This window comes from Cyanobium sp. CH-040, from assembly GCF_024346135.1.
GTDB lineage: Bacteria > Cyanobacteriota > Cyanobacteriia > PCC-6307 > Cyanobiaceae > NIES-981.
Genome location: NZ_JAGQCJ010000016.1, coordinates 1 through 52,991 on the forward strand (window position 1 = coordinate 1; position 52,991 = coordinate 52,991).

At 69.5% G+C, this 52,991-nt stretch carries 64 protein-coding genes, 1 tRNA gene, 1 other RNA gene and 2 pseudogenes (1 of these 68 running past the window's edge); 39 read left to right on the forward strand and 29 right to left on the reverse strand.

Going from position 1 to position 52,991, the window contains the following annotated elements; genetic code table 11:
* Positions 1-255: 255 nt before the first annotated feature.
* The 4 genes and pseudogenes from KBY90_RS12640 to KBY90_RS15030 all read left to right on the forward strand — a co-directional run.
* Positions 256-750 (forward strand): annotated as a pseudogene (locus KBY90_RS12640) (DUF3427 domain-containing protein); the annotation flags it as partial.
* 37 nt (positions 751-787) lie between these two features.
* The gene (locus tag KBY90_RS12645) at positions 788-1,006 is read left to right on the forward strand and encodes a type II toxin-antitoxin system HicB family antitoxin (protein ID WP_254969010.1); all 219 of its coding nucleotides are present in this window, start codon (positions 788-790) and stop codon (positions 1,004-1,006) included.
* A gap of 10 nt (positions 1,007-1,016) precedes the next feature.
* Positions 1,017-1,244: a type II toxin-antitoxin system HicA family toxin gene (locus KBY90_RS12650; protein ID WP_254969011.1), complete on the forward strand. Its 228-nt coding sequence runs from the start codon at positions 1,017-1,019 to the stop codon at positions 1,242-1,244.
* 24 nt (positions 1,245-1,268) lie between these two features.
* A pseudogene (locus KBY90_RS15030) lies at positions 1,269-1,481 on the forward strand (hypothetical protein); the annotation flags it as partial.
* 43 nt (positions 1,482-1,524) lie between these two features.
* On the opposite strand, the gene KBY90_RS12660 reads toward KBY90_RS15030, so the two are convergent.
* The 3 genes from KBY90_RS12660 to KBY90_RS12670 all read right to left on the reverse strand — a co-directional run bounded on the left by KBY90_RS12660 (position 1,525) and on the right by KBY90_RS12670 (position 3,003).
* A complete protein-coding gene (locus KBY90_RS12660; RefSeq protein ID WP_254969013.1) occupies positions 1,525-2,106 on the reverse strand; it encodes a Uma2 family endonuclease in 582 nt (193 codons plus the stop codon).
* Between the two features lie 61 nt (positions 2,107-2,167).
* Entirely contained in the window at positions 2,168-2,548 is a 381-nt protein-coding gene (locus tag KBY90_RS12665) for a hypothetical protein (protein ID WP_254969014.1), read from the reverse strand.
* Complete coding sequence (locus KBY90_RS12670; RefSeq protein ID WP_254969015.1) at positions 2,545-3,003, reverse strand: hypothetical protein; 459 nt, start codon at positions 3,001-3,003, stop codon at positions 2,545-2,547. Before KBY90_RS12670 ends, KBY90_RS12665 begins: the two co-directional genes overlap by 4 nt.
* A gap of 385 nt (positions 3,004-3,388) precedes the next feature.
* On the opposite strand from KBY90_RS12670, the gene KBY90_RS12675 reads away from it, so the two are divergent.
* The 5 genes from KBY90_RS12675 to KBY90_RS12695 all read left to right on the forward strand — a co-directional run bounded on the left by KBY90_RS12675 (position 3,389) and on the right by KBY90_RS12695 (position 5,266).
* Entirely contained in the window at positions 3,389-3,586 is a 198-nt protein-coding gene (locus tag KBY90_RS12675) for a type II toxin-antitoxin system HicB family antitoxin (protein ID WP_254969016.1), read from the forward strand.
* A 35-nt stretch (positions 3,587-3,621) separates the two neighbouring features.
* The gene (locus KBY90_RS12680; protein ID WP_254969017.1) at positions 3,622-3,798 is read left to right on the forward strand and encodes a type II toxin-antitoxin system HicA family toxin; all 177 of its coding nucleotides are present in this window, start codon (positions 3,622-3,624) and stop codon (positions 3,796-3,798) included.
* 111 nt (positions 3,799-3,909) lie between these two features.
* Positions 3,910-4,089 carry a nucleotidyltransferase family protein gene (locus KBY90_RS12685; protein WP_254969018.1) on the forward strand — a complete coding sequence of 60 codons (180 nt, stop codon included), beginning with the start codon at positions 3,910-3,912 and terminating at the stop codon, positions 4,087-4,089.
* Positions 4,090-4,119: 30 nt separating this feature from the next.
* Complete coding sequence (locus KBY90_RS12690) at positions 4,120-4,317, forward strand: HepT-like ribonuclease domain-containing protein (protein ID WP_254969019.1); 198 nt, start codon at positions 4,120-4,122, stop codon at positions 4,315-4,317.
* 55 nt (positions 4,318-4,372) lie between these two features.
* The gene (locus KBY90_RS12695; protein ID WP_254969020.1) at positions 4,373-5,266 is read left to right on the forward strand and encodes a hypothetical protein; all 894 of its coding nucleotides are present in this window, start codon (positions 4,373-4,375) and stop codon (positions 5,264-5,266) included.
* Here KBY90_RS12695 and KBY90_RS12700 read toward each other — a convergent pair.
* A complete protein-coding gene (locus KBY90_RS12700) occupies positions 5,226-6,848 on the reverse strand; it encodes a YdiU family protein (protein WP_254969079.1) in 1,623 nt (540 codons plus the stop codon). The genes KBY90_RS12695 and KBY90_RS12700 overlap by 41 nt on opposite strands.
* Before the next feature lie 239 nt (positions 6,849-7,087).
* Here KBY90_RS12700 and KBY90_RS12705 point away from each other — a divergent pair, with 239 nt between their 5' ends.
* The 9 genes from KBY90_RS12705 (at position 7,088) to cynS (ending at position 14,238) form a co-directional block, all read left to right on the forward strand.
* Positions 7,088-7,723 carry a hypothetical protein gene (locus tag KBY90_RS12705; RefSeq protein WP_254969021.1) on the forward strand — a complete coding sequence of 212 codons (636 nt, stop codon included), beginning with the start codon at positions 7,088-7,090 and terminating at the stop codon, positions 7,721-7,723.
* Between the two features lie 154 nt (positions 7,724-7,877).
* Positions 7,878-8,972, forward strand: a complete 1,095-nt coding sequence (locus tag KBY90_RS12710; protein WP_254969022.1) for a linear amide C-N hydrolase — start codon at positions 7,878-7,880, stop codon at positions 8,970-8,972.
* Between the two features lie 53 nt (positions 8,973-9,025).
* Positions 9,026-9,241 carry a chlorophyll a/b-binding protein gene (locus tag KBY90_RS12715; protein WP_254969023.1) on the forward strand — a complete coding sequence of 72 codons (216 nt, stop codon included), beginning with the start codon at positions 9,026-9,028 and terminating at the stop codon, positions 9,239-9,241.
* Between the two features lie 7 nt (positions 9,242-9,248).
* Entirely contained in the window at positions 9,249-9,881 is a 633-nt protein-coding gene (locus KBY90_RS12720) for an alpha/beta family hydrolase (RefSeq protein WP_254969024.1), read from the forward strand.
* A gap of 48 nt (positions 9,882-9,929) precedes the next feature.
* Positions 9,930-10,139, forward strand: a complete 210-nt coding sequence (locus KBY90_RS12725) for a hypothetical protein (RefSeq protein WP_254969025.1) — start codon at positions 9,930-9,932, stop codon at positions 10,137-10,139.
* 296 nt (positions 10,140-10,435) lie between these two features.
* The gene (locus KBY90_RS12730; protein WP_254969026.1) at positions 10,436-11,914 is read left to right on the forward strand and encodes an ABC transporter substrate-binding protein; all 1,479 of its coding nucleotides are present in this window, start codon (positions 10,436-10,438) and stop codon (positions 11,912-11,914) included.
* A 145-nt stretch (positions 11,915-12,059) separates the two neighbouring features.
* A complete protein-coding gene (locus KBY90_RS12735; protein WP_315858743.1) occupies positions 12,060-12,785 on the forward strand; it encodes an ABC transporter permease in 726 nt (241 codons plus the stop codon).
* Positions 12,786-12,842: 57 nt separating this feature from the next.
* Positions 12,843-13,712 (forward strand): ABC transporter ATP-binding protein, encoded by an 870-nt coding sequence (locus KBY90_RS12740; RefSeq protein ID WP_254969028.1) that lies wholly within the window; start codon positions 12,843-12,845, stop codon positions 13,710-13,712.
* Between the two features lie 82 nt (positions 13,713-13,794).
* Positions 13,795-14,238: a cyanase gene (cynS, locus tag KBY90_RS12745; RefSeq protein WP_254969029.1), complete on the forward strand. Its 444-nt coding sequence runs from the start codon at positions 13,795-13,797 to the stop codon at positions 14,236-14,238.
* Positions 14,239-14,272: 34 nt separating this feature from the next.
* Here the strand turns inward: cynS and recQ are convergent, their stop codons facing one another.
* The gene (gene recQ / locus KBY90_RS12750) at positions 14,273-16,156 is read right to left on the reverse strand and encodes a DNA helicase RecQ (RefSeq protein ID WP_254969030.1); all 1,884 of its coding nucleotides are present in this window, start codon (positions 16,154-16,156) and stop codon (positions 14,273-14,275) included.
* Between the two features lie 53 nt (positions 16,157-16,209).
* On the opposite strand from recQ, the gene KBY90_RS12755 reads away from it, so the two are divergent.
* From KBY90_RS12755 to KBY90_RS12770, 4 genes are all read left to right on the forward strand, one after another.
* Entirely contained in the window at positions 16,210-17,094 is an 885-nt protein-coding gene (locus KBY90_RS12755; RefSeq protein ID WP_254969031.1) for a carbohydrate ABC transporter permease, read from the forward strand.
* 47 nt (positions 17,095-17,141) lie between these two features.
* A complete protein-coding gene (locus KBY90_RS12760) occupies positions 17,142-18,458 on the forward strand; it encodes a 5-(carboxyamino)imidazole ribonucleotide synthase (protein ID WP_254969032.1) in 1,317 nt (438 codons plus the stop codon).
* A 6-nt stretch (positions 18,459-18,464) separates the two neighbouring features.
* Positions 18,465-18,647, forward strand: a non-coding RNA gene (gene ssrS, locus KBY90_RS12765) — 6S RNA.
* A gap of 29 nt (positions 18,648-18,676) precedes the next feature.
* Positions 18,677-19,159, forward strand: coding sequence for a hypothetical protein (locus KBY90_RS12770; RefSeq protein ID WP_254969033.1), 483 nt, complete (start codon positions 18,677-18,679; stop codon positions 19,157-19,159).
* On the opposite strand, the gene KBY90_RS12775 is transcribed toward KBY90_RS12770, so the two are convergent.
* Complete coding sequence (locus tag KBY90_RS12775) at positions 19,095-19,379, reverse strand: DUF2103 domain-containing protein (protein WP_254969034.1); 285 nt, start codon at positions 19,377-19,379, stop codon at positions 19,095-19,097. The genes KBY90_RS12770 and KBY90_RS12775 overlap by 65 nt on opposite strands.
* Complete coding sequence (gene clpS, locus KBY90_RS12780; protein WP_254969035.1) at positions 19,379-19,738, reverse strand: ATP-dependent Clp protease adapter ClpS; 360 nt, start codon at positions 19,736-19,738, stop codon at positions 19,379-19,381. Before clpS ends, KBY90_RS12775 begins: the two co-directional genes overlap by 1 nt.
* Positions 19,739-19,803: 65 nt before the next feature.
* Here clpS and petN point away from each other — a divergent pair, with 65 nt between their 5' ends.
* The 4 genes from petN to KBY90_RS12800 all read left to right on the forward strand — a co-directional run bounded on the left by petN (position 19,804) and on the right by KBY90_RS12800 (position 22,964).
* Positions 19,804-19,905: a cytochrome b6-f complex subunit PetN gene (gene petN / locus KBY90_RS12785; RefSeq protein WP_254969036.1), complete on the forward strand. Its 102-nt coding sequence runs from the start codon at positions 19,804-19,806 to the stop codon at positions 19,903-19,905.
* 22 nt (positions 19,906-19,927) lie between these two features.
* Positions 19,928-20,197 carry a hypothetical protein gene (locus KBY90_RS12790; protein ID WP_254969085.1) on the forward strand — a complete coding sequence of 90 codons (270 nt, stop codon included), beginning with the start codon at positions 19,928-19,930 and terminating at the stop codon, positions 20,195-20,197.
* Positions 20,194-21,447 (forward strand): CofH family radical SAM protein, encoded by a 1,254-nt coding sequence (locus tag KBY90_RS12795; protein WP_254969037.1) that lies wholly within the window; start codon positions 20,194-20,196, stop codon positions 21,445-21,447. The genes KBY90_RS12790 and KBY90_RS12795 overlap by 4 nt, the downstream gene beginning before the upstream one ends.
* A 68-nt stretch (positions 21,448-21,515) precedes the next feature.
* Entirely contained in the window at positions 21,516-22,964 is a 1,449-nt protein-coding gene (locus KBY90_RS12800; RefSeq protein ID WP_254969038.1) for a hypothetical protein, read from the forward strand.
* On the opposite strand, the gene psb29 is transcribed toward KBY90_RS12800, so the two are convergent.
* On the reverse strand, positions 22,882-23,628 hold the full coding sequence (gene psb29, locus KBY90_RS12805; RefSeq protein WP_254969039.1) for a photosystem II biogenesis protein Psp29: 747 nt from the start codon (positions 23,626-23,628) through the stop codon (positions 22,882-22,884). The genes KBY90_RS12800 and psb29 overlap by 83 nt on opposite strands.
* 74 nt (positions 23,629-23,702) lie before the next feature.
* Here psb29 and clpP point away from each other — a divergent pair, with 74 nt between their 5' ends.
* Complete coding sequence (clpP, locus tag KBY90_RS12810) at positions 23,703-24,299, forward strand: ATP-dependent Clp endopeptidase proteolytic subunit ClpP (protein WP_254969040.1); 597 nt, start codon at positions 23,703-23,705, stop codon at positions 24,297-24,299.
* 114 nt (positions 24,300-24,413) lie between these two features.
* Here the strand turns inward: clpP and ftsH are convergent, their stop codons facing one another.
* From ftsH to pyk, 4 genes are all read right to left on the reverse strand, one after another.
* A complete protein-coding gene (ftsH, locus tag KBY90_RS12815) occupies positions 24,414-26,378 on the reverse strand; it encodes an ATP-dependent zinc metalloprotease FtsH (RefSeq protein WP_254969041.1) in 1,965 nt (654 codons plus the stop codon).
* Between the two features lie 38 nt (positions 26,379-26,416).
* Positions 26,417-26,722 carry a DUF1830 domain-containing protein gene (locus KBY90_RS12820; protein WP_254969042.1) on the reverse strand — a complete coding sequence of 102 codons (306 nt, stop codon included), beginning with the start codon at positions 26,720-26,722 and terminating at the stop codon, positions 26,417-26,419.
* A gap of 116 nt (positions 26,723-26,838) precedes the next feature.
* Positions 26,839-28,068 carry an ABC transporter permease gene (locus KBY90_RS12825; RefSeq protein ID WP_254969043.1) on the reverse strand — a complete coding sequence of 410 codons (1,230 nt, stop codon included), beginning with the start codon at positions 28,066-28,068 and terminating at the stop codon, positions 26,839-26,841.
* 17 nt (positions 28,069-28,085) lie between these two features.
* A complete protein-coding gene (gene pyk, locus KBY90_RS12830) occupies positions 28,086-29,870 on the reverse strand; it encodes a pyruvate kinase (RefSeq protein WP_254969044.1) in 1,785 nt (594 codons plus the stop codon).
* A 57-nt stretch (positions 29,871-29,927) separates the two neighbouring features.
* Here pyk and KBY90_RS12835 point away from each other — a divergent pair, with 57 nt between their 5' ends.
* Together KBY90_RS12835 and KBY90_RS12840 are read left to right on the forward strand one after the other, a co-directional pair.
* Positions 29,928-30,257 carry a nucleoside triphosphate pyrophosphohydrolase family protein gene (locus KBY90_RS12835; protein WP_254969080.1) on the forward strand — a complete coding sequence of 110 codons (330 nt, stop codon included), beginning with the start codon at positions 29,928-29,930 and terminating at the stop codon, positions 30,255-30,257.
* Positions 30,254-30,760, forward strand: coding sequence for a hypothetical protein (locus KBY90_RS12840; RefSeq protein WP_396122590.1), 507 nt, complete (start codon positions 30,254-30,256; stop codon positions 30,758-30,760). The genes KBY90_RS12835 and KBY90_RS12840 overlap by 4 nt, the downstream gene beginning before the upstream one ends.
* On the opposite strand, the gene KBY90_RS12845 is transcribed toward KBY90_RS12840, so the two are convergent.
* The 3 genes from KBY90_RS12845 to ilvA form a co-directional block, all read right to left on the reverse strand.
* On the reverse strand, positions 30,754-31,041 hold the full coding sequence (locus KBY90_RS12845) for a YggT family protein (protein ID WP_254969045.1): 288 nt from the start codon (positions 31,039-31,041) through the stop codon (positions 30,754-30,756). The genes KBY90_RS12840 and KBY90_RS12845 overlap by 7 nt on opposite strands.
* 44 nt (positions 31,042-31,085) lie before the next feature.
* Positions 31,086-31,655 carry an SMC-Scp complex subunit ScpB gene (scpB, locus tag KBY90_RS12850; RefSeq protein WP_254969046.1) on the reverse strand — a complete coding sequence of 190 codons (570 nt, stop codon included), beginning with the start codon at positions 31,653-31,655 and terminating at the stop codon, positions 31,086-31,088.
* A gap of 69 nt (positions 31,656-31,724) precedes the next feature.
* A complete protein-coding gene (gene ilvA, locus KBY90_RS12855; RefSeq protein ID WP_254969047.1) occupies positions 31,725-33,344 on the reverse strand; it encodes a threonine ammonia-lyase, biosynthetic in 1,620 nt (539 codons plus the stop codon).
* A 72-nt stretch (positions 33,345-33,416) separates the two neighbouring features.
* Between ilvA and dxs the strand changes: the two genes are divergently transcribed.
* Positions 33,417-35,339, forward strand: a complete 1,923-nt coding sequence (dxs, locus tag KBY90_RS12860; RefSeq protein WP_254969048.1) for a 1-deoxy-D-xylulose-5-phosphate synthase — start codon at positions 33,417-33,419, stop codon at positions 35,337-35,339.
* Between the two features lie 157 nt (positions 35,340-35,496).
* On the opposite strand, the gene psaK is transcribed toward dxs, so the two are convergent.
* From psaK to KBY90_RS12875, 3 genes are all read right to left on the reverse strand, one after another.
* Complete coding sequence (gene psaK / locus KBY90_RS12865) at positions 35,497-35,766, reverse strand: photosystem I reaction center subunit PsaK (RefSeq protein WP_254969049.1); 270 nt, start codon at positions 35,764-35,766, stop codon at positions 35,497-35,499.
* A 67-nt stretch (positions 35,767-35,833) separates the two neighbouring features.
* Positions 35,834-36,190, reverse strand: coding sequence for a DUF3593 domain-containing protein (locus KBY90_RS12870; protein WP_254969050.1), 357 nt, complete (start codon positions 36,188-36,190; stop codon positions 35,834-35,836).
* On the reverse strand, positions 36,183-36,512 hold the full coding sequence (locus KBY90_RS12875) for a DUF2499 domain-containing protein (protein ID WP_254969051.1): 330 nt from the start codon (positions 36,510-36,512) through the stop codon (positions 36,183-36,185). Before KBY90_RS12875 ends, KBY90_RS12870 begins: the two co-directional genes overlap by 8 nt.
* Before the next feature lie 44 nt (positions 36,513-36,556).
* Between KBY90_RS12875 and KBY90_RS12880 the strand changes: the two genes are divergently transcribed.
* The 3 genes from KBY90_RS12880 to KBY90_RS12890 are packed head-to-tail and all read left to right on the forward strand — an operon-like array spanning position 36,557 to position 39,212.
* Complete coding sequence (locus KBY90_RS12880) at positions 36,557-37,552, forward strand: ATP-binding cassette domain-containing protein (RefSeq protein WP_254969052.1); 996 nt, start codon at positions 36,557-36,559, stop codon at positions 37,550-37,552.
* Positions 37,549-38,403, forward strand: a complete 855-nt coding sequence (locus KBY90_RS12885; protein WP_254969053.1) for an ABC-2 family transporter protein — start codon at positions 37,549-37,551, stop codon at positions 38,401-38,403. The genes KBY90_RS12880 and KBY90_RS12885 overlap by 4 nt, the downstream gene beginning before the upstream one ends.
* Positions 38,404-38,423: 20 nt before the next feature.
* Positions 38,424-39,212, forward strand: coding sequence for an ABC transporter permease (locus KBY90_RS12890; RefSeq protein WP_254969082.1), 789 nt, complete (start codon positions 38,424-38,426; stop codon positions 39,210-39,212).
* On the opposite strand, the gene KBY90_RS12895 is transcribed toward KBY90_RS12890, so the two are convergent.
* On the reverse strand, positions 39,191-39,784 hold the full coding sequence (locus KBY90_RS12895; protein ID WP_254969054.1) for a hypothetical protein: 594 nt from the start codon (positions 39,782-39,784) through the stop codon (positions 39,191-39,193). The two genes, KBY90_RS12890 and KBY90_RS12895, sit on opposite strands and share 22 nt — an antisense overlap.
* A gap of 62 nt (positions 39,785-39,846) precedes the next feature.
* Here KBY90_RS12895 and KBY90_RS12900 point away from each other — a divergent pair, with 62 nt between their 5' ends.
* From KBY90_RS12900 to KBY90_RS12915, 4 genes are read left to right on the forward strand one after another with little or no spacing between them, the layout of a single operon-like run.
* Entirely contained in the window at positions 39,847-40,146 is a 300-nt protein-coding gene (locus KBY90_RS12900; protein WP_254969055.1) for a hypothetical protein, read from the forward strand.
* Positions 40,147-40,200: 54 nt separating this feature from the next.
* On the forward strand, positions 40,201-40,674 hold the full coding sequence (locus KBY90_RS12905; RefSeq protein WP_254969056.1) for a DUF1499 domain-containing protein: 474 nt from the start codon (positions 40,201-40,203) through the stop codon (positions 40,672-40,674).
* Positions 40,675-40,679: 5 nt separating this feature from the next.
* Positions 40,680-41,786 (forward strand): polysaccharide pyruvyl transferase CsaB, encoded by a 1,107-nt coding sequence (gene csaB, locus KBY90_RS12910; RefSeq protein ID WP_254969057.1) that lies wholly within the window; start codon positions 40,680-40,682, stop codon positions 41,784-41,786.
* A gap of 5 nt (positions 41,787-41,791) precedes the next feature.
* Entirely contained in the window at positions 41,792-42,817 is a 1,026-nt protein-coding gene (locus KBY90_RS12915) for a zinc-binding alcohol dehydrogenase family protein (protein ID WP_254969058.1), read from the forward strand.
* Here the strand turns inward: KBY90_RS12915 and KBY90_RS12920 are convergent.
* From KBY90_RS12920 to KBY90_RS12950, 7 genes are all read right to left on the reverse strand, one after another.
* The gene (locus tag KBY90_RS12920) at positions 42,812-43,405 is read right to left on the reverse strand and encodes a peroxiredoxin (protein WP_254969059.1); all 594 of its coding nucleotides are present in this window, start codon (positions 43,403-43,405) and stop codon (positions 42,812-42,814) included. The two genes, KBY90_RS12915 and KBY90_RS12920, sit on opposite strands and share 6 nt — an antisense overlap.
* Before the next feature lie 31 nt (positions 43,406-43,436).
* A complete protein-coding gene (rpmB, locus tag KBY90_RS12925) occupies positions 43,437-43,673 on the reverse strand; it encodes a 50S ribosomal protein L28 (protein ID WP_254969060.1) in 237 nt (78 codons plus the stop codon).
* Positions 43,674-43,777: 104 nt separating this feature from the next.
* Positions 43,778-45,748, reverse strand: a complete 1,971-nt coding sequence (htpG, locus tag KBY90_RS12930; RefSeq protein ID WP_254969061.1) for a molecular chaperone HtpG — start codon at positions 45,746-45,748, stop codon at positions 43,778-43,780.
* A 106-nt stretch (positions 45,749-45,854) separates the two neighbouring features.
* Complete coding sequence (locus KBY90_RS12935) at positions 45,855-46,079, reverse strand: ferredoxin family protein (RefSeq protein WP_254969062.1); 225 nt, start codon at positions 46,077-46,079, stop codon at positions 45,855-45,857.
* A 25-nt stretch (positions 46,080-46,104) separates the two neighbouring features.
* Positions 46,105-47,283, reverse strand: a complete 1,179-nt coding sequence (locus KBY90_RS12940; protein WP_254969063.1) for an ATP phosphoribosyltransferase regulatory subunit — start codon at positions 47,281-47,283, stop codon at positions 46,105-46,107.
* A gap of 33 nt (positions 47,284-47,316) precedes the next feature.
* Positions 47,317-48,180: an inositol monophosphatase family protein gene (locus tag KBY90_RS12945; protein WP_254969084.1), complete on the reverse strand. Its 864-nt coding sequence runs from the start codon at positions 48,178-48,180 to the stop codon at positions 47,317-47,319.
* Between the two features lie 151 nt (positions 48,181-48,331).
* Positions 48,332-48,697 carry a 2Fe-2S iron-sulfur cluster-binding protein gene (locus KBY90_RS12950; protein WP_254969064.1) on the reverse strand — a complete coding sequence of 122 codons (366 nt, stop codon included), beginning with the start codon at positions 48,695-48,697 and terminating at the stop codon, positions 48,332-48,334.
* 64 nt (positions 48,698-48,761) lie between these two features.
* On the opposite strand from KBY90_RS12950, the gene KBY90_RS12955 reads away from it, so the two are divergent.
* A tRNA-Ser gene (locus tag KBY90_RS12955) sits at positions 48,762-48,848 on the forward strand.
* 93 nt (positions 48,849-48,941) lie between these two features.
* Here the strand turns inward: KBY90_RS12955 and pstB are convergent.
* From pstB to pstC, 3 genes are read right to left on the reverse strand one after another with little or no spacing between them, the layout of a single operon-like run.
* Positions 48,942-49,754: a phosphate ABC transporter ATP-binding protein PstB gene (pstB, locus tag KBY90_RS12960; protein ID WP_254969065.1), complete on the reverse strand. Its 813-nt coding sequence runs from the start codon at positions 49,752-49,754 to the stop codon at positions 48,942-48,944.
* 59 nt (positions 49,755-49,813) lie between these two features.
* Complete coding sequence (gene pstA, locus KBY90_RS12965) at positions 49,814-50,725, reverse strand: phosphate ABC transporter permease PstA (protein ID WP_254969066.1); 912 nt, start codon at positions 50,723-50,725, stop codon at positions 49,814-49,816.
* Between the two features lie 9 nt (positions 50,726-50,734).
* Positions 50,735-51,703, reverse strand: a complete 969-nt coding sequence (gene pstC / locus KBY90_RS12970) for a phosphate ABC transporter permease subunit PstC (protein ID WP_254969067.1) — start codon at positions 51,701-51,703, stop codon at positions 50,735-50,737.
* A 207-nt stretch (positions 51,704-51,910) separates the two neighbouring features.
* Between pstC and dnaK the strand changes: the two genes are divergently transcribed.
* Positions 51,911-52,991 carry the 5' portion of a molecular chaperone DnaK gene (dnaK, locus tag KBY90_RS12975; protein ID WP_254969068.1) on the forward strand. It continues 1,250 nt past the right edge of the window, so the window shows 1,081 of its 2,331 coding nt (coding positions 1-1,081); the start codon lies at positions 51,911-51,913; its stop codon lies off the right edge, out of view.

Genomic DNA, 52,991 nt, shown 5'->3' on the forward strand with positions numbered 1-52,991 from the left:
ACCGCGAACGGCGCCATTCAACGATCGGTTACCTCAGCCCAATCGACTACGAGCAGCAGTTCGTCGCTGCCCGTACACTCACCCTTGTGAACCCCTGAGGCCTGTCCACGAAATCGGGGGAACCCCAGAACGCCAGTAGCGCCTCGCGGGTTACCAGAGGTATCGGCGTGGTGGTCATGGGCTTCATCATCGCGATGCTTCCAAGAACAGTCCACGGTGCCCTTGCGGTGCCGGCTTCACCCGCCTGCGGCGGTGAGCTGGGCCCTGCCGGTGCCCCTGCGCGTCCACGGCCGCTACAGCCGCGCTGAGATCGAAGCGGCGTTCGGCATCCTGACGGGCGACGCCCCCTGGATCCACCGCGAGGGCGTGCTCTGGCACGAACCCAGCCAGACCGACCTGCTGTTCGTGACCCTCAACAAGAGCGAAGCCCTCTTCTCCCCCACCACCCGCTACCGCGACCTGGCCCTGGGCCCCACGCTGTTCCACTGGGAGAGCCAGAGCACCACCACCGCCGCCTCCCCCACCGGGCAGCGCTACATCCACCACAAGGCGCGGGGTTCACGGGTGCTGCTGTTTGTGCGCGAGCACCGGCGTGAGGGGGGCCGCGCCGGTGGTGTCACCGAGCCGTTTCGCTGTCTGGGGTTTGCGCGGTACGTGAGCCACGAGGGGGAGCGGCCGATGGCGATTCGCTGGCGGCTGGAGCGGGCGATACCGGCGGGGTGGATGCAGGGGATGGGGTTGGCGGTTTGAGACCCGCCAGACTGGTGGCAAAACCATCCCGGCCACCATGACGACCGCCACCCCCCAGCGCCTTACGGCGATCCTCTACCGGGAAGACGAGGTCTACGTGGCGGAGTGCCCGGAGGTCGGCACCGCGAGCCAAGGCGACACTATCGAGGAAGCCCTGGCCAACCTGCGCGAAGCCACCGAGCTCTACCTGGAGGAATGTCCGCGACCTGCGCTGGAGCCCCGGCTGCTGACCACCTTCGAGGTCAACGTTGCCTAAGTTGCCTCGGTTGCCGGCATCTGCCGTCATCGCCGCCTTGCAGCGCCTCGGTTTCGAAATCGTGCGCCAGAAAGGCTCCCATGTGGTGCTGCGAAGACAGTCCCCCAATCCTGAAAGTGGCGACGCCAATGTGACCTGCGTGGTGCCTCTCCATCGCCGTGATCTGGCAGTGGGGACGCTGGGAAGCGTGCTTCGTCAGGCAGGGGTCGACGCGGAGACGTTCATCGAAGTCCTCTGACGATTTTCATCGCGGAACCTGATCCTGCGCGTCCACGGCCGCTACAGCCGCGCCGAGATCGAGGCCGCCTTTGGCATCCTGCGCGACGACGCCCCCTGGATCCACCTCGAAGGCGTCCTCTGGCACGACCCCAGCCAGAACGACCTGCTGTTCTTGACCCTCAACAAGAGCGAAGCCCTCTTCTCCCCCACCGGCCAGCGCACCATCCACCATGAGGCGCGGGGTTTGAGGGTGCTGCGCACCGCCGCCTGCGAGTCGAGACAGGCCCTTTGCCCATGGTTCACGCGGCCCACAGCTCCGCCAGATCCAGCCGCAGGGCCAGCAGCTCCGGCTCACCGTCCAGCACCGCCAACCCCTCCAGCCGCTGCGGTTCACCGCTGGGACGCCACACCTCCACGCAACGGGTTTCGGGCAGCAGCAGCCAGCCCAGGAGCGCCCCATTCGCCTGATAGGCCTCCATCTTGCGGCGCAGGTCCAGCAGCGGGTCGGATGGGCTGGCCAGCTCCACCACCAGATCGGGGCAGAGGGGCGGAAAACCCTGGCGCTCGGCCGGGGTCAGGGCCTGCCAGCGCTCCAGCCGCACCGCACTGCCATCCGGGCTCAACACGGAGCCATCGGGGAGCTGGAAACCCGTGGAGCTGTCGAACACGCACCAGCCCGGCTGGCTGCGGGCCCACAGACCCAGCTGCACAGCCAGCTGGTTGTTGCGCCGTCCGGTTTCGCCGCCAGCAGGAGTGATCTCGATCAACCTGCCGTCCGCCGCCAGCTCCAGCACAGCATCCGGATTCGCGGCACAGAGATCAGCGAACTGGGCCGGGGTGAGCCGCAACGCTTCGCTGAGTTGGCGAGGCAGGGTGAGCATGGCCCTGCGAAGGCACGGACACTGATCCTGATCCTAGGCAGGGTTCAGGTGGTCGCCTTCCTCAACCATCGCCAAGCAACTGCTTCACCAGAGCAACCAGCTCCTTCTTCGTGAAACTCTCCAGGGGAGGCAGGGGCGGTGTGACGCCATGGTGCTCCAGAAGCTTGGCCAGAGAAGCCTTCTGCAGCTTCGAGTAGCCCTTGATCCCGTGTTCCCTGCAAAGCCGCTTCAGGCTCGCCACAGACTGCTTCAGGAAACAGCCCTTCCCCAGCAGGGCTTTCGTGGCCTGAGATCCTGCTGACTCAGGATCCTGCAGGGACTGCAGGGCAGTTCCCGTCCGCAGAAGATGCGCGCCCACCCGCCGGTACACCCTGGCATCGGTGCCCGCAAGGTCCCGGTTGGTCTGCTCCAGAAGATCGGCAATCGACGGGCCCGCGCTCATGGCCGCTCGCCGAGTTGATTGGAGGGATTCCGCACCGCATCTGCTTCTGAAGCCAACGCCGCGGCCCTGGCCTTCACCGTGCGCCAGCGCCTGGCCTGCTCGATCAAGCGGCGGAACATCTCCACGAGCCAGAAGCCGCTCTGGCGCTCGCTCTCGTCAATGAGCCCCACCATCGCATCGCCCGTTTCCTCCAGTTCGCGGATCACCGTGCCGAGCTTGGCGTTCAGGGCATGAAGCCGCGCCTTGGCCCGCGCCTCGTCGGCCAGATCCGCCTCCAGCTCCACCAGTTCCCGCTGAAGCTCCGCGATCACCACACCCCGCCGGTCGCTCTGGGCCTTGAGGATCCCTCGTGAGCGGTTGGCCGAGACGAGGGCTGCGCGGCATTCCTGGTACGTCGTCTCAAGAGCCTCCGCATCGGGCGTCACCGGAAACTCTGTGGCCGAGCGAAGCGGCATCGGGATTCGTCCAGCTGGCGTCAGGTTGCCCAATCCTGCCGGGTCTTGCCGTGCCTCTTCACGCAGCACAAACCCTGGGCGTCACCCTTCCTCGATCTGGCCTTGAGCGATTGGCCGACAGGACCAAGCCCTGCCCTGGGGCCGTCGCTGTTCCACCGGGAGAGCCAGAGCACCACCACCGCCGCCTCCCCCACCGACCAGCGCACCATGCATCACGAGGGTCAGACGGGCGCGCGGGGGGTGTCATCCAGCCGTTCCGGTGACTTTGTTGCGCGCGGTAGGAGCGACCCATCCCGGCGGGGTGGCTGCCAGGCTGATGCCACGCATAGCAGCGGCGTTGGCGGTTGGAGGGCGGCCAGACTGGAGCTCACGATGGGCCGGCTTCATGACCTACCGCATCCGCCTGCTGGAAACCGAAGAGGGCTGGTCTGTGAGCTGCCTCGACCTGCCCGGTTGTCATTCGCAGGGCAACAGCCGCGAGGAAGCTCTCAGCAACATTCGTGAGGCCATCACTCTCTGGCTTGAGGTCGAGGCTGAGGAGGCCGGCGTGAAGAGCGTGGAAACGCTCGAGCTGGCTGTGTAATGCCCAGACTTCCGGGGATCAGCCAGACGGAGGCGGTGCGGGTGTTCCAGAAACTTGGCTATCGGGTGGTGAGGGAATCCGGGCATCTGATCATGAGCAATGGCGAGCGGCGCCTGGTCATTCCCCGTCATGATCCGATCAACGCCATCACCATGGGTGCCATTGCCCGGGATGCCGGTCTCACGCCTCAGCAGTTCCGGGAGTTGCTCTGAAACAGGAGGATGAACTGCTGGCGGTTGGAGAGGCCGATCCCGGCCGGGTGGATGCAGGGGATGGGGTTGGCGGTTTAGCGTCGGATGGCACCCCACAGCGCACGTCAGGCCTTGCCCGGCAGTGATGTTGATCTGCTCGTGGACCTTCCCGCCGGCGCCAGCCTCTTCGACCGGGCCGATCTGAAATCCGCTCTGGAGGATCTGCTGCTCACCCGGGTGGATCTGATCCGCCGTCGCAACCTCAAGCCGGAACTGAAAGCCAAGGTGGCAGCCGAAGCCATCCCCCTGTGACGGACGCGCGTGATCGCCAGGCTCTGATCGATGTCCTGTCAGTTTTCGATCGAGCTCTGGGCTACCCGATCGACAGCGAAGAGACCTTCCTGGCCAAAGATTACCTCCAGGATGCGCAATGTCCTGATTCATGCCTACGACCAGGTTGATCTTGAAGAGGTCTGGATGGCCTATCAGCGCTTTCCGGAGATCCGTCGCCATAGCGATGCGATCCTGAACCTGAGCTGAGGCAGCCAGCCACCGCGAGGGCGTCCTCTGGCACGAGTACCTTCACAAGCTGAATGTGGACGAGAACGGGATCGAGGTTCACCGGATGCTCGGGGAGGTATGCGCTGCCGACGGATCGCCGCTCCAGCCTGTGGGCGGTGTGGCGGGTGTGCTGCGATGCCCCACCTGTGGACACCGAACGGACGAACCCGGCGACGGACGACTTGGCGACGGGTTCGACGTCAACCACCGGCAGTGGGGCCTGCGCGGTGATCTGCATGCCTGGCAGGCCATGCGTGAGCTCGTCGGGGCGACGCCCACGCCGAACGATCGCGAGGCGATCCGTGCGGCCTACGTCGACGCCCTGCGTCGCGTGGCCGATGTCGACATCGATCAGACCGACCAGCGGGTCGTGCACCGGCCACACCTGGACCATGGCGGGATGTCCGGCGGATCGGTCGATGTCGAATGGTGGCGGTCCAGGGGCATTCCACTGCTCGTCGAGCGGGCGCTGCAGCGGCGCCCCACGCCCTCATCGCCATCCGCACCACGCCCCGGCGGCCGGGTGATCGACGCCGTCGTATGGACGATCCTGCTGGCGATTCCTGCAGCGTTGGTCGGTGGCGGAGGGTTCCTGCTGGTTCAGCGGGCGGTCGGTACGCGCGTTGAGGCCAGGGTGCTTGAGTGCGACACATCGGGAGCGATCATCCGTGGAGCCTCGACGTACCGCACCGAGTGCATCGCCCAGTGGGAGATCGGCGGTCGGCTCGTCACCGGTGGGTTCACCGGCGGCAACGGGGCGTCCGACGTCGGCCGCACCGTCGACGCAACGGTGCGCGGCGACACCGCCTACAGCCGCTCGTTCGTTCTCCCCGTCGTGCTGATCGCCATGGGACTGCCGTTCCTGGCGCTTCCCGTGCTCACGATCCTCAGGACGAACAGCTGTAGTGCGACAGGCCACCGGCGTTGAAGAATTCCCCGGGCTTGAGGCGGTCGTAGGTGGCCGCCAGCTCGGGGGGCAGCGGGTCGTAGGGATGGCTGAACACCTCCTGGAGTGCCCTTACCAGGCTGAAATCACCTGCCGCAGCCTTCTCATAAGCCGGAGCAACCAGCCACTCGCGCCAGGTGATCGCCGGGTTCACCCGTTTCATCGCGGCGGATGTCGCGCTGAGGTCGCCGCCTTCCGTGAGGCGATCGCGCCAGCGCTGCAGCCAGGCCATCCAGCGCGCGTCGAGCTGCTCCGAGCTGGGCTGGTAGAAGCTCTCCTTCAGGGGTGAGAGCTGCTCGGGAATATCGGACAGCCTGCGGAACAGGATCGTGGTGTCCACCTTGGAGAGCACCATCAGCTGCAGCAGCTCGTTCACCAGGTCGGCGTCGTAACTCGCCAGGCCGAGCTTGCTGGCCCACATCGCCTCGATCGCCTCGCCCATCACGCCTGCGAAGCCGTCGCGGATCGCATCCAGCCGCTCCAGGGCCTCGGCATCACCCTTGAGCAGTGGCCGCAGGGCACTCCAGAACATCGTGTAATTGGCCTCGGCCGCCGCCGGCTGGTTGAAGAAGCAGAAGTGCTCGCCGCCGCCGGTCCAGGGCTGGAAGCGGGGATCGAACAGTTCGCAGAAGCCGAAGGGGCCGTAGTCGAGCGTGTAGCCGCCGGCGGCGCAGTTGTCGCTGTTGAAGTTGCCCTGGCAGTAGCCCACGCGGATCCAGTGGGCCACCAGGGCGGTGAGCCGCCCGCGGAACAGTCGCGCCAGCTCCACCAGCTGATCGCTGAACTCCAGGCCCGGATCGATCTCCGAGCGGTAGTTGCGCTCGATCAGGTGCACCACGATCATCCGCAGCTCGTCCAGTGCACCCGGATGCGCCTGGCTGCGGGCGCGGCGGGCGAACAGCTCCAGCTGGCCCACCCGCAGAAACGACGGTGCCACGCGGGTGGTGATCGCCGCCGGGTTGTCCACCAGGATGTCGGGCTCGAACGAGCGCGAGTTCGGCGCATACCAGGGCCGGCGCACCGTTTCCGCTCGCGACATGTACAGCGTCAGCGACCGTGAGGTGGGCACCCCCAGGGCGTGCATGAACTCCTGCGCCAGGAACTCCCGCACGCTGGAGCGCAGCACGGCACGGCCGTCGGCGCCGCGGCAGTAGGGCGTGGGGCCACCGCCCTTCAGTTGCATCTCCCAGCGCCGGCCGTTGAACACGCCTTCGAACACCGAAATCGCCCGGCCATCGCCGTAGCCGTTGCCGGTGCCGAACGGGCACTGCTGGGTGTATTCGGTGCCGTAGATCGAGAGGGCGTAGCCGGTGGCCCAGCCCACCGGTCGCATCGGCTCCCGCGCCACGCTGATGTCGCCGGAGAACAGCCGCGTGAACCGTTCGTCGTGGGCGAGCGCATCGCTCAGCCCCAGCTCCCGGAACAGGGTGCTGCTGTGCGCCACGTACTCCGGCGCCGGCAGCGGCGTGGGCGTCACCGGCACGTAGTGACCGGAGAACACCTGGCGGGGCCGGTGATCCTGGCCATCGCCGCTGGCCTGAGGATCCGCCCGCAGGGAATCCATCAGTGAGTAGTCGGCCCGTTGGGCGAACTCCGCGAAGGTTGCGGTCAGGGCTGCGGTCGGCAGGGTGGTCGTCACGGGTCTCTCGGGTGTGGCGCAGCCTGGGCCAGGCCCTGACGCCGGGCGCACCATCCTGGCGAGTCCGTCGCCATCGCTGGCGGGCCGGTTGAGGATGGAGCCGTGCTCGTCATCAGCGGGCATGTCACGCCGCTTCGGGAGCCCGGGCAATGATTCCGCGCTGGATGGGAGGTCTGGCCCGCACGGCATGCCGGTTGCTGGCTGCCGCCCTGGCCCTCGGCGCGCTGCCGGTGCAGGCCGCCCCCAACGGCACCTGGCTGTCGCAGCCGCAGATCTGGTACTACGGCACCCGCCAGTCGCTGAACGGGGTGATGGCCCAGATCCGTGCCAGCAACTACCGGGTGGTGTTCCTCGACGTGCGCAAGGTGTCGGACGCGATGCAGCGGGAGGCGGCGGAGGCGGCCCGCCGCCACGGCCTCCTGCCCGTGGTGTGGGTGCAGTCCCCCCAGTACCGGGCCCTGCGCATCCCGGATCTGGTGCACGAAGCCCGCCACGGCGACGCCATCCAGGTGGACGATCACTTCTTCGCCAACTACACCCTGGCGGACTTCTACTGGTTGCGGCAGGTGTACACCAAGCCCATCTTCTGCAGCATCCAGCCCTTCCAGGCCGGCCTGGTTCCGAGCACCGGCTGCAATCAGCTCGACGTGCAGTGCTACACCGCCCAGCAGTTTCCTCAGTGCCTCAAGCTGGCCGACCGCCTCGGCGCCGTGGTGAGTCTCTCCACCCAGAACACCCTGGGCCACCGCAGCCAGCTGGGCGCACGACCCTTCAACACCTTCCTCTGGCAGGGGCCCTGACCCGCCGGCCGGGACGCCCGGTTCTGAACAGATCTTTAAGCCTCAGTCCGCCTGCCATGGTTGTGCACAAACTGCCGAATGGCAGGCCCTGGTACCCGCCTGCCCAGCCCATCTCCCGCACTCCTCTCCCGCACTCGTGTTCGGAACGCATCCGATGAAGCGCACCGTCAGAAATCTGGTCGCCAACGCCCTCGCCGTTGGCGCCCTGCTGGTGGCGCAAACCGCCGAGGCCTGCACCGGCATCCGCCTGATCGCCAGCAACGGCGATGTCGTCTTCGCGCGCACTCTGGAGTTCGCGCTCGACCTCGAATCCGAGGTGATCATGGTGCCGCGGGGCTACGCGCGCACCGGCACGGCGCCCGGCGGCAGGGCGGGCATGCGCTGGACTTCCCGCTATGCATCGCTCGGCGCCAACGGCGTGGGCCTGCCCTTCATCTTCGATGGACTGAACGAGAAGGGTCTGGCGGTGGGCACCTTCTATTTCCCCACCACCGCCGGCTATCAGGCCTTCAGCCCCGCCGATGCCCGCCGCACCCTCGCCCCCTGGGAACTCGGCTCCTGGCTGCTGGAGAGCTTTGCCAGCGTGGAGGAGGTGCGGCGCAACATCGCCAATGTGGTGGTGGCGGACGTGGTCTACCCGGCCTGGGGATTCACACCCCCAGTTCATTACATCGTCAATGACGCCAGCGGCAAGAGCATCGTGATCGAATACATCGGCGGCAAGCTGAACGTGCATGACAACCCCCTTGGGATCATGGCGAACTCGCCGTCGTTCGACTGGCACATGACGAACCTGCGCAACTACGTGAACTTCACGCTCACCAACCCCGCGCCGGTCACCATCGGCGGCGTGAAGCTGCAGCCCTTCGGCATGGGGGCCGGGATGCTGGGCCTGCCGGGTGATTTCACCCCCCCCTCGCGCTTCGTGCGGGCGGCGGCCTTCGCCACCTCCGTGGATCCCGGCAAAACGGGCGACGACGCCGTGCTCGCCGCCTTCCACGTGCTCAACAACTTCGACATCCCCAAGGGCGCAGCCCGCGAAGGCCACAAGGATGAGCGCGGCAACGTGGTGGCCGACTACACCACCTGGACCAGCGCCAACGACCTGGCCCGCCGGCGCTTTCTCTTCCGCACCTACGACAACAGCCAGATCCGTTCGGTGGAGCTGATGAAGCTGGATCTCAATGCCAAAGGCATCACCAGCTTCTCGATGCAGGGTAAGGAGCAGATCCGGGCGCTCAATCCCTGAGCGCCCGCCGGCCACCTGGGACCCATAGGCTCGTGGCGTCTGAACGCGCAGCCATGACCACGCCCCGCTACGTCTACGAACCCCACGAGCGGTTCGGCGAGGGGCTCACCACCCGCCGCCCCTGGAACACCCAGGCTCTCGCCGGCGTGGAGCGGCTCAACGGCCGGGTGGCCATGGTCGGCTTCGCCGCCGCCCTGATCGGCGAGTGTCTCACCGGCCACGGCCCCGCCGGCCAGGTGCTGGCCCTGCTGCGCTGGTATCTGGGCTGAGCGCGGGATGCAGCTGCTGGACGGACCGGCGGATGCGGCCGCCACCCTGCTGCTGGCCCATGGCGCCGGTGCTCCCATGGACAGCCCGTTCATGGCTGCGATCGCCACCGGCCTGGCCGCACGCGGCTGGCGGGTGGCGCGCTTCGAGTTCCCCTACATGCAGCGCCTGCGGGCCACTGGCCGCCGCCAGGCCCCCGACCGTCTGCCGCGCCTGCTGGAGGCCTTCCGCGCCGAGGCGGCCGACCTCGCGGCCGCCGGCCCGCTGGTGATCGGCGGCAAGTCGATGGGGGGCCGGGTGGCCAGCCTGCTGGTGGATGAGCTGGCCGCCGCCGCCGGCGTGCGCGGCTGCATCTGCCTGGGCTATCCCTTCCATCCACCGGGCAGGCCTGATCAGCTGCGCACCAGCCATCTGGAGCAGCTGTGCACCCCCACCCTGATCCTCCAGGGCGAGCGCGACAGCTTCGGGCGGCGCGGCGAGGTGGAGGCCTTCAGTCTCTCCCCGGCGGTGGAGCTGGCCTGGATCCCTGCGGGCGACCACAGCTTCAAGCCCACCCGCGCCTCCGGCCTCAGCGAGGCCGGCAACTGGGCCACGGCTGTGGAGCTGGCCCACCGCTTTCTCCAGCGGCTCACGGTGCACTGATCCTTCCTGCCGCCATCGCGCCTAGGGTCGGGCCACCGCAGCCGGCCCATGAACCAGACCCTTCGAGGCGTCACCTACGTGAGCGTGTGGGTGCTGCTCTGGGGCACCGCAGCCTCCCTGGCAGATGTCGTGCTGCTGGAGCGCGGCACCTACGCCGCCGGCACGGCCGGCCAGGCCATCACCTTCGCCTCCTACGGCATCGCCGCGGTGGTGCTGGCGGTACGGCTCTCGGGCCGGTTTCTCAGGCCAGGGAGCTGACACGCAGCCTGGCCCCACCCAGGCATCGTCCGGCTGTCTCTCCCCGGCGATCGCGACAGCGGTGATCGCTTCACTCCGGTAGCAATTACGACCGGATCTCCATCGCCTGCGCCTTACGTTGCCGCTCAGCTGACAACGATCCGGTGGCACATGCGTCTTCCCTGGTCTCAGATTGTTTGCCGGATTCTTCCCTCCTGAGTCCAGCTCTGGGATCCCAGTTCAGCCACCATCTTGCCGGGTGTTCCTGTTCCGATTGCCTGCAGCCGGTAAGCAGCCATGACGCGTTCCTGGCGGACATGCCCCAGGAACCGGAGGAGTTGATGGACGATCTGCGGCGCATGGGACTGGTCGATCCCGCCGCCTATCCGGTGGCGGACGCCGTCTGCGCCGCCGAGTTGCGGCAGGCCCTGTTTTTCCGCAACGCCTCCCGTGGCAACCCGCAGGTGGAGGCTCTCCTGCGTGATCTGGCCGAGGAAGCGGGTGGCCTTGATCAGGCCTTTGCAGCGGCGTTCGGGCCCCAGGCCGGCAGGTTCTTCAGCAAGGTGAGCCGCTCCACACCGCTTGGACGGCGCACGTTTCTCAAGGGTCTCGCCGCCGGCGCCGCCCTGGTCACCCTCACCAACTGCGGCGTCAAGCGCGAACAGGCCGGCGGCAGCGGCCCGGTGGAGGTTGGCGATCTCGAGAAGAAGACCCTGAAGGTCGGCTTCATCCCCATCACCTGCGCCACGCCGATCATCATGGCCAAACCCATGGGCTTCTACGAGCGCTATGGGATGGACGTGGAAGTTGTGAAAATGCCCAGCTGGGGAGCCGTGCGCGATTCAGCCATCGCCGGCGAGCTTGATGCCTATCACATGCTCGCCCCCATGCCGATTGCCATGACTCTCGGCCTGGGCACGGCGCCCTTCAGTGTGAAGCTGGCCAGCATTGAAAACATCAACGGCCAGGCCATCACGGTGGCCAAGCGTCATGCCGGCAAGGTGAAGGAAGCCAAGGACTTCAAGGGTTTCGTGATCGGCGTGCCGTTCCCGTTCTCAATGCACAACCTGCTGCTTCGTTATTACCTGGCCCATGGCGGGATCAACCCCGACACCGATGTGCAGATCAGGCCTGTTCCTCCTCCGGACAGCATCGCCCAGCTGGTGGCGGGTGATCTCGATGCCATGCTGATGCCCGATCCATTCAACCAGCGGGCCGTGTATGAGGACGCCGGTTTCATCCACCTGCTCACCAAGGATCTCTGGAATGGGCACCCCTGCTGTGCCTTTGCCACCGGCGAGCCCTGGATTCAGGAGCATCCCAACACCTTCCGGGCCCTCAACAAGGCCATCATCGATGCCACCAATTACGCCCACAAGCAGGACAACCGTGTGGAGATCGCCAAGGCCATCTCTGGTCGCGCGTTTCTGAATCAACCTCCTGAGGTCGTGGAGGCTGTTCTCACCGGGAAGTTCGAGAACGGCCTCGGTGAGACGTTCAACGTTCCCGATCGGATCGACTTCAATCCCTATCCATGGCAGAGCTTTGCCAACTGGATCCAGTCCCAGCTGGTGCGCTGGGATCTCGGCAAGGCGGCGAGCATGATCCAGGCGGGGGACTTCGACGCGAACAGCGCCTCCATCTTCCTCACCAGCGAGGCTCAGGAACTGGAGCGCTCGATGGGCCTGAACCCACCGGCGGAGCAGTTTCGAGTCGAAAAGCTTGCCTTTGACACCTTCGACCCGAAGCAGCCGATGCAGTACATCGACGAGCAGAAGAAGCGTGATGGCTTCTGATCATCTGCGTTCCTGTCACTGTCTGTCGCAGTGCCTGTGGTGAGCGCACGGGTCTCGTTCCTTCATCCCGATCTGTTTTCGCGTTATGCCTGAAAATCGGCTTTCAGGGCCGCTAGCTGTCGCCGTCTCATGCCTCAGCATTCTGTTGGCCCTTCTCATCTGGCAGATCCTGGCAACGCAAGGCGTGCTCGGCAAGAATTTCCCCGGGTCAGTCAAGACGCTGGAGGAACTGGTGTGGTGGCTCTCGGATCCGTTCTTCAACAATGGCCCCAACGATCTGGGGATCGGCACCAATCTTCTGATCAGCCTCAGACGTGTGTTGATCGGTTACGGCCTCGCCGTGGTGGTGGCTGTTCCACTGGGTCTGGTGATGGGGATTTCCCGCATCGCCGACGCATCCCTGAATCCCTTCGTGCAGTTGCTCAAGCCCGTCTCCCCACTCGCCTGGTTGCCGATCGGCTTGTTTATCTTTCGCGACTCGGAGCTGACAGGTGTCTTCGTGATCTTCATTTCCAGTATCTGGCCCACCTTGATCAACACGGCATTCGGCGTCTCCTCGATCAATCCTGATTTCCTGAGGGTGTCACGCTCACTCGGGGCGTCCCAGCTGCGCACGATCCACAAGGTTGTTCTGCCAGCGGTGATGCCGAACATCCTGGCTGGCATGCGGATATCCATGGGCACGGCGTGGCTTGTGATCGTAGCGGCGGAAATGCTGCTTGGAAGCGGCATCGGCTATTTCATCTGGAATGAGTGGAATAATCTTTCTCTGCCCAACATCTTTGTGGCGATCATCGTGATCGGCTTTGCCGGTCTGCTGCTTGACCAGGTTTTCGGCTGGCTCCAGAAGCGGTTTGATTATCAGCTCTGATCTGACCTTCCTGGTTCTGATTGATTCTTTGAGAGCCCCTTGTCGATGCCACCTGCCATGATCTCTTCGCCCGCCACTGCGGCAGCCGTCCGCACGTTTCCAGATGCCCAGGTTGTGGTGGAAGCTGTCAGCAAGGTCTTTCAATCGGAAAGGAGTCTGCTCTCCCGTCTCCGCTCCCGGCCAGGAGACCGGTACGTCGCTCTGGAGGGTGTCGATCTGGCGATCGAAAAGAATACATTCGTCTCCATCATCGGCCCTTCCGGTTGCGGCAAGTCCACCCTGCTGAATCTGATCGCCGGCCTGGACCGCCCCAGCTCAGGCCAGATCCTCGTCGATGGTGAGCGCATCAAGGGCCCCGGACCGGACCGAGGCATCATCTTCCAGAACTATGCCCTGATGCCGTGGCTCACGGCCCTCGCCAACGTTGAATACGCCGTCGAGACGGCCTGTCCGAAACTCAGCCATGGCCAGGCCAGGGAGCGGGCCCGGCAGTATCTCTCCATGGTTGGGCTCGAGCGGTCCATGCACCGCTACCCCAAGCAGATGTCCGGCGGCATGAAGCAACGGGTTGCCATCGCCAGGGCCCTCTCCATCAACCCCACCATCCTGCTGATGGATGAGCCCTTCGGTGCTCTCGACGCGCTCACCAGGGCCTACCTCCAGGAGGAGGTGCTGCGCATCTGGGAGAACAACCGCATCACGGTCGTGCTGATCACGCACAGCATCGAGGAGGCACTGCTGTTGTCGGACAAGATCGTGCTGATGTCCCGTGGGCCGGCCGCCCGGATCGCCGATGTCATCGATCTCCCCCCTCTGCGACCCCGCCAGCGCAGCGTGATCGATCAGCACCCCGATTTCCTGGCGATCAAGATCCGCCTCGAGGAGCATCTGCTCAACGAGACCCGAGCGGTGGAGGAGCGCACCTGAGGCCAGCCACAGCCACCCTGCCCCAGCGGCCTGAGCCGTCTCCGCCACTCCTGCGGTTCCCCTATTCCTCTCGTTCTCCGTCATGACTCTCTCTTCCCTCTCCACCACCCTGCTCAATGCCAAGCGCAGCAAGGGCATCAGCTTTTCTGAGCTCGAAACCCTCCTGGGCCGCGATGAAGTCTGGATTGCCAGCCTGTTCTATGGCCAGTCCACGGCCTCTGGTGAGGAAGCCGACAAGCTCATCGAGGTGCTCGCTCTGGATCCTGCCCTCAAGCCCGAGCTGATGACTCCCCCCGTGAAAGGCTGTCTGGATCCCGTGATTCCCACCGATCCCCTCATCTATCGCTTCTACGAGATCATGCAGGTCTACGGTCTGCCGCTCAAGGATGTGATTCAGGAGAAGTTCGGCGACGGCATCATGAGCGCCATCGACTTCACCCTGGAGGTGGACAAAGTGGAGAATCCCGCCGGTGATCGCGTGAAGGTCACGATGTGCGGCAAGTTCCTCCCCTACAAGAAGTGGTGATCACGACCGCTTGATGATCACGACCACCCGCTGATCACGCCTGGTTGCGCAGCACCGACAGCACGGCTTCCCCATACCGCTCCAGCTTGGCGGCCCCGATGCCGCCCACCTGGCTCAGGCCCTCCAGGTCCCTTGGTCTGCAGGCCGCCAGCTCCAGCAGCGTGCGGTCGTGGAACACCACATAGGGCGGCACCCCCTGCTGCTGGGCCTGCTCCCGCCGCCAGGCCTTGAGGGCCTGCAGCAGCTGCTGATCGCCGTCCGCCGGCTCCACCAACGCAGGTCCGCCGCTTGCCGGCCTGCCGCGCCGCCGCCGCTCCTGCCGCGGTGGCGGCAACGGCAGCTCCAGGCTCGTCTCCCCGCGCAGCAGGGGCCGCACCAGCTCCGGCCGCCCCAGCTGCAGCCCCCCCTTGCCCTCCGGCACCGGCTGCAGATGGCCCAGACCCGTGAGCTGGCGCACCAGCGTGCGCCACTGCTCCCGGTCGAGCTCGCGGCCGATGCCGTACACGCTCAGGTCCTGGTGGCCGAACTGGCGGATCTTCTCGGTGCTGCCGCCCAGCAGCACATCCACCACGTGGGCGGCCCCGAAGCGCTGGCCGGTGCGCACCACCGCCGAGAGCAGCTTCTGGGCCGGCACGGTCACGTCCGTCAGGAGTCTGGGCTCCAGGCAGCCGTCGCAGTTGCCGCAGGGCTCGGCCAGCACCTCCCCGAAGTGGCGCAGCAGCACCTGGCGCCGGCAGCCGGCCGCCTCGCTGAAGGCGATCAGGGCCTCGAGCTTGCCGTGCTCGATGCGCTTCTGCTCGGCGCTGGCCTCAGAGTCGTCGATGAAGCGACGCAGCTGGGGCACATCGCCGGGGCCGTGCACCATCCAGGCCACCGCCGGCAGGCCATCGCGGCCGGCCCGTCCGGTTTCCTGGTAGTAGGCCTCCAGGCTCTTGGGCAGGTCCACGTGGGCCACGAAGCGCACATCGGGCTTGTCGATGCCCATGCCGAAGGCGATCGTGGCCACCACCACCACGGCGGCCTCGTTGCGGAAGCGCTGCAGGGCGGCACTGCGCTGCTCGCCGCTCAGGCCCGCGTGATAGGCAACCGCGTCGAAGCCGGCCGCCTGCAGCTCCCGGCTGAGCTGATCCACCCGGCTCCGGGAGCGGGCGTACACGATCCCCGCCTCGCCGCGGTGGTCGGCCAGAAACGCCAGCAGCTGCCGGGACGCCTGCTCCTTGGCCCGCAGCAGATAGCGGATGTTGGGCCGGTCGAAGCTGGCCAGGAACACCTGGCCCTGCTGCAGCCGCAGCCGCTCGATGATCTCGGCGCGGGTGCGCGGATCGGCCGTGGCCGTGAGCGCCAGCCGCGGCACCGCCGGAAAGCGGTCGGCCAGCACCGCCAGCTGGATGTACTCGGGCCGGAAGTCGTGCCCCCACTGCGACACGCAGTGGGCCTCGTCGATGGCGAACAGGGCCAGCGGCTGCGGCCCCGGCATCGCCGCCAGCCGCTCCAGCAGGTCGCCGCCCAGCAACCGCTCGGGCGACACGTAGAGCAGATCCAGCCCCCCTGCCTGCAGCTGGCGCCACACCCCCGAGGCCTCCTCCCGCTCCAGCCCGGAGTGCAGGGCGGCGGCCGCCACCCCCAGCTGGCGGAGGGCCTCCACCTGGTCCTGCATCAGGGCGATCAGCGGCGAGACCACCACCGCCAGCCCGCTCCGGCACAGGGCCGGCACCTGATAGCAGAGCGACTTGCCGCCGCCGGTGGGCATCAGCACCAGGCCCGAGCCGCCGCCGATCACGTGGCGCACGATCGCCTCCTGGGGCCCCCGGAACGCCGGGTAGCCCCACACCCGCCGCAGCACCGCCAGCGGATCCGCCCTCACCGCGGCGCCTGTGGCGGCTTGCTCGGGCGGTTGCGGGTTCAGCTGGGCAGTCACGCGGCGACGGGCCGGCGGGGATCTCCCACAATGACCCCGTCCGGCGCTCCGCGATGTCCGCTTCCTCGCCCCGCACCGCCACCGCCTGGGGCTTCCTCGCCCCGGCCCTGCTGCTGATCGGCCTCTCGGTGCTGATCCCGGCGGCGATGGCGCTGGTGATGAGCTTCAGCCAGGCCGGGCTCGACGTGAGCGAACCGCTGCGCTTCGTGGGCCTGGCCAACGTCCGCCGCCTGCTGGCCGATCCGATGTTCGCCCGGGTGAGCGTCACCACCTTTCTCTATCTGGTGGGGGTGGTGCCGCCGATCGTGCTCGGCGCCCTCGCCCTGGCGGTGCTGGTGAACCGCTCGCTGCCCGGCATCCACTGGTTCCGCGGTGCCTTCTACACGCCGGTGCTGGTGTCGATCGTGGTGGCGGCCATCGCCTTCCGCTGGCTCTACGCCGAGAACGGCCTGATCAATGGCTGGCTGGCGGCCCTGCTGGGCGACCGCTTCAGCCCCATCGGCTTCCTCACCTCGCCGCTGCTGGCCCTGCCCTCGGTGATGCTCGTGACCCTCTGGAAAGGCCTGGGCTACTACATGGTGATCTTCCTGGCCGGTCTGCAGGGGATCTCCCCCGAGCTCTACGAGGCCGCCGCCCTGGACGGCAGCGAGGGCTGGCGTAAGCACCTCGACATCACCCTGCCGCTGCTGCGGCCCTATCTCACCCTGGTGGGGGTGATCTCCGCCATCGCCGCCACCAAGGTGTTCGAGGAGGTGTTCCTGATGACCCAGGGCGGGCCCGCCGACGCCACCCGCACGATCGTCTACTACGTGTACGACCAGGCCTTCACCGAACTGGAGATCAGCTACGCCTGCACCGTGGGCCTGGCCCTGTTCATGGCCGTGCTGCTGCTCAGCCTGGTGCGCTACGCCTTCGCCGGTGACCGCGGCCTCACCTGAGCTCCGCGGGCCCCGGGCCGGCGGCTGCCTGCCACTAGCCTCGGGCCATGGTCCAGCCCGCCGCCAGCGCCGCTTCCCCCACCACCCTGCCGCCGATCGGGGTGGTGGGGGGCGGCCAGCTGGCCTGGATGCTGGCGGCGGCGGCCCGGGAGCTCAGGCTGCCCCTGCTGGTGCAGACCCCCGAGCCCGACGATCCGGCCACACGCCTGGCCAGCGCCGTGATCCGCGCCGGCGTGCGCGACGCCGAGGGCACCCGGCGCCTGGCCGAACGCTGCAGCGCCATCACCTTCGAGAACGAGTGGGTCGATCTGGAGGCCCTGGCGCCGCTGGCGCAGCGGGGGGTCACCTTCCGGCCCAGCCTCAGCGCCCTGGAGCCGCTGGTGTCCAAGCGCGGTCAGCGCCAGCTGTTGCAACGCCTCAACCTCCCCACTCCCCCCTGGCTGCCCCTGAGCGAGCTGCTGGTGCCCGAGCACCAGCAGCACCCGCACCGCCGGCGGGACGACGAGCCGGCGGACCACGGCGCAGCTGGGGAGGCAGCCGTGGGCCCTGATTCAGCTCAGCCGGCCAACCCCGACGAACCGCTGGTGCTGCACCCGGGCTGGCAGTTCCCGCTGATGGCCAAGGCCGCCTGCGGCGGTTACGACGGCAAGGGCACGGCCCTGCTGCGTGACCGCACCGATCTCGACAGCCTGCTGGCCCGGGTGGACCCGCAGCAGTGGATCGTGGAGACCGTGGTGGCGTTCGAGCAGGAGCTCTCCCAGCTCGCCTGCCGCGACCGTGATGGCCGGGTGCTCTGCTATCCCCTGGTGCAGACCCACCAGCACCGCCGGGTGTGCGACTGGGTGCTGGCCCCGGCCCACGTGCCCAACGCGGTGCAGGCCTTCGCCCGCAACATCGCCGCCTCCCTGCTCACCGCCCTCGACTACGTGGGGGTGCTCTCGATCGAGTTCTTCTACGGACCCGCCGGGCTGCAGGTGAACGAGATCGCCCCCCGCACCCACAATTCCGGCCACGTGACGATCGAGGCGGCCCGCACCAGCCAGTTCGCCCAGCAGGCGCGCATCGTGGCCGGCCTGCCCATGGGACCGGTCGATCTCAGGGTGCCCGGGGCGCTGATGGTGAATCTGCTGGGCTTCGAGCACGGCACGGCCGGCGGCGATGACGCCTACCGGATGGAGCGCCGCGCCCTCGCCGCCCTGCCCGGCGCCAGCGTGCACTGGTACGGCAAGCGGGAGTCCAGCCCCGGCCGCAAGCTCGGCCACGTGACCCTGCTGCTGGACGGGCCGGGGCCCGAGGCGGTGCAGGCCCAGGCCCGGCAGCGGCTGGAGGCGGTGCGCTCCCTCTGGCCCCTGCCGCCGCCTTAGGATTCAGCCGGACTGCCGTGTTGGTGACTGCCTTCTACAGTTTTCTGATCTGACTCCTTCTTCGACGTGGGGGTCTTCAGCGGAAAGCAACGTAGGCCGGCCTCGCTGCCGGAAACGGCGCCCCGACCCTGACCCCCTTCTGGTTCCACCAGGTCGAACACTGGGGCAGAACGGCACGGCGGTCCACCCCTTTCCCCGCCTGCCGCGGCCGACTCCTGGTGCCCTCAGACCTTCCTTCCGACCCGGCCCTCCAGCCGCAGCTGCTCCCCGATCCCCTGCGCCAGGCCCTCGACGCGCTGCTCGTCAAGGCTCCCGCCCACCTGGTCCCCCGGGCCCGAGGGCTCTACTTCAACAAGTACCCGCTCGAGGGCCTGCCCGAGGAGCTCGACGGGTCCCCCTCACAGCGCTTCCGCACCTTCGTGCTGCGCGACACCACCTGTCTGCCGGCGGAGGGGGAGGAGGCCATCACCCGCCTGAACGAGCTGGCGGTGGTGCACTGGCAGGCTCCCCAGACCAATGCGGAGGACTACGCCGCCTACGTGCGCCAGCGCTGGCAGCTGCCGGCGGAGCGCCTGCAGGTGAGCCTGGAGCTGGTCGAGGAGCCCTGGTTCCGGGACGGCGGCGCCTATGCCCGCCTCATCGTGCTGCCCCCGCCAGCCGGTCCAGCTCCAGCTGCAGCCGCTCCCGGCTCCACTCCGTGACCACGAACACCTCCTGGGCGCTGCCGCCCCGGCGGGCCACCAGCTTGTGGCCGCCGGTGATCGGGGTGGACACGCGCAGCTTCAGGCCGGCGGTCCGCCCGCGCACCCGGCTGATCACGGCGGGTGTGACGGTGCTCACCCCAGGCTGGGCCGCCAGCCGCTGCAGCAGCGGAATCAGCCCCTCCAGGTAGGTGCTGTGGGTCACCACCACCCGCCCCATCAGGCCGGCTCCAGGGGGGCCATGGTGAGGCCTTCGGCTCCCAGCTGCTGGTGGTACAGCTCCGCCTGCTCCTGGGGGCCGCACCACACCACCGCCGAGCCTTCGCCGTCGATGCGGTGGGCCAGCTCCCAGGCCCGCTCCGGCCCCATGCCGGGGATGAAGCGCACCAGACACTCCACCACGTGCTGGAAGGTGTTCACGTCGTCGTCGAGCACCACCACCTTGAAGTTTGGATAGGTCTGAACGCTGCGCTGCCGCTCCCGCACGGCGGTGGGTGCTGCGCTGGCTGCGGCGCTGGTGCTGGCCGTGGCCCTGCTGGTGGCGCTGCTGGTGGCGGTGAGACTGATGGGCCGTTGCATCGAGAGCGCCCGTCCGTGATGGATTGAGCCTAGGTACAGTGCTGCCGTCGCCACCACCTGCCTCCATGCTGATCACCCTGGGCTGGGCCTCTCTCGCCGCTCTGTTCAGCTTCTCGATCGCCATGGTGGTGTGGGGCCGCCACGGCGACGGCAGCGTCAACTTCTGATCACCGCCGGGCAACCCCTCCTGTGACCGAGCTCCCCATCGGCGGTGAGTTGCTCACCGCATCTGGGCTGCTGGCGGCCACCGCTGCCGTGCTCCTGATGTTCGTGAGCGTGGGGGTGGTCTATCTCTCCGCGGTGGAGTGGCGCGACCGGCGCCGCCGCAAGGCCGCCGAGAAGGCCGGCTCCGGCTCCAGCCGCTCCGGCAGCGGCGCCTCCCGTCGCTCCGCCTCTCGCTCCTCCGCCTCCCGCTCCTCCGAGCCCCGCTCCCCCACCGCCTTCGGCCGCCGCCCGTGATCGCCCCTGCGGTGGCAGCGGCGCTGGCCCCCTGGGCCATGCGCCAGGCCGAGAGCCTGCTGGTGCCCCCACCGGATCCCGCGGCGGCTGAGCCCTTCAGCCACTGGCCTGCCGCCGATCTCCTCGACGCCGTCAGCGCCGCCCCGCTGGCCTCGCGTCCGTACCTGCACCGCGCAGGCCTTGTGCTGGAACTGCTGCGCCGTCCCTGGCTGGGAGAGGCCGGGGAGGTGCTGCGCCGCCGCGCCGACGCCCTGCGCCGCCGGCTGATGGGGGACACGGTGACCTACGTGGTCAACCGCAACCTGAACGTCTCCAACCACTGCGTTCAGCACTGCTCGTTCTGCGCCTTCCGCCGCGATCCCGGTGAGCCCGGGGCCTACTGGCTGGAACTGGAGGAGCTGCAGGCCCGGGCCGCTGAGGCCGTGCGCGCCGGCGCCACCGAGCTCTGCCTGCAGGGCGGGCTCAATCCCGCCGCCCGGCTCAACGGCAGCCAGCTCGCCTTCGCCGAGCGCCTGCTGCAGGTCCTGCGCGAGGCGGCACCGGGTGTCCATCTGCATGCCTTCTCCCCCCAGGAACTGGTGTTCTTCGCCGAGTGCGACGGCATCAGCCTCGATGCCGTGCTCGAGCGCCTGCGCGCCGCCGGTCTCGGCTCGGTGCCCGGCACCGCCGCCGAGGTGCTCTCCGAGCGCGTGCGGCGGCTGCTCTGTCCCGAGAAACTCACGGCCCGCGACTGGGTGGCGGCCGTGCTGCAGATTCACCGCCACGGTCTGCCCTCCACCAGCACCCTGATGGCCGGGCACATCGAGCGCTCCGCCGACCTGGCGGCCCATCTGCTCACCCTGGTGGCCCTGCAGGGCGCGGCCCGCGAGCGTCTGCTGCCCGGCTTCAGCGAATTCGTGCTGCTGCCGTTCGTGGGCCAGGCGGCTCCGGCACCGCTGCGCTCGCGCGTGGGCCGCGACCAGCCCGATCTCCAGGCCATGCTCCGTCTCACCGCCCAGGCCCGGCTGGTGCTGCGGGAGTGGATCCCCGCCCACCAGCCCAGCTGGGTGAAGCTCACCCTGGCCGGCGCCGCCGAAGCCCTGCGCTGGGGGTGCAACGACCTGGGCGGCACCCTGATGGAGGAGCACATCACCACCATGGCGGGCGCCCGCGGTGGCACGGCCCAGACGCCCGCCACCCTGGCCGCCGCCGCCCACGGCGTGGGACGCCCGGTGCGTCAGCGCACCACTCTCTACGCCCTGCTGCCATGACCTGGCCCCCCTCTCTCCGCTGGCCCCCTTCCCTCCGCTGGCCTTCCGCCCTCCGTTGGCCGCAGCCCGTGCGTCCGCCGGCCCAGCTGCTGCGGCGGCTGCCGCCCCTGCGCGTCACGGCCCTGGCGACGGCCCTGCTGCTGGCCGCCCCCGCCCTGCTGCTGCTGAGCATGCCCCGCCCGCGCGCCGAAGGGCTCGGCCGCCTGCTGCCCCATGCCGGTCTGCTGCAGAGTTTCCCAGGGGCCCCCGAACGGGAGCCGCCGCCCCTCTGGCGGCAGCGGCTCGAGGGCGACACCGCCCGGCTGCTCTGGCGCCAGCAGCGCCAGATCTGGTGGCAGTTCTGGAGTGACGACCGGGCCGGCGGCCCCTACCTGGTGATGCCCCTGCCGCGTCCGATCCGCGTCGGTGCGCTGCCCGATCCCCCCCACAGCCTGCGGGTGGACGGGCTGCTGGTGGTGGCCTCCGGTCCCCTTGCCCGCCAGTCCCTCCAGGAGCAGCTGGTGCAGGCCAGCCGCCGCCAGGAAGGGCTGCAGCAACGCTGCCTGGAGATGCTCGAACGGGAGCCTGCTGCCTACTGGAGCCCGCAGGGTCTGGAGGCCATGGCCGGCCCGCTGGCCCCGCTGCTGAGCCCTTTGCAGGAGGGCTGTCTGGCGCTGGAGCTGGTTCCGGGTGAGCTGCTGCTCAGGGGCGAGGCCGGCAGCCCGCGGGCGGCCTCGCTGCCGGACGGGCCTGAGCTGCCGGCCAGCGAACTCCCCGCCCCCCTGGGCGAGGGCCTGCTGCTGCGTCTGAGCGGCCGCTCCCTCGACCTGCTGCTCCTCGGTCTGCTGGAGCGCCAGGAGGTGCGTGAGGCGGTGGCCTCGGTGTACGGCCTCGGCACCGCCGAGCTGGCCCTGGTGAAGGACAGTCCCTTCGAACTGCGCCTGCGTCCCCAGCCCATCGGCCCGTTCCAGGCCGGCCTGGAGCTGGTGCTGCCCGCGAAGGGTGACTCGGCTGCCTGGACGGCGATCCTCGCCGGCCTCTCGGAGCGCCTCAGCGCCAGAGGCCTCCAGCCGGACGCCCCTCAGGAATCTGGCGGCCCCCCTGCCGGCCCCAAGGCCGGCCCCAAGGCCGCACCCCAGTCCGCCACCTGGCGCGACGACCAGGGGCGGGTGGTGGGCGGCTGGCGCTGGCTGGCTGAAGCAGGCACGCCCCCACGACTGCTGCTCTTCCTCGGCCCCGAGCCCACCGTCACCGACACCCCTGCGGTGGCTCCCGGGGGCTCCCAGCAACAGCCGCTGCTGCTGCTGCAGGCCCGCCCGCAGGCCCTGGCGGCCCTCAACCTGCTTCCTGGCCAGCTGCCCCTGTCACTGCTTCAGGCCCGCCAGCTGCGCCTGCTCGCCGACCCTGCCGCAGCTCCTGCGGATGCCCAGCCGGCACCGGGGCGGGGCGGTGGGATCAATCGGCTGCAGGGGCGTCTGCAGCTGGGGGAGCCCCAGCCGATTCGGCCGCAGGAGGATCAGCCGCCGCCGGCGGAGTGACCGCCGCGCCCTGGCGCTCCCGCTTGCGCCGCTCCGCCGCCACGGTCTCCTCCATCAGCTCCACGGCCTGGGCCAGCTTCTCCAGGTTGCTGGCATAGAGGCTGAGGTCCTTGTCCACCCGGTCGCGCAGCAGACCCATCGCCTCGCCGAGCTCATGGGCGAACTGGCGCATGGCGGCGGGGTCCATGGCGTCCGCGCCGCGGGCCTTCTCCAGCAGGCTCAGCAGGCCCACGGCCACCAGCCGCGAGTAGTGGAAGTCGGGACGGCGGACATTCGCCAGGGCGCTGGACACCGGTTCGGGGGCGCCGCTGCCCTGGTCGGCGATCCACTGCTTCACCTCCTCCACGCTGTGCTCGCCCATGGCGGCCATGGCGGTATCCCGCTGGCTGCGCAGGTCGGCGGCGTCGAAGCCCGAGGCGCTGCAGAGAGCCTCCAGCAGGGGTTCGCGCTGCTCCGCCGGCCGGTAGCCGCGCGAGAAGGCGTCGAACACCTGGATCAGGCCGCAGGCGAACAGGGCATCGCTCTGGAAGCCCCGCTGGCGGCTGAGCAGATGCAGCTCCACCAGCAGTTCGTCCACCATCCGCCGGTGGATCGGCGCGATCACATGGGGGAAGGCGCGGTGGAAGGCGCGCTTGCTGTCGGAGACGGTGAGGGCTGCGCTCACGCTGCTGGACGGTGGATCCTGCGACCCTAGCCGCCTGGGCTCAGTAGGATCGGCCTTGCGATCTGCATTGGCCTGTGACGACGATTCCCATCGTGATCGAGGAGTCGGGCCGGGGGGAGCGGGCGTTCGACATCTACTCCCGGCTCCTGCGCGAGCGCATCGTCTTCCTCGGCGAGCAGGTGACGGCCGAGTCGGCCAACCGCATCGTGGCCCAGCTGCTGTTCCTCGAGGCGGAAGACCCCGAGAAGGACATCTACCTCTACATCAACTCACCCGGGGGTTCCGTCTATGACGGGCTCGGGATCTTCGACACCATGCAGCACATCAAGCCTGATGTGCACACCGTCTGCGTGGGCTTGGCCGCCTCCATGGGCGCCTTCCTGCTCTGCGCCGGCGCCAGGGGCAAGCGCAGCAGCCTCACCCACTCGCGGATCATGATCCACCAGCCCCTCGGCGGGGCCCGCGGCCAGGCCAGCGACATCCGCATCCAGGCCGACGAGATCCTCTACCTCAAGAAGAAGCTCAACCAGGAACTTGCCGACCGCACCGGCCAGCCCCTCAGCCGCATCGAGGAGGACACCGACCGCGACTTCTTCATGTCTCCGAGCGAAGCCGTGGACTACGGCCTGATCGACAAGGTGATCGAAAAGCGCACGGTCCGTCCCGTCTGAGCGCCGCCGAACTGGCTGATTGCCGTCCAACAGCCCCACTTGCTCCAAGCAGAAAGCCCGCCGCAAGGCGGGCTTTCCTTTGGCCTGGAGAGGCCTGGGTACCGAGCCCTGCCCTCAACCCTGGCTGCGCAGCGGCACCGCTTCCGGCTGGGGGGTGGAGCTGTCCGCAGAAGCGGCGGCCAGCAGGGGGGAGAAGCGCTCCTTCTCGGGAATGGTGGTGAACTCCGAGACGATCGCCCGGAACTCGTCGCCGTCGAGGCTCTCGCGCTCGATCAGCAGGTCCACCACGCGGTCCATGCACTCACGCTGCTCGGCCACGAGCTTCACGGTGTCGGCATAGCAGCTGAGCACGATCTGGCGGACGGCCTCGTCGATGCGGCTGGCCATGCGGTCGGAGGCGTCGCTGCGGGTCATCAGGTCGCGGCCCAGGAACACCTCCTGATTGCCGGCCTCCAGGGAGAACTGGCCGATCTCGCTCATGCCGAAGCGGGTCACCATCTGCCGGGCGATCGAGGCCACCTGCTGGATGTCGCCGCCGGCACCGGTGGTGACCTCCTCGCGGCCGAACACCACGTCCTCGGCGGCGCGGCCGCCGAGGGCCCCCATGATCCGGGCGCGCAGCTGGGCGCGGCTCACCAGCATCTGCTCCTCGTCGGGGGAGAACCAGGTGAGGCCCTGGGCCTGGCCGCGGGGAATCAGGGTGACCTTCTGCACCGGGTCATGGGCCTTCACCAGGGTGCCCACCAGGGCGTGGCCCACCTCGTGATAGGCGATCAGCCGCTTGCTGCGGCCGTCGGTGAGGGGCTTGCCCTCCATGCCGGCGATCACCCGGTCCACTGCGTCGTCGATCTCGGCCAGGCTGGTGGCCTCCTTGCGGCGGCGGGCCGTGAGGATGGCGGCCTCGTTGAGCAGGTTGGCCAGGTCGGCACCGGAGAAGCCGGGCGTGCGGCGGGCGATGGCCTCGAGGCTCACGTCCTCGGCGAGCTTCTTGTCGCGGCTGTGCACCCGCAGGATCTCCAGCCGGCCCTTGATGTCCGGCACGTCCACCTGCACTTGGCGGTCGAAGCGGCCGGGGCGCAGCAGGGCCGAATCGAGCACGTCGGCCCGGTTGGTGGCGGCGATGATGATGATGCCGCTGTTGCCCTCGAAGCCGTCCATCTCGGTGAGCAGCTGGTTGAGGGTCTGCTCGCGCTCGTCGTTGCCGCCGCCCAGGCCGGCGCCGCGCTGGCGCCCCACGGCGTCGATCTCGTCGATGAAGATCAGGCAGGGGCTGTTCTCCTTGGCCCGCTTGAACAGGTCGCGCACGCGGCTGGCACCGACGCCGACGAACATCTCCACGAACTCCGAGCCGGAGAGGGAGAAGAAGGGCACGCCGGCCTCACCGGCGATGGCCTTGGCCAGGAGGGTCTTGCCGGTGCCGGGGGGGCCCACCAGCAGCACACCCTTTGGAATCTTGGCGCCCACGGAGGTGAAGCGCTCCGGGGTTTTAAGGAAGGTCACCACCTCCTGCAGGTCCTGCTTGGCCTCCTCCACCCCGGCCACGTCGTCGAACTTCACACCGGTCTCTGCCTCCATCAGGAAGCGGGCCTTGGTCTTGCCGAACTGCATGGCCTGGCCGGGGCCGCCCGGCATGCCGCTGGAGCGGCGGGCCAGGAAGATCAGCGAGCCGATCAGCAGCAGCGGGAACAGCAGGTTGCCCAGGATTCCCAGCACCGGGGGCGACTGGCGGGGCGGGTGGATGTCGAAGCTGACGCCCTGTTCCTTGAGCTGGCTGAGCAGCTCGGGTGCCACGCCGGGCAGATCCACCCGCAGACGCTGCACACGGTTGTCGAGTTCGGGGTCCACGGCCTCGATCACGGCACTGCGGCCGCCGTCGTAGATGTCCACCGCCGTCACCCGGCCGGCGTCCACGTAGTCGAGGAAACGGCCGTAGCTCATCCGCGCCACGGCCGTGTTGCGCCCGGCCGAGGCTGGTGCGTTGGCACCGAGGTTGCCGCTGCTGAGCACCTGCCAGCCCAGGAAGGCCACCACGGCCACGGGCAGAAGCCACAGAGCGATCAGACGCCAGCGCTGGTTCATAGCTGAGACACTTTCTAACTAAGTGTAACGGCGCTGTTCTAGCCCGCGGCCGCCCACGTCTCCAGCAGATCCACCTGGCCGTAACCGCCGGCCGCCACCGCGGCACCGTCCTGACTGTCCTGGTCGAGGGTGAGCTGGTTCACAGGGATCGATTCCAGCAGTTCCGGGCCGCCCAGACCGTGGGTCCACACCTCCAGTTCGGTTTCGGCGGGGCACTCGAAGCTCAGCAGTTCGAAGGGAAACACGACCCGTTCCAGGAAGAACGCCTCGGGCCCCACGCAGCGGGCGATCACCATGCGATCGGTGCCGTTGCGGTAACCGCAGGTCAGCAGCTCCAAGACCACACCGGAAGAACGTCAGCACCACTAAGCCATCAGTGCAGCCGTGCATATGGTCGCGATGGCCACTGTTTGGCCGACCGGGGTCCGGACTTCAGCCTTTCTTCGGATTTTCGGCCGGCCTAGAGGCTGCGCAGGGCCACGATCGGATCCAGGCGCGCCGCCCGCCGTGCCGGCACCACGCCGAAGAACAGGCCGATCGATCCGGACAGGCCCACCGTGAGCAGCACCATCGACGGCCCGATGGTGGCCGGCAGCGGTGTCACCAGCGCCACCAGGCTCACGGTGCCCAGCCCCACCAGGGTGCCGATGGCGCCGCCCAGGCTCGCCAGCACCAGCGACTCCACCAGGAACTGCAGCAGCACGTCGCCGCTGCGGGCGCCGAGGGCCTTGCGCAGGCCGATCTCGGCGGTGCGCTCGCTCACCGACACCAGCATGATGTTCATGATGCCGATGCCGCCCACCAGCAGCGACACGCCGCCGATGGCCGCCAGCATCAGCGTGAGTCCGCCGGTGATCGTGCTCACGATGGTCAGGGCGTCCTGCTGGGAGCGCACCGCGAAGTCGTCCTCGCGGATGATGCGATGCCGCTGGCGCAGCAGATTGGTGATCTGGAAGGCGGCGGCGTTGATGCTCTCCGCGTCGCGCGCCTCCACACTGATGAAGTTCAGGCTCACCCCGTAGGTGGGGTCGCGGCCCGACAGCCTGTTCACCATCGTGGTGAGGGGCACGTAGGCGCTCTCGTCCTGGTTCTGGCCGAACACGGCCCCCTTGGCCTCCAGCACCCCGATCACCGCGAAGGGCTGGTTGCGGATCCGCAGCGTCTGTCCCAGGGCCTCCCTGCCGGGAAACATCTTCTCCGCCAGGTCGGGGCCGATCACGGTGACGGCCCGCACGCCCTCGAGGTCGCTGGCGGAGAAGAAGCGGCCCTGGGCCACCTCGAACTGCCGGATCGGCAGGAACTCGGGCGTCACGCCGTTGATCGAGGCGCTGCTGCTCAGCCCGCCGGCCTGCACCACCTCACTGAGGGTGATCTGGGGTGCCACCCGGCTCACGCTCGGCACCTGCTCGCCGATCGCCTGGGCGTCCTCCAGCACCAGCGTGCGGGGGAAGTCGATGCCCTGGCGGCGGGTGTCGTTGTTGCCGGGCACCACGAACAGCACGTTGGCACCCAGGTTGCTGAGCTGGCCCTCGGCCAGGTTCTGGGCGCCGCGGCCCACCCCCACCAGGGTGATCACCGAGGCGTTGCCGATCACGATCCCCAGCATCGTCAGCAGGCTGCGCAGCCGGTTTGCGCGCAGCGTGGCGAAGGCCATGCCGACGGTTTCTGGCAGGGGCAACCGCGAGGCCATAACGGATCAGGCGCTGCCTACACGATGCCGTCCCGCTCCTCCGGGGTGTGGCTGCGGGCCACGCGGTGCACCTCGCCACGCTGCAGATCGAGGGTCACGATCTCGCCCTGCTCCAGCGCGCTGAGGGCGTTGGCCACGCCCACGATCGCCGGGATGCCGACGCTGCGGGCCATCAGGGCGGCGTGGCTGTCGTCTCCGCCCACCTCGGCGATCACGGCCTTCGCCTTGCGGATGGCCTCCACATACACCGAGCTGGTTTCGCGCACCACCAGGATCTCGCCGGTCTGGATCTGGGCGGCCGCTTCGGGGGCCTCCACCAGCCGCACCCGGCCGCTCACCGAGCCGCTGCCGATCGCCAGCCCCCTGGGCAGGGCGGCCGACACCAGGCCCACCTTGATGAAGTCGGTGGCCCCGCTCACCCCGGCCAGGGTGCCGGCGGTCTGCACCACCAGGTCGCCGTCCTCCAGGTAGCCCAGCTCCCGGGCCATGCCCATGGCCAGGCTGAAGGTGCCGGTGGAAGAGTTCTGGTCCTGCACCAGCAGCGGGTTCACACCCCAGCTGAGCTGCAGCTGGCGCGCCACCCGGGGCTCGCTGGTGATCGCCAGGATCGGCGTGCTGGGCCGGAACTTGCTCACGTTGCGGGCCGTGGCCCCGCTCTGGGTGAGGGGCAGGATCGCCGCGGCGTTGAGATTGCGGGCGATCGTGCTCACCGCCTGGCAGATGGCGTTGGGGATCGTGCTGGCCATGCGGCTGTCGATCACCCGCTGGGGGTAGTCGCGCTCGATGCGGCGGGCGATGGTGGCCATGGTGGCCACGGCCTCCACGGGGAAGTCGCCCACGGCGCTCTCATTGGAGAGCATCACCGCGTCGGTGCCGTCGAGGATGGCGTTGGCCACGTCGCTCACCTCGGCGCGGGTGGGGCGGGGGCAGCTCACCATCGAGTCGAGCATCTGGGTGGCGGTGATCACCGGGATGCCGAGGCTGTTGGCCTTGCGGATCAGTTCCTTCTGCAGCAGCGGCACCTCCTCGGCCGGCATCTCCACCCCCAGGTCGCCGCGCGCCACCATCACCCCGTCGCAGAGCAGCAGGATGTCGTCGATCTGGTCGATGGCCTCGAATTTCTCGATCTTGGCCACCACCGGCGTGCGGTGACCCTGGCTGGCGATCAGCTCCTTGATCTCGCGCAGGTCGGAGGGGTTGCGCACGAAGCTGAGGGCCACCCAGTCCACCCCCTGCTCCAGGCCGAAGGCCAGGTCGATGCGGTCCTTGTCGGTGAGGGCCCGGATCGACAGCTGCACGTCGGGGAAGTTCACCCCCTTGTTGTTGGAGAGCACCCCGCCCACGCTCACCCGGCAGTGCAGGGTGCGGCCCGGGATGTCCACTTCCTCCACCACCATCTCCACCCGGCCGTCGTCCAGCAGGATGCGGCTGCCGGCAGGCACCTCCTCGGCGAGGGTGGCGTAGGTGACGGTGGCGATGGTGTGGTCACAGGCCACCTCCCGGGAGGTGAGCTGGAAGCTGTCGCCGCAGGCCAGCGTGATGGGTCCGCCGGCGAAGCGGCCCAGACGGATCTTGGGACCCTGGAGATCCTGCAGGATGCCCACCTGCACCCCGAGCTCCTCGGAGACCTCGCGGATGGTGGCGATGCGCGCCGCGTGCTCGCTGTGGTCGCCGTGGGAGAAGTTGAGCCGGAAGGTGCTGGCACCGGCGGCGATCAGCTCCCGCAGCCGTTCCGGCGATTCGGTGGCGGGGCCGATCGTGGCCACGATCTTGGTGCGACGCATGAGATCGTGGTGATGCATCGGCGCGCCATTGACCCGGCCGAAACTACCATCGGCCCCTTGCCGGACTGCTCCTGCGTGGATCTGCTCACCTACCAGCGCCGGTCCCGCGCCACCGCCCGCTATCCGGATGCCGGCAGCAACCCCATCTACCCCACCCTGGGCCTCTGCGGCGAGGCGGGCGAGGTGGCCGACAAGGTGAAGAAGGTGATCCGCGACCGCGGCGGTGAGTTCTCCCCCGAGGTGAAGCACGCCCTGGAACTGGAGCTCGGCGACGTGCTCTGGTACGTGGCCCAGCTGGCCACCGAACTGGGCCTCGAGCTCGACCAGGTGGCCCGCGCCAACCTCGACAAGCTGGCCAGCCGGGCCGCCCGCGACGTGATCGGCGGCGAAGGAGACCACCGTTGAGCCGCCTTCCGCGCCGCCGCTTCCGGTTCCGCCCTCTGCCGGCGCTGCTGGCCCTGGCCCTGCTGCTGCCTGCCCTGCTGCTCGCGCCCGTGCCGGCCTGGGCGGCCGACCTGAGCGTCAGCGAGGTGACCCTGGAGCCCTGCCCTGCCGCCGACGTGGCGGCCCAGCCCGATCGCTCCCGCGCCAGCGGCGCCCGCTGCTACGCCCTGCGCGGGATGGTGGAGAACCCAGGTCGGCGCACCGTGTTCGACACCGATGTCTACGCCCGCATCCTCGATGCCAGCGGCGAGCCGGTGCTGCAGAACCGCAGCCGGGTGGGCACGATCGGTGATGTGGAGCCGGGGCGCTCGGGTTTCGCCCTGCGTCTGGCGGTGCCGGCCGGCACCCCCGGCCCGCTCAGTTTCCACAGCGTGCGGGCCAGGGGATTCAACGCCCCGGTGCGCACCCGGGCCGGCGAGGGTGAGGACCTGCTGCCCCTGGAGCAGGCCCTGGCGGCTCAGTAGAGCCCGGCCATCACGCTCATGCTGATGCTGCCGAGGATCTGCTGGCCGAAGCTGAGGGCCAGGAACGCCAGGATCGCCGACAGGTCGAGACCGCCGATCGGTGGGATCAGGCCCCGGAACACGTTCAGGTAGGGGTCGGTGATCGAGCTCACCGTGCTCAGCACCGGGTTGCTCCAGTCGAGGTTGGGAAACCAGGTGAGCAGCACCCGCACCAGCAGGATCAGCGAATAGATCTGCAGCGTGTTGCTGAACACGAGCAGCAGCTGGGAGAGAACTTCCATGGGGTGAGCGAGCGGGGGACGGGGGAACGGACCGTGGCGCGACTCTATGCAGCCCGGGCCGGCGGCACCTGCAGGGCCGGTTCGCCCGACTCCTCGCCGCCGATCGCGAAGGTGCGGTGGAACTTCTCGCTCAGGCTCAGCCAGTAGGAGCGGCCCTCGCTCTGGCGCCGGCGTTCGATGAAGTCCTGGGCCAGCAGTTCCTTGATGTGCTCGTAGGCGCCGGATCCCCGCAGGTCCACCAGTTCCGACTGCAGGATGCGTTTGCGCAGGGCGATCGTGGCCAGGGTGCGCAGGGTGGCGGTGGAGAGATCCACCGGCAGAAGGTTCTGCACCAGTCCGGCCAGACCGTCGCGCAGCTGCAGGCTGTAGCGATTGCCCTCCTGGCGCACCTCCAGGGCGGTGTCGCGATGGGCGTAGTCCGCCATCAGGGTGATCAGGCCCAGTTCCGCCTCGTCGCGGTCCACGCCCGCCAGCTCGGCCAGCTCCGCCAGGCTCAGCGGCCGTCCCTTGAGGTAGAGGATCGCCTCCAGCCGGGCCGGCAGCGAGAGAGCGCACACCGCCGCAGGGCTGCCGGCGTCCGTGGCGCCGGCCCTGGGATCGCTGTCGCTGCTCATCGGGATGGGCCACAGCCACGGGTGCACGCTACGCAGGCCGGCCGCGACGCTGCAACCCGCAGGGGCCGCTCAGCCCAGGAACAACCGGTAGGCGGGGTTGTCGCTCTCGTCCCAGTGCTGGTAGGCGAGGCCCTCCAGGAACGCCTGCCACTGCCCCCGCTCGCCGGGCGGCACCTGCACCCCCACCACGATCCGGCCCACGTCGGCGCCGTGGTTCCGGTAGTGGAAGATGCTGATGTTCCAGCTGGCCTGCAGGGCATTCACGAAGGCCATCAGGGCTCCGGGCTTCTCGGGAAACTCGAAGCGGTAGAGCAGCTCCTCGCCCTGCGCCAGCGCCGGCCCGGCGCTGGCCGGCAGGCGCCCGCCCACCATGTGGCGCAGGTGCAGCTTGGCCAGCTCATTGCCGCTGAGATCGAGACAGGGGAAGCCGGCGACCTCCAGGGCGCGCATCAGCGCTTCGGTGTCGCTGCGGTCGCGGATCTGCACTCCCACGAAGATGTGCGCGAGCCTGGGGTCCGCCAGCCGGTAGCTGAACTCGGTGAGGCTGCGCTGGCCCAGCACGGCACAGAAGCGCCGCAGGCTGCCGGGCTGCTCGGGAATCTCCACCGCCAGCATCGCCTCGCGCTCCTCGCCCAGCTCGGCCCGCTCGGCCACGAAGCGCAGGCGGTCGAAGTTCATGTTGGCGCCGCAGGCCACCGCCACCAGGCAGCGCCCGCGCAGCTGTCGCTCGGCCACGTCGGTCTTCATGCCAGCCACGGCCAGGGCGCCGGCGGGCTCCAGGATCGAGCGGGTGTCCTCGAACACGTCCTTGATCGCGGCGCAGATCTCGTCGGTGCTCACGGTCACCATCCGGTCCACGTGGCGGCGGGCCAGGGCGAAGGTGTGCTCGCCCACCTGGCGCACGGCCACGCCGTCGGCGAACAGCCCCACCTGCTCCAGCCGCACCCGCTCGCCGCAGGCCAGGGAGCGCGCCATGGCATCGGCGTCCACCGGCTCCACCCCCACGATCTGCACCTGGGGCCAGAGCGCCTTCACGTAGGCGGCGATGCCGGCGATCAGGCCGCCGCCGCCCACGGCCACGTAGATCGCGTCCGGCGGGGTGGAGCACTGGCGGAGGATCTCCAGGGCGATGGTCCCCTGGCCGGCGATCACGTCCGGGTCGTCGAAGGGGTGGATGAAGGTGAGCCCGCGCTCGGCCGCGACGCGGGTGGCCTCGGCGCAGGCGGCGTCGTAGTTGTCGCCGTGCAGCAGCACCTCGGCGCCCCGGGCGGCCACTGCCTTCACCTTCATCTCCGGCGTGGTGACCGGCATCACGATCACCGCCCGGCAGCCCAGGCGCTGGGCCCCCAGGGCCACGCCCTGGGCGTGGTTGCCGGCGCTGGCGGCGATCACGCCGCGCTCCAGCTCCGCCGGGCTGAGGCCGGCCATCTTGTTGTAGGCGCCGCGCAGCTTGAAGCTGAACACCGGCTGCAGGTCCTCGCGCTTGAGCAGCACCCGGTTGCCCAGCCGCGCCGAGAGGTTCGGCGCCGCGTCGAGGGGCGACTCGATCGCCACGTCGTAGACCCGGGCCCGCAGGATCCGCTGCAGATAGCCCTCGGTGGACGGGTCGGCGGGGGCGTCTGCAGCGGCGCTGGTGGCGGTGTCGGTGGCAGCGGCCGTGGCAGCGGCCGTGGCGAGGGTCTCACTCATGAGCCCAGTGTCGCAATCGGCACCGGCCCTCTGGAAGCAACCCCTAGATTGCACGTCACTAGACAGGTCGTGATGCATCTCAGCGAGCTGAGCCATCCCAACCAACTGCACGGCCTCAGCGTCAGCGAGCTCGAAGCGATCGCCCGCCAGATCCGCGACCGCCATCTGGAGGTGGTGAGCACCAGCGGTGGCCACCTGGGTCCGGGTCTGGGGGTGGTGGAACTCACCCTCGCCCTCTACCAGACCCTCGATCTGGACCACGACAAGGTGGTGTGGGACGTGGGCCACCAGGCCTATCCCCACAAGCTGGTCACCGGCCGCTACCACGACTTCCACACCCTGCGCCAGCAGGGCGGCGTGGCCGGCTACCTCAAGCGCAGCGAGAGCCGCTTCGACCACTTCGGCGCCGGCCACGCCAGCACCTCGATCTCCGCGGCCCTGGGCATGGCCCTGGCCCGCGACCGCCGCTGCGAGGACTTCAAGTGCGTGGCGGTGATCGGCGACGGCGCCCTCACCGGCGGCATGGCCCTCGAGGCGATCAACCATGCCGGCCACCTGCCCCACACCCGGCTGCTGGTGGTGCTGAACGACAACGACATGTCGATCAGCCCGCCGGTGGGCGCCCTCTCCACCCACCTCAACCGCATGCGGCACAGCAAGCCGCTGCAGTTCCTGCAGGACAACGCCGAGGAGGCGATCAAGCACCTGCCCTTCCTGCACGGTGAGCTGCCGCCGGAGCTCAAGAACCTCAAGGAGAGCCTCAAGCGTCTGTCGGTGCCCAAGCTCGGCGCCGTCTTCGAAGAGCTGGGCTTCACCTACATGGGCCCGGTGGACGGCCACGACATCGCCGCCATGGTGAAGCTGTTCCAGCAGGCCCATGCCCACGACGGGCCGGTGCTGGTGCACGTGGCCACCACCAAGGGCAAGGGCTACCCCTACGCCGAGGCCGACCAGGTGGGCTACCACGCCCAGAGCGCCTTCGATCTCTCCACCGGCAAGGCCTTCCCCTCCAGCAAGCCCAAGCCGCCCGGCTACAGCAAGGTGTTCGGCCAGACGCTGGTGAAGATCTGCGAGCAGGACCCCACCGTGGTGGGCATCACCGCCGCCATGGCCACCGGCACGGGTCTCGATCTGCTCGAGAAGGCCCTGCCCGGTCAGTACTTCGATGTGGGCATCGCCGAGCAGCACGCCGTGACCATGGCGGCCGGCATGGCCTGCGAGGGCCTGAAACCGGTGGTGGCGATCTACAGCACCTTCCTGCAGCGGGCCTACGACCAGCTGATCCACGACGTGGGCATCCAGAAGCTGCCGGTCACCTTCGTGATGGACCGGGCGGGAATCGTCGGTGCCGACGGTCCCACCCATCAGGGGCAGTACGACATCAGCTACCTGCGGGCCGTACCCAACTTCACGGTGATGGCCCCCAAGGACGAGGCCGAGCTGCAGCGCATGCTGTTGACGGCCATCCAGCACGACGGTCCCTGCGCTCTGCGGATTCCCAGGGGCGAGGGGGAGGGCGTGCCGCTGGCCGAGGAGGGCTTCGAGCCGCTGCAGATCGGCCGTGGCGAACTGCTCACCGACGGCGACGACCTGCTGATCGTGGCCTACGGCGCCATGGTTCATCCGGCCCTGGCCACCGCCGGTCTGCTGCAGGAACAGGGTCTGCGGGCGGCGGTGATCAACGCCCGCTTCCTGCGGCCGCTCGATGAGGCCCTGATCCTGCCCATGGCCCGCCGCATCGGCCGGGTGGTGACGATGGAAGAGGGCTCCCTGCCCGGCGGTTTCGGTGCCGCGGTGGTGGAGAGCCTCAACGATCACGGCGTGCTGGTGCCCGTGCTGCGCATCGGCATCCCCGACGTGCTGGTCGACCACGCCAGCCCGGCCCAGAGCAAGCAGGCCCTCGGTCTCACGCCGGCCCAGATGGCCGAGCGGATCGCCAGCCACTTCGGCGCGGTGCTGCGTTCACCCGCCGCGGCGCAGACGGTCGGCGTCTGAGCCTGGGCCCTGGGCGGCGCCACAGCAAAATCCACCGGATGGTCGCCATCCGGTGGGTTTCCCCTGCTTGTGGCTCCCGACCCGTTGCGTTTCGAGGGCTGGGTTTCAGGGCTGCAGCAGGGGGGCGCTGGGCACCATCCCCTGCTGCCCAGCGGCTTCAGACCACGCCGCGGGAGGCCAGGCCCAGGATCGCGCCGATGCCCAGGATGTGACCCAGGCTGAGGGTGCCGAGCATGGCGCCGTGGCTGAGCCCGCCGAACAGGGCGGAGTTGGGCAGCTGCAGGCCCACGTTGGGCTGCTTGATGGTGGCCTTGCCGATGGCGATGGCGATCACGTTGCAGACGATCATCACCAGGGCCACCTTCGGCGACCAGGTGATGGTGGCGGGAGCCATGGCCAGGGGCTGGACCAGAAGCGGAGCGAACATGGAGCACAAGCCGACGCCCCATCTTCCGGGGTGCGGCGGCCAGGAGCCCGAGCGGCGTAAGAGTTGTTCACCGGTCGTCCGGAGTGGCCCCGGCGCCAGCCCCGCCGCTCAGGGCCCGGCTGAAGCCCACCGCCACCAGCAGGTTGGCCAGGGTGAGGAAGGCCTCCGCGCCGCCGTGCAGGGCGTCCACGTCCGCCAGCTGCCTGCCGGTGGTCTGCAGGGCCACCACCGAGGCGGCGATGGTGACCGCCACGAACACCAGCGTGAACTGAAACCCTCGCCGGGCGAGGACGGGAAAGCCCTCGATGCGCCCCGCCAGCCGGAGGAAGGCGAGATAGGGCAGCAGCGACAGCACGAAGAACGGCGTGGGGTCGATCTGCCCCAGCCGTTCCAGCAGCGCCAGGCCGGCACCGCCGTCAGCCACCGGAACCCTCCTGCGCCTGCGGGAGTTCCGCCCGCTGCCGGCGCAGGATGTGCCAGGCCGCCAGAGCCAGGGCGCCATTGCCCGCGGTGGTGAGCGCCGCCTGCAGCACCACCAGCCCCCGCAGCTCGGCGGGGTTGTCGAACAGATGCCAGGTGCAGGCGCACATGGCGCTCACCAGGGCCGGCAGCATCGCCAGCGCCAGCCAGCGCCAGGCCCCCTCCTGCCGCACCCCGGCCAGGCGCTGCACGGCCACCATCGCCGCCACCCACTCCAGCACCGAGGTGATGTGGATCCACCAGGTGGGCAGCGAGAGGGCGTGCATCGAAGCCGCTGTCAGGCGCACAACTCTATGGATAGGGTGCGGCGATGGCGACCGTGATGGCCCGGGGGCTGCGCAAGACCTTCCGCGTGGCCGACAAGCAGCCCGGCCTGGCGGGCACCCTGCGCCACCTGGTGCACCGCCGCTGGCGGTCCGTGCAGGCGGTGCGGGAGGTGAGCTTCTCGATCGAGGCCGGAGAGGTGGTGGGATTCCTCGGTCCCAACGGTGCCGGCAAGACCACCACCCTCAAGCTGCTCAGCGGCCTGATCCATCCCAGCGGCGGCGAGCTGGCGGTGGCCGGCCACCGGCCCTTCCGGCGCGAGCGGGCCTTCCTCGAGTCGATCACGCTGGTGATGGGCCAGAAGCAGCAGCTGATCTGGGATCTGCCGCCCCTCGACTCGCTGCGGGTGAATGCCGCGGTGTACGGCATTCCCGAACGGGAGGCGCGCCGGCGCATCGCCGAACTGGCGGAGATGCTTGAACTCGGCGAGGAGCTCACCCGGCCGGTGCGCAAGCTCTCGCTGGGACAGCGCATGAAGGCCGAGCTGATGGCGGCGCTGCTGCACCGCCCACAGATGCTCTTCCTCGACGAGCCCACCCTGGGGCTCGACATCAACGCCCAGGCCCGGGTGCGCCAGTTCCTGGCGGACTACAACCGCCGCACCGGCGCCACCGTGCTGCTCACCAGCCACTACATGGCCGACATCACTGCCCTCTGTCCGCGGGTGCTGCTGATCCATGAGGGGCGGCTGTTCCACGACGGCGCCCTGGCGGAGCTCAGCGAGCGGCTCGCCCCCTGGCGCCAGGTGCGCCTGGAGCTGGCCCGCCCCCTCTCCGCCGCCCAGCTGGCGCCCTACGGCGAGATCGAGGCACTGGAGGGCTGTGAGGTGCGCCTGGCGATCCCCCGCGAGCGTCTCACCGCCACGATCACCCGCCTGCTGGCCCAGCTGCCGGTGCTGGATCTGGAGGTGAGCGATCCGCCCATCGAGGAGCTGATCGGGCGCCTGTTCCGCCAGGGGTCCCTGGAGCCGGCGCCGCGATGAGCTTCCTTCCCCCCCTGCGGGTGGCGCGCACGCTCTGGACGGTGCAGTTCGCCTACATGGCGGAGTACCGGGCCGAGATCGCCCTCTGGGCACTCTCGGGGGTGCTCCCCTTCATCATGTTCGGCCTCTGGAGTGCCGCCGCTGCGGACGGTTCCGCCGCCGCGCATGGGTCCGTCGCCGGCGGTGGCGGACCGCTGCTGGGCCTGAGCGCCGCCGAGTTCGCCCGCTATTTCGTGTGCGCCTTCGTCGCCCGCCAGTTCAGCGTCGTGTGGGTGGTGTGGCAGTTCGAGGAGGATGCCCTGGAGGGGCGCCTCTCCCCCTACCTGCTGCAACCCCTCCACCCCCTCTGGCGCTACGTGGCGGCCCATCTGGCGGAGCAGGCCACCCGTCTGCCCTTCGCGCTGGTGATCGCCTCGGGTTTCTTCCTGCTCCAGCCCCAGGCCTTCGCCTGGCCCGCTCCCGGCCGGCTGCTGCTGGGGGTGCTGAGCGTCGGACTCGCCTTCGCCATCCATTTCCTGCTTCAGAGCCTGATCGCCACGCTCTGCTTCTGGAGCGAGCGGGCCAGCGCCCTCGAGCGCCTCTTCTACGTGCCCTACGTGTTCCTCTCGGGCCTGGTGGCGCCGCTGCAGGCGTTCCCGCCGGAGCTGCAGCGCCTCAGCCTGCACACCCCCTTCCCCTACCTGATCGGCTTCCCGGCCCAGGTGCTGGCCGGCATGCCGATGGGCGGCGAGGCGCCGTTCTCCCTGGCGGGCGGGCTCGCGGCGATGGTGCTTTGGCTGCTGCTGCTGGTGCCGGCGCTGCTGCTGCTCTGGCGCGCCGGGGTGCGGCGCTACTCGGCGATGGGGGCCTGATGGCGATGCCCGTCGCGCCCGTGCTGCGCTACCTGCGCACCCTGCGGCGGTTCTGGGGCACCGCTCTGGCCACCCAGCTGGAATACCAGCTCAACGCCCTGATCGAGCTGCTGGCGATGGCGGGCAACCTGGCCGGCAGCCTGCTGCTGCTCTGGCTCTTCCACCGCCAGGGGGTGGCACTGGGGGGCTGGAGCTGGAACGCCGTGCTGGTGGTGCTGGGCGCCTACACCTTTCTCGATGGCCTCACCAGCACCCTGCTGCGACCCAACCTCAGCCGGATCGTGAACCACGTGCAGGAGGGCACGCTGGATTTCGTGCTGCTCAAGCCGATCGACAGTCAGTTCTGGCTGTCGCTGCGCACGATCAGCCCCGCCGGCCTGCCGGAGATGGGGCTGGGAGTGGTGCTGATGCTCTGGGCCGCCCGGCGGGAGCTGGGGGCCCTGCCGCCGGCGCCACTGCTGGCGGCGGCGGTGCTGCTGCTGGCCGCCGCCGTGATCCTCTACGCCCTGTGGTTCGTGCTGGCGGCCACCTCGATCTGGTTCGTGAAGACCTGGAATGCCACCGAGGTGCTGCGGGCGGCGCTGACGGCCGGACGCTATCCGGTGAGTGCCTACCCCGCCGGCCTGCGGCTGTTGTTCACCCTGGTGCTGCCGGTGGCCTTCCTCACCACCGTGCCCGCTGAGGCCCTGCTCGGGCGGCTCACGCCACTGACCGCCCTCACCAGCCTGCTGCTGGCCTGTGGGGCCCTGGTGATCAGCCGCGCCTTCTGGGCCTTCGCCCTGCGCTTCTACACGTCCGCCTCCAGCTGACCGTCCGGTGCCGCCAGGGAGCGCCGCGCCGCCAGCTCGAACAGCGGCGCCCCCGGGCTGCCCCGCTGCCGGTTCCAGGTGTAGAGGCCGAGCTCGCTGAGCACCGCAGCGCGGGCCGGCACAGCGGCGCTGGCCATCCAGCCTTCCATCGCCAGGCGCAGATCCGCAGCCCGACGCCGGCTGCTGCGGGCCAGGGTCACATGCGGCAGGGGGTCACGGCGCTCCGGTGCCAGGCCGGCCGCCCGGCGGGCCCGCGGGCCCCAGCGGCCGATCAGCCGCGCCGCCTGCTCGTGCCCCCGGGCCAGGGTGAGCCCATAGGCCGAGGGGGCCCAGCGCGGCCCGAAGGCTCTCCAGGCTCCGGCGGCGGCCTGCAGCGCCTCCCCCTTCAGGTTGCTCAGGGCCTGCCAGGCGGCTTCGGCCTGCTCGGGATCACAGCTGCCCAGGTAGGCCAGGGTGAGGTGCAGATCCCGAGCCTGAAAGGGGTGCACGCCCGCCGGCAGCGGCCGGGTGAGCCGGTGCCAGCCGGCCTGCGGCGGCACCACCAGGGCGATGAACCAGTTGGGGGCTGTCATGGCGAGGGGCCGCCCTGCTGCACCGACACGCTGGAATGGTGACCAGCCGAGCGCCTGCTGCCATGGCCTGTCCCCACTGTGGCAGCTGGTCTGTGAAGGCCGACCGCAGCCTGGCGGGGCGGCTGGTGTGCGGCCGCTGCGGCCGTCCCCTGGGCCCCGGCGCCGCCCGCCGCAGCCGCTCCGCGGGCGGATCCGGCCGACCGGGCCGCGGGCGGCGCCGGGTGCGCTGGCTGTGGCTGGGTGCTCTGCTGGCCGTGTCGGCGCTGCTGGCCCGGCTGGCGGAACCGCCCGCCGCCCCTCCCCGAGGGCCGTCTCCAGCGCCGCAGTGGCTGTCCGGGGCAGGATCCCAGCCCTGGCGCTGAGATCCCTTCACCCTCGCCTGCTCCTCCCCCGCAAACTCCACCGCCCCCGCCAGCATGTCCGGATCGCCGCCGCCACCTGCCCCCCGCTGGCCACTGCTGGCGCTTGCCCTGGCGCTGCTGCTGCTGGCCCCCGGCCCTGCCGGGGCTTCCCTGCTGCACCTGGAGGGTCCCCGGCCCGACGGCCTCGGTGTCCCGGACGGACGGCTGCCCCCCTGTGCCTCTTCCGCCCACTGCGCCCGGGCCGACTGGCCCCTGGCGGATCCGGCGGCCGCCCTGGCCGGTCTGGCGGTCACCCTCGCCCGGACGCCCGGCATCTCGGTGCTGGAGCAGCGGGCTGACTACCTGCACGCCACGGCCACCAGCCGGATCTTCGGCTTCGTGGACGACCTGGAGCTGCTGGCCGATCCGGCCCGTGGTCTGCTGCAGGCCCGCTCGGAGTCGCGGCTGGGGGATTCCGACCTGGGCGTGAACGCCCGCCGGCTGGCCAGGCTGCAGGCTCAGCTGCCCTCCGATCGAACCGGCGCCTGACCGTCATGGCACCTGCCAGCCCTCCCTGCCGCCCCCTGCTGGTGGGCTACTACGGCGAGCACAACCTCGGCGACGACGCCCTGCTGACGGTGCTGCTCACCCAGCTGCCCGGCCCCTGCACCCCCACCGTCACGGCCCGCGACCAGGAGGAGGTGCAGCGCCGCTTCGGTGTCGCCACGGTGGACCGGCGCCGGCTGCAGGCCGTGCTGGCGGCCCTGAGCCGCTGTGACGCGCTGGTGTTCGGCGGCGGCAGCCTTCTGCAGGACTCCACCAGCTTCGCCAGCCTCCTCTACTACGCAGCGCTGATCGGCGCCGCCCGCCTGCGGCACCGCCCGGTGCTGCTCTGGGCCCAGGGCCTGGGCCCCCTGCGGCGGCGCCGCAGCCGCCTGCTGGTGAGAGCGCTGCTGCGGCTGGCCAGCGGCTGCAGCTGGCGGGATGGCCAGTCCGCGGCGCTGGCGCGTCAGCTCGGCTGGCGGCCCGGAGCGCTCCAGCTGGCCGGCGCCTTCGCCAATGGCGGGATGGAGGCCGGTGTGGGCAGCGATCCGGTGTGGAGCCTGGAGGCACCGGGCTGGCACGGGCGGGGCGGTCCACTGGTGCTCTGCTTCAGGCCCACCCGCCAGCTGCAGGGCCCGGCCTGGCGTCCCTGGCTGCAGGCGCTGGAGCAGCTGGCGCCGGACCGGGAGATCCTCTGGCTGCCCTTCCACCGCCACCAGGACCGCGGCCTGCTCCAGCACCTGCTCGCAGAGGGACTGCTGGGCGAGGCCCTGGCCGCCCGCAGCCGGGAACTGGCGCCGCAACGGCCCGAGGACGTGCTGGCGGTGTGCGCGGGCAGCGGGCTGGTGCTGGCCATGCGCCTGCACGGTCTGATCCTGGCGGCGGTGAGCGGAGCGCCCGTCGCCGCCCTCAGCTACGACCCCAAGGTGGCCGCCGCCGCCCGCGCCCTCGGCTGCCCCCTGGCGGAACTGGATGCCCCGCCGCCGCCGGCCGTGCTGCTGAGCCAGTGGCAGGCCTGCCTCGATCAGCCGCCGGCCGCGCAGCGCCTGGCCGAGCTGCGCGACGCCGCTGCGGTGCACCGCCAGCTGCTGGCCGCCACCTTCACCCCCGCTTCCTGATTGCCATGCGCGCCGTCGGTTACCGGCACCCCGCCGCCCTCGAGGAGCCTGGCTATCTCGAGGACCTGGAGCTGCCCGATCCCCAGCCCGGCCCCCACGATCTGCTGGTGGCGGTGGAGGCGGTGGGTGTGAATCCGGTGGATCTCAAGGTGCGGGCCCGTGAGCTGCCCCCGCCGGGCCAGTGGCGCCAGCTGGGCTGGGACGCCACCGGCACGGTGGTGGCCTGCGGCGCCGGGGTGGAAGGATTCAGCCCGGGCGAGCGGGTCTGGTACGCCGGTGCGCTGCAGCGGCCGGGCTGCCATGCCCAGCTGCACGCCGTCGATCACCGCCTGGCCTCCCGGGCGCCGGCCAGCCTCTCCCCAGCCCAGGCGGCGGCGATGCCGCTCACGGCGATCACGGCCTGGGAGCTGCTGTTCGAGCGACTGGCCATTCCCCAGCACCCGAGCGCCTGCCGGGGGGAGGTGCTGCTGGTGAGCGGTGCCGCCGGCGGCGTGGGTTCGCTGCTGCTGCAGCTGGCCCGCCGGCTCACGGGCCTCACCCTGGTGGGCACGGCCTCACGGCCTGAAAGCCGAGCCTGGGCACTGAGCTGCGGTGCCCACCACGTGCTCGATCACCGCCAGCAGCTCCGGCCCCAGCTCGAGGCCCTGGGGATCGCCGCCGTGCAGCACGTGGCCAGCCTCACCCACACCGGCGAGCACTACGCGGCCCTGGTGGATCTGCTCGCTCCCCAGGGCCGCTTCGCCCTGATCGACGATCCCGATCCGGCCGACCTCAACGTGCTGGCCCTCAAGCGCAAGAGCCTCTCGCTGCACTGGGAACTGATGTTCACCCGCTCCCTCTACGAGACAGCCGACATGGCCCGGCAGGGTGCCCTGCTGGCCCAGGTGGCCGAGCTTGTGGAGCAGGGCGTGCTGACCAGCACGCTGACCGTGCAAGGGGGACCGATCTGCTCAGCCCGGCTCATCGAGGCCCACAGGCGGCAGGCCACGGGGCGCTGCGTCGGCAAGCAGGTGCTGGTTGGCTGGTCATGAGGCCTGCAGACGCACCAGCTCCGCCAGCACCTCGCCGCTGTGGCCCGTGGGTCGCACGGCCACCCAGCGGGCGCGCAGCATCCCCTCGGGATCGATCAGGAAGGTGTGACGCTGGGAGAACGGTGCGATCCAGGAGCCGTAGCGCCTGCTCACCTGGCCGCCGGGATCACTGAGCAGCGGGAAGGCCAGCCCCTCCTCGCTGCAGAAGGAGGCGTGGGAATCGGGGTCGTCGGCGCTGACGCCCACCACCTCGGCACCGGAGCGATGGAAGGCCTCCAGATCCTTCTGGAAGCCGCGGGCCTCCAGGGTGCACCCCCCGGTGAAGTCGCGGGGATAGAAATACAGCACCAGCCAGCGGCCGGCGAAATCCTCCAGTGCCAGCTCCGTCGCCACCGCGGCAGCGGCCTGGCCGCCCCGGGCTGCGGGGGCGGCCGGAGCCACGCCGGCAAGTCGGAAGTCCGGAGCGGGACCATCGAGCGTCGGCAGTTCACCGCCGAGCGCGTCGGCTCGCCCCGGACGCAGCAGGGATGCCGTGGCGGTGGCCAGGGCAGCTGTGAGGGCGCTGCGCAGAAAACGGCGGCGCTGCATCGGAACCGGACACGGGTCCGGCTGTGATAGCTCAGAGGCGGCCCAGGTTGATGCCCAGCTCACGGGCATAGGCGCCCAGGCCCTTCTTCTGGATGGTCTTGAGGGCGCGGGTGGAGACGCGCAGCTTCACGAAGCGGTTGCCCTCGGCCCACCACAGCCGCCGCTCCTGCAGGTTCACCTGCTGCAGCTTCTTGGTGCGCACGTGGGAGTGCGACACGGCCATGCCGTTGTTGGCGCGCTTGCCGGTGAGCTGGCAGACCCGGGACATGACCTTCAACCTGATGATGACGACGCTGCGGCGGTGGAAGCACCGGCGCAGGGGGCGATCCTACCAACCGGCCACTGCCGCCAACCCTCGGCTCAGGAGTTCCCTCAGAGCCCCCGCTCCATCAGCCGGCCCATCAGCCCGGCGCTGCGCTGCTGGAAGCCGGCCAGCTGGTTGGGCTCCAGGCCGCCGACGGCCAGCCGTGCCAGGTCGTAGACGTGGCGGGCCAGGTCATCCGATAGCTGCTGGCTGGGTGAGCCTGCGGCGCCGGCCCCGGGGGTGGTGATGACGGCACCGGCCGAGAGCTTCAGCAGTCCTGCCACCAGGGGATGGCGGCGGTTCACCAGCAGCACGTGATGGTCGGGCAGACCCGGCAGCCGCTGCTCCATCAGGGCGCCCATGTCGTTGATGCGGCGCATCTGCTCCGGCAGCAGGATCAGCGCGGCCGGCGCCTCGTCACCCTTGAGGGCCTGCACCTGGATCGTCACCTTGTCGTTCGCCAGGGCGGCCTTGAACAGGTCCCGCAGCTTCTCGGAGCTGTCCTTGCCCTCGGCATCGGCCAGTTCGCTCTCCTGCTCCCGGAGGGAGTCGTCGAGCTCGGCGTCCACCCGCTGGAACTTGAGCTCCTCGTGGCGGTACTCCAGCCAGGGGATGAACTGGGTGTCGATGAAGGTGTCGGCCAGCAGCACTTCGGCACCCTGACTCTTCCACAACGCCAGGGCACCCGCCTGACCGGCTTCGTCGGTGCAGTAGAGGATGCGCTTGTCGTTGTCGGCACTGAGCCGGGAGCGGTAACCGGCCAGGGTCGTGAAGGCCCTGCCGTCGGCGCCGGGGATCGGGTCCATGGCCTGGGTCTGATCCGGTGACGCGTCGGTGGCGGCCGGCTGCTCCTGCGCTGGCGCTGGCTGCTCCTGCGCTGGCGCAGTGGTCCCGAACAGCACCAGGTCGGCCACCTGCTCGGCGAACTTCTCGTCCTCCATCGCTCCGATCTTGATGAACGGCGCCAGGGATTCCCAGATCTCGGCATAGCGCTTCGGCTCGTCGCGGTGCAGCTGCTTGAGCCGGTCGGCCACCTTCTTGGCCACGAAACCGCCGATCGAGCGCACCCGCCGGTCGGTCTGCAGCGCCGAGCGGCTCACGTTCAGGGGGATGTCGGGCGAATCGATCACGCCCCGCAGGGGCAGCAGGTAGCGCGGCACCACCTCCTTGATGGAGTCGCTCACGAACACGTTGTTGCAGTAGAGCCTGATCTCACCCTTCTCCCAGTCGGCCCGGCCCGTAGATTTGGGGAAATACAGAATCCCCTGCAGGTTGTAGGGATAGTCGGTGCTCAGGTGTACCCAGAGCAGCGGATCGCCCTGGAAGGGATAGAGATAGCGGTAGAGCTCGATATAGTCGTTCTCGCTCAGCTCCCGCGGGCTGGCGCGCCAGGGGGCTTCCCGCTTGTTCACGGTTTCGCCTTCCAGCTGCACCGCCACCGGCAGGAAGTCGCAGTAGGTGGTCACCAATGTGCGGATGCGGGACGGCTCGAGGTACTCGAGCTCCTCCTCCATCAGGTGCAGGATCACATCGGTGCCGGGCTCGCTTCGCTCGCTGCCCTCGAGGCTGAAGCTGGGCGAACCGTCGCAGCTCCAGCGCACCGCCTCGCTGCCCTCGCGGGCCGAGAGGGTGACCAGCTCCACCTGGGATGCCACCATGAAACTGGAGTAGAATCCCAGGCCGAAGTGGCCGATGATGGCGTCGCTTTCGCTCTTGTATTTCTCCAGGAAGTCCTCAGCGCTGGAGAAGGCCACCTGGTTGATGTAGCGCTTCACCTCATCGGCGCTCATGCCGATGCCGTTGTCGGAGATGGTGAGGGTCTTCTTCTCCCGGTCGATGCGGATCTGGATGGATCCTTCCGGGCCCTCGCTGCAGTCGCCCGCCATGGCCGCCATGCGGCGCTTGCTGATGGCATCCACCCCGTTGCTCACCAGCTCCCGCAGGAACACCTCATGGCCGCTGTAGACGGCCTTCTTGATGATCGGGAAGATGTTCTCGGTGTGGATCTGAATCTGGCCCTTCTCTTCCAGCACCGCCATGGCGTCAACGAAAACGATCGTGAGCGCACCGTAGGGGTGCCCACCCTCAGGACTCAATCGCTGGCAGGGAGGGGTGACCGAACCGCCGGGCGGTCCGCGGCTCGCCTCAGCCGCCCCGCTGCAGTTCCGGCTTCTCCTCGGGGAGGATGGCGCCCTCCACCGGGCACACCTGCAGGCAGATGCCGCAGTCGATGCAGGTGTCGAAATCGATCCAGTAGAAGGCCGTGCCCTTGCTGTTGGCACCCTCGCCGGGGTGGATGCAGGCCACCGGGCAGGCATCCACGCAGTCGGCCACGCCCTCGCAGACGTTGGTGACGATCGTGTGGGCCATGGTCGTGCCGGGAGCGGGTCCGATCCTAGGCAGCGATCCAGGTGGCCCTGCAGCAGCCCCGTTCGGCGGCCGCCCGCTCGGCCTCGCTCCGGCTGGCTACGGGGTGGCCGAGCAGTTCGGCACACTGCCCCTGGGCATGCAGCGTTTCCAGGGCATCGAGGGCCCCCGCCAGCGCCGCCTGGCCGCCGTAGCTCACCAGCACCGGCGCCGTGGCCTGCGCCGATTCAGGCGGCAGACCCACCAGCTCCCGCACGGCCTCCACGTCGAAGCCGAAGCCGACCCCCGCGGCCTCGGCCGGGTCGGCGCCGAAGCGCCCCACAAGCGCGTCATAGCGGCCGCCGCTGGCGATTTCCACCGGCCCGTGTTCCCCCTGGCACACCAGCTTCAGCACCAGCCCGTCGTAGAGGGCGAAATGGGGCTGGAACGTGGGATCGAGGCGCAGCGCCACCTGGCGCCGCGCCGCCGCCGGCGCCACCGCCTCCAGGGTGGCGGCCAGCTCGCCCAGCAGCGGCACCGGTCCCAGCCACTGCTCGAGGCCGTAGAGCACCTGGGGCGGTTCGCCGCGCAGGCGCATCACGGCACTCAGGCGCTGCCGCTGGGGATCGGAGAGGGGCAGCCGGTCAAGGGCCAGGGGGTCGAAGCCGGTGAGCGCGGCCCGGGCCGCCTGCCGCTGCTCCTCCGGCACCTGGGCCAGCAGGGCCGTGAGCAGGCCGTGGTGCCCCACCAGCAGCCGGGGGCGGTGCTGGGGACCCAGGCCGAGCCGGGCGGCGGCAGCCAGGAGCAGCCGCATCAGTTCCACATCCGCCGCCGCCGACGGCTCACCGAGCAGTTCCACGCCGCTCTGCAGCTGCTCGAGGATGCGCTGGTGGCCGCTGTCGCCGGTGCTGCTGCGGTAGGTGGTGCCCTCGGACCACAGGCGCAGGGGCCGGGGGCGGGCCGCCAGCCGCGTGCAGGCCGCCCGGGCGATCGAGGCGGTGAGTTCCGGGCGCAGCCCCAGCGGATCGTCGGCCGCCAGGCGCACCACTTCCCGGCCATCGATGGCGCCGCCGGCCTGGAGCGTGTCCAGACGCTCGAAGCTGGGCGGGGCTACGGCCTGATAGCCCCAGAGGCGGTACACCTCGGCGAGAGTGGCGCAGATCGCCCGGTTCTGTTCCACCTCAAGGGGATTGAGGTCCCGGGCGCCGGCGGCGGGTTGCAGGGCCATGGCAGCGGACCGGACGGGTGCGACGGGGGGATCCTATGGAGCAGGCACCACAGCGCCTTCGCCCGCCGCGCCATCCAGTTCCGGGGCACCGAAGCTGGCGCCGCTCAGGGGGCTGCAGGCCCGCAGTCCGGCCACCAGCTGGGGGTGCAGCCGCGCACCGCAGGCCACCACCCGCCCCTCCCTGAGCTGCAGGGCGCCGCCGTCGTAGGCGGTGGCCACACCACCCGCCTGCTCCACCAGCACCACGCCGGCCGCCAGGTCCCAGGGGGCCAGCCCCCGCTCCCAGTAGCCGTCCAGCCGGCCGCTGGCCACGAAGGCCAGATCCACGGCTGCCGCGCCGCCCCGCCGCACGCCGTGGCTGCGGTGGGTGAAGTAGGCGAACTCGGAGTAGTTGTTGTCCAGGCGGGTGTGGCGGTCGTAGGCGAAGCCGGTCACCAGCAGGGCATCGGCCAGGCGCTCGCAGCCGCTCACCTGGATGCGGCGACCGTTGCACCAGGCGCCGAGGCCTGGCGCGGCCCAGTGCAGTTCGTCGAAGCTGGGCACCGCCAGTGCGCCCAGCAGGGGCACGCCGCGCCAGCAGAGGCCCACGGAGGTTCCGAAGAAGGGATAGCCGTGGGCGTAGTTGGTGGTGCCATCGAGGGGATCGACGCACCACTCCAGCTCGCCGGCGCGGGGCCTGCGCCCGCTCTCCTCGGAGAGCACGCCGATTTCGGGCGTCTCGGCCTCCAGCAGCGCCAGCACCGCCTTCTCCGCGGCCAGGTCGGCTTCGGTCACCAGATCGCCGCAGCGGCCTTTCTCGCGGATCTGCTCGAGGCGGCCGAAGTGCGCCCTGAGCTGCACCCCGCCGGCTTCCGCCGCCCGCCGGGCCACATCCACCAGCCGCTCGATCGCGCCCATGGCCAGGCCCGACTCGAGCAGGGCCCGGTCCGAGCCCCGCTCGACGTCGCAGGCTGCGACGGGGCTGAGGGCCGTTTCAGAGGTCGAGGTATCAGAGGTCGCGGTCACAGAGTTCACGATCTCAGAGGTCATCGTCTCCACGCTGTCACCATCACTCGTCGTCGAGGGGGAGGCCGGGACGGATGCGGCCCCGGCCGAAGTGTCTGCCGAACTGGAGTTCGTACACCTCGTCCTCATCCTGCGTCTCCACCTCCAGGGGGCCGGTCGCCCGGGCCACGCACAGCAGCCCGTAGCCACGGGCCCGCAACTCGCGCGAGAGGCCGAGGGCCTCGCGCTGATCGATCGTGCCGCTCAGCACCCGCACCGCGCAGGTGGTGCAGCAGCCGTTGCGACAGCTGAAGGGCAGGGGGTCACCCTGCTGCTCGAAGCTGCGCAGGATGTACTCGCCCTCGGGCACCTCATGCCGGATCACGCGACCGCTCTGGCGCCAGTGGACGGTGATCGGGAAGCTGCGCATGGGGCTGGGGAGGCTGGGGAGGGTGAGCTGCTACATTGCCACTTCGTTGCCCCATTTTGCCCCTGGAGAGGTGGCCGAGTGGTCGAAGGCGCAGCACTGGAAATGCTGTATAGGGGCAACTCTATCGAGGGTTCGAATCCCTCCCTCTCCGCTCAACATCAGCCAGCCGGCCCCCGGGCCGGCTGTTTTGTTGTCTGCGATTGTCCGACGCCCGGCGTTGCCCGGGTGCGCAATCAGCCGACCATCAGCCGAAACGACCCGTCACGTAATCCTGGGTGGCCTGCTGGCTGGGCGCGTTGAAGATGCGCTCGGTCTCGGCGAATTCCACCAGATAGCCCACCTTGCCGGTGCCACCCTCCACGGCCTCGGCGTTGTAGAAGGCGGTCATGTCCGCCACCCGCACCGCCTGCTGCATGTTGTGGGTCACGATGATGATGGTGTAGCTGCGCTTCAGCTCATGCATCGTTTCCTCGATCTTCAGGGTGGAGATCGGGTCCAGCGCTGAGCAGGGCTCATCCATCAGGATCACCTCCGGTTCGGTGGCGATGGCCCGGGCGATGCACAGGCGCTGCTGCTGGCCGCCGGAGAGCGCCAGGCCGCTCTCCTTGAGCTTGTCCTTGCACTCGTCCCAGACGGCCGCCTTGCGCAGGGAGCGTTCCACCAGCTCATCCATGTCGCCCTTGTAGCCATTGATGCGGGCGCCGAAGGCGATGTTCTCGTAGATGGTCTTGGGGAACGGGTTGGGCTTCTGGAACACCATGCCGATGCGGCGGCGCACCTCCACCGGATCCACGTTGGGGGCATAGATGTCGGTGCCGTCGAACACCACCCGGCCGCGCAGGCTGCAGCCAGGGATGAGATCGTTCATCCGGTTGAGGCCGCGCAGCACGGTTGATTTGCCGCATCCGGAAGGGCCGATGAAGGCCGTCACCTGGCCCTTGGGAATGTCCATGAAGACGTTCTTCACAGCTTCGAACTTGCCGTAGGAGATCGTCACGTCCTGAAGGGACATGCAGACGTCTTGGGCCGGCATCGGGGCAGGGTTGGTGAGGGTCATGGTGGGTGCAGGCGCTGAGCGCTGGATGGAGAACGCTTGGGAGCTTTGGGGGAGTGGGCTCAGGTGCGGGAGAAGCTGCTGATCCAGCGGGCCAGAAGGTTGGCGGCGAGAATCATCATCACGAGCACGAACGATGCCGCCCAGGCCAGTTCGTTCTGGGCTTCGTAGGGCATGATCGCGAAGTTGAAGATCAACACCGACATGGTGGCGATCGGGTTGAACACTCCTTCGGGCCAGAAGGGAGAGAACAGCGCCGTGAAGATCAGGGGCGCCGTCTCCCCTGCCGCCCGTGCGATCGCCAGCACCACGCCGGTGGCGATCGGCGTGAAGGCGGCCGGCAGGGTGATCCGCATCACCGTGACGAACTTGGAGGCGCCCACGCCGTAGGCACCCCAGCGCAGTTCCTGGGGCACCAGCTTGAGACCTTCATCGGTGGTCTTGATCACGGTGGGCAGCATCAGCACCGCCAGGGCGATGCCGCCGGCGGCGGCGCTGTAGCTCTGGCCGAAGAACACCCTGGTGGAGACGATCACCCCATACACGAAGACACCGCTGATGATCGAGGGCACGCCGGCGAGGATGTCGTTGCCGACGGAGATGAACTGGGAGAACCAGCCGCGGTTGGAATACTCGGTGAGATACACCCCACCGCCGACACCGATGGGAATGGAGATGGCCGAGGCCACGAGGGTGACGATGATCGTTCCCAGCACGGCGTTGCCGATGCCGCCTCCCTCCAGACCCGGGGGCGGCGGCAGCTGGGTGAACAGGCTCAGGCTCATCAGCCGTCCGCCCTGCACCAGCACATAGAGGATCACCAGGAACAGCGGCAGCACCGCGATGGCCGCGAACAGGGCGGCGATGCTGGTGAGCAGCCTGTTGAGGCGGTTGCGCTTGAGGGTGGGATCGAAGGTGAGCGGGCGACGGTCGAAGAGAGCGCTGCCGGGCTGGAACGGGGTGGTGGTGGTCATCGGTAGGGCTCAGTAGCGCAGGCTGAGGCGGCGCACGATCCACTTGGCGAAGATGTTCACCACGAGGGTGAGCACCATCAGGATCAGTGCTGCATACATCAGGGCCGACACCTGGATGCCGTCCGCTTCCCCGAACTGGTTGGCGAGCATCGAGGCGATCGTGTTGCCCGGTGCCAGCAGGGAGGTGCTGAAGTTGTTGGAGTTGCCGATGATCATGGTCACGGCCATCGTTTCACCCATGGCCCTGCCCAGGGCCAGCATCACGCCACCGGTGATGGCGGACACGGCGGCCGGGAGGATGACGCTGAAGATGGCTCCCCAGCGGGTGGTGCCCACCCCGTAGGCCCCCTGGCGAAGCTCCTCCGGCACCTGGTTGAGGGCGTCGCGGGAGATGGCCGTGATGATCGGCAGGATCATCACCACCAGGATCAGGATCGCCGGGGCCATGCCCGGGCCTTTGGGGATGGTGTTGAACAGGGGCGTCCAGCCCAGCAAGCTGTGCAGGAGATCGAGGGCCGGGCGGATGGTGGGCTCCATCACGAAGATGGCCCAAAGGCCCAGCACCACCGAGGGGATCGCCGCCAGCAGCTCCACCATCAGACCGGTGGCATCGCGCACCAGCTTGGGCAGCACGTCCTCGGTGATCAGGATCGCCGTGCCCACGCCCAGGGGCACGGCGATCAGCAGCGACAGGAGCGAGGTGACCAGGGTGCCGTAGATGGCCACGAAAGCGCCATAGCTTTCGTTCACCGGATCCCAGGCCGAGGTGGTGATGAACGACAGGCCGAAGGTCGCGATCGCTTCGCGGGCGCCGGTGAACACCACCAGGAAGATGCCCAGCAGCACAACCGCCACAACCGAGGCCAGGGCCAGGGAGAGCTGGCGGAAGCCGGTGTCCACCAGCTTTTCGCTGGGCGGCCGGCGGCGGAGCGTGAACGCGTCGGCGTTCAGCTGGGGGGGAGATGAATCCGTCGTCATGCGGTGAAGAGCGTGCTGCGGCATGAGCTGCCTGCCCTGTGGCCGGCCCGCTGACTCCCGGTCCCGGCAGTGCCGAAAGGGCGTCTGTCGAAATTTACGGAGCCGGCTGCGATGACTGTTTAAGTGGTGATTAACGTCCGGAGGTCCGGTGCCTCCGGCAAGCCGGTACCTTGGGGGTGCCAGGCGGTTCTTGACTCCACGCTGTCCATGGGGCGCATCGTCGGCATCGACCTGGGAACCACCAATTCCGTCGTCGCGGTGCTGGAGGGCGGCCGGCCGGTGGTGATCGCCAGCGCCGAGGGCAGCCGCACCACCCCCTCGGTGGTGGGCTTCAGCCGCGACCAGGAGCTGCTCGTGGGCCAGCTGGCCCGCCGCCAGCTGGTGCTCAACCCCCGCAACACCTTCGCCAATCTGAAGCGCTTCGTGGGGCGCCAGTGGGAGGAGCTCGACGAGGGCAGCCTCAGCGTGCCCTACACGGTGCGGGCGAACGACCAGGGCAACGTGCGCGTCGTCTGCCCCGCCACCGAGCGTGAGTACGCCCCCGAGGAGCTGGTGGCCAGCATCCTGCGCAAGCTCTGCGACGACGCCGCCACCTACCTGGGCGAGCCGGTGGAGGCGGCCGTGATCACGGTGCCCGCCTACTTCGACGACGCCCAGCGCCAGGCCACCCGCGATGCCGGCCGGCTGGCCGGGATCAGCGTGGAGCGCATCCTGAACGAGCCCACCGCCGCGGCGCTGGCCTACGGCTTCGACCGCAGCGCCGCCAAGCGGGTGCTGGTGTTCGACCTCGGGGGCGGCACCTTCGACGTGTCGATCCTTCGCATCGCCCAGGGGGTGTTCGACGTCAAGGCCACCAGCGGCGACACCCAGCTGGGCGGCAACGACTGGGACCGGCGCATCGTCGACTGGCTGGCCGAGGGGTTCCTGAAGCAGCACCAGATCGACCTGCGCCGCGACCGGCAGGCCCTGCAGCGGCTCACCGAGGCGGCCGAGAAGGCCAAGATCGAGCTCAGCGGGGTGCAGAGCACGCCCATCTCCCTCCCCTTCATCGCCACCGGGGGCGAGGGTCCGCTGCACATCGAAACCACCCTGGAGCGCTCGGTGTTCGAGGGGCTCTGTCCCGATCTGCTCGACCGTCTGCTGCGCCCCGTCCAGCGCGCCCTGCGCGATGCCGGCCTGGCGGCCGACGACATCGACGACGTGGTGCTGGTGGGCGGCGCCACGCGCATGCCGATGGTGCAGGAGATGGTGCGCACCCTGGTGCCCCGCGAGCCCTGCCAGTCGGTGA

Bases quoted from the DNA above. Each gene is read 5' to 3' on its own strand.
- KBY90_RS12645 (WP_254969010.1), top strand. From the start codon at position 788: ATGACGACCGCCACCCCCCAGCGCCTTACGGCGATCCTCTACCGGGAA.
- KBY90_RS12660 (WP_254969013.1), bottom strand. From the start codon at position 2,106: ATGCTCACCCTGCCTCGCCAACTCAGCGAAGCGTTGCGGCTCACCCCG.
- KBY90_RS12665 (WP_254969014.1), bottom strand. From the start codon at position 2,548: ATGAGCGCGGGCCCGTCGATTGCCGATCTTCTGGAGCAGACCAACCGG.
- KBY90_RS12670 (WP_254969015.1), bottom strand. From the start codon at position 3,003: ATGCCGCTTCGCTCGGCCACAGAGTTTCCGGTGACGCCCGATGCGGAG.
- KBY90_RS12675 (WP_254969016.1), top strand. From the start codon at position 3,389: ATGACCTACCGCATCCGCCTGCTGGAAACCGAAGAGGGCTGGTCTGTG.
- KBY90_RS12690 (WP_254969019.1), top strand. From the start codon at position 4,120: ATGTCCTGTCAGTTTTCGATCGAGCTCTGGGCTACCCGATCGACAGCG.
- KBY90_RS12700 (WP_254969079.1), bottom strand. From the start codon at position 6,848: ATGGATTCCCTGCGGGCGGATCCTCAGGCCAGCGGCGATGGCCAGGAT.
- KBY90_RS12705 (WP_254969021.1), top strand. From the start codon at position 7,088: ATGGGAGGTCTGGCCCGCACGGCATGCCGGTTGCTGGCTGCCGCCCTG.
- KBY90_RS12710 (WP_254969022.1), top strand. From the start codon at position 7,878: ATGAAGCGCACCGTCAGAAATCTGGTCGCCAACGCCCTCGCCGTTGGC.
- KBY90_RS12715 (WP_254969023.1), top strand. From the start codon at position 9,026: ATGACCACGCCCCGCTACGTCTACGAACCCCACGAGCGGTTCGGCGAG.
- KBY90_RS12720 (WP_254969024.1), top strand. From the start codon at position 9,249: ATGCAGCTGCTGGACGGACCGGCGGATGCGGCCGCCACCCTGCTGCTG.
- KBY90_RS12725 (WP_254969025.1), top strand. From the start codon at position 9,930: ATGAACCAGACCCTTCGAGGCGTCACCTACGTGAGCGTGTGGGTGCTG.
- KBY90_RS12730 (WP_254969026.1), top strand. From the start codon at position 10,436: ATGCCCCAGGAACCGGAGGAGTTGATGGACGATCTGCGGCGCATGGGA.
- KBY90_RS12740 (WP_254969028.1), top strand. From the start codon at position 12,843: ATGATCTCTTCGCCCGCCACTGCGGCAGCCGTCCGCACGTTTCCAGAT.
- cynS (WP_254969029.1), top strand. From the start codon at position 13,795: ATGACTCTCTCTTCCCTCTCCACCACCCTGCTCAATGCCAAGCGCAGC.
- KBY90_RS12755 (WP_254969031.1), top strand. From the start codon at position 16,210: ATGTCCGCTTCCTCGCCCCGCACCGCCACCGCCTGGGGCTTCCTCGCC.
- KBY90_RS12760 (WP_254969032.1), top strand. From the start codon at position 17,142: ATGGTCCAGCCCGCCGCCAGCGCCGCTTCCCCCACCACCCTGCCGCCG.
- KBY90_RS12775 (WP_254969034.1), bottom strand. From the start codon at position 19,379: ATGGGGCGGGTGGTGGTGACCCACAGCACCTACCTGGAGGGGCTGATT.
- clpS (WP_254969035.1), bottom strand. From the start codon at position 19,738: ATGCAACGGCCCATCAGTCTCACCGCCACCAGCAGCGCCACCAGCAGG.
- petN (WP_254969036.1), top strand. From the start codon at position 19,804: ATGCTGATCACCCTGGGCTGGGCCTCTCTCGCCGCTCTGTTCAGCTTC.
- ftsH (WP_254969041.1), bottom strand. From the start codon at position 26,378: ATGAACCAGCGCTGGCGTCTGATCGCTCTGTGGCTTCTGCCCGTGGCC.
- KBY90_RS12825 (WP_254969043.1), bottom strand. From the start codon at position 28,068: ATGGCCTCGCGGTTGCCCCTGCCAGAAACCGTCGGCATGGCCTTCGCC.
- pyk (WP_254969044.1), bottom strand. From the start codon at position 29,870: ATGCATCACCACGATCTCATGCGTCGCACCAAGATCGTGGCCACGATC.
- KBY90_RS12845 (WP_254969045.1), bottom strand. From the start codon at position 31,041: ATGGAAGTTCTCTCCCAGCTGCTGCTCGTGTTCAGCAACACGCTGCAG.
- scpB (WP_254969046.1), bottom strand. From the start codon at position 31,655: ATGAGCAGCGACAGCGATCCCAGGGCCGGCGCCACGGACGCCGGCAGC.
- ilvA (WP_254969047.1), bottom strand. From the start codon at position 33,344: ATGAGTGAGACCCTCGCCACGGCCGCTGCCACGGCCGCTGCCACCGAC.
- dxs (WP_254969048.1), top strand. From the start codon at position 33,417: ATGCATCTCAGCGAGCTGAGCCATCCCAACCAACTGCACGGCCTCAGC.
- psaK (WP_254969049.1), bottom strand. From the start codon at position 35,766: ATGTTCGCTCCGCTTCTGGTCCAGCCCCTGGCCATGGCTCCCGCCACC.
- KBY90_RS12875 (WP_254969051.1), bottom strand. From the start codon at position 36,512: ATGCACGCCCTCTCGCTGCCCACCTGGTGGATCCACATCACCTCGGTG.
- KBY90_RS12880 (WP_254969052.1), top strand. From the start codon at position 36,557: ATGGCGACCGTGATGGCCCGGGGGCTGCGCAAGACCTTCCGCGTGGCC.
- KBY90_RS12885 (WP_254969053.1), top strand. From the start codon at position 37,549: ATGAGCTTCCTTCCCCCCCTGCGGGTGGCGCGCACGCTCTGGACGGTG.
- KBY90_RS12895 (WP_254969054.1), bottom strand. From the start codon at position 39,784: ATGACAGCCCCCAACTGGTTCATCGCCCTGGTGGTGCCGCCGCAGGCC.
- KBY90_RS12900 (WP_254969055.1), top strand. From the start codon at position 39,847: ATGGCCTGTCCCCACTGTGGCAGCTGGTCTGTGAAGGCCGACCGCAGC.
- KBY90_RS12905 (WP_254969056.1), top strand. From the start codon at position 40,201: ATGTCCGGATCGCCGCCGCCACCTGCCCCCCGCTGGCCACTGCTGGCG.
- csaB (WP_254969057.1), top strand. From the start codon at position 40,680: ATGGCACCTGCCAGCCCTCCCTGCCGCCCCCTGCTGGTGGGCTACTAC.
- KBY90_RS12915 (WP_254969058.1), top strand. From the start codon at position 41,792: ATGCGCGCCGTCGGTTACCGGCACCCCGCCGCCCTCGAGGAGCCTGGC.
- KBY90_RS12920 (WP_254969059.1), bottom strand. From the start codon at position 43,405: ATGCAGCGCCGCCGTTTTCTGCGCAGCGCCCTCACAGCTGCCCTGGCC.
- rpmB (WP_254969060.1), bottom strand. From the start codon at position 43,673: ATGTCCCGGGTCTGCCAGCTCACCGGCAAGCGCGCCAACAACGGCATG.
- htpG (WP_254969061.1), bottom strand. From the start codon at position 45,748: ATGGCGGTGCTGGAAGAGAAGGGCCAGATTCAGATCCACACCGAGAAC.
- KBY90_RS12935 (WP_254969062.1), bottom strand. From the start codon at position 46,079: ATGGCCCACACGATCGTCACCAACGTCTGCGAGGGCGTGGCCGACTGC.
- KBY90_RS12940 (WP_254969063.1), bottom strand. From the start codon at position 47,283: ATGGCCCTGCAACCCGCCGCCGGCGCCCGGGACCTCAATCCCCTTGAG.
- KBY90_RS12945 (WP_254969084.1), bottom strand. From the start codon at position 48,180: ATGGGCGCGATCGAGCGGCTGGTGGATGTGGCCCGGCGGGCGGCGGAA.
- KBY90_RS12950 (WP_254969064.1), bottom strand. From the start codon at position 48,697: ATGCGCAGCTTCCCGATCACCGTCCACTGGCGCCAGAGCGGTCGCGTG.
- pstB (WP_254969065.1), bottom strand. From the start codon at position 49,754: ATGACCCTCACCAACCCTGCCCCGATGCCGGCCCAAGACGTCTGCATG.
- pstA (WP_254969066.1), bottom strand. From the start codon at position 50,725: ATGACCACCACCACCCCGTTCCAGCCCGGCAGCGCTCTCTTCGACCGT.
- pstC (WP_254969067.1), bottom strand. From the start codon at position 51,703: ATGACGACGGATTCATCTCCCCCCCAGCTGAACGCCGACGCGTTCACG.